Origin of the sequence: Bradyrhizobium sediminis (assembly GCF_018736085.1) — a bacterium.
In the GTDB taxonomy this organism is placed as follows: domain Bacteria; phylum Pseudomonadota; class Alphaproteobacteria; order Rhizobiales; family Xanthobacteraceae; genus Bradyrhizobium; species Bradyrhizobium sediminis.
Genome location: NZ_CP076134.1, coordinates 4,668,406 through 4,724,256 on the forward strand (window position 1 = coordinate 4,668,406; position 55,851 = coordinate 4,724,256).

55 protein-coding genes (2 of these 55 cut by a window edge) are annotated in these 55,851 nt (G+C 65.2%); 30 read left to right on the forward strand and 25 right to left on the reverse strand.

Features of this window, described 5'->3' with window-relative positions; translation table 11 throughout:
• The 4 genes from KMZ29_RS22450 to KMZ29_RS22465 all read right to left on the reverse strand — a co-directional run.
• On the reverse strand, positions 1-86 hold the beginning of the coding sequence (locus KMZ29_RS22450; RefSeq protein WP_215624374.1) for a thioesterase family protein. The gene continues 310 nt to the left of window position 1, outside the view; only the first 86 of its 396 coding nucleotides appear in the window; the start codon lies at positions 84-86; its stop codon lies off the left edge, out of view.
• A gap of 119 nt (positions 87-205) precedes the next feature.
• A complete protein-coding gene (locus tag KMZ29_RS22455) occupies positions 206-409 on the reverse strand; it encodes a tautomerase family protein (RefSeq protein WP_025590867.1) in 204 nt (67 codons plus the stop codon).
• 149 nt (positions 410-558) lie between these two features.
• Positions 559-2,094, reverse strand: a complete 1,536-nt coding sequence (gene hisS, locus KMZ29_RS22460; protein WP_215621253.1) for a histidine--tRNA ligase — start codon at positions 2,092-2,094, stop codon at positions 559-561.
• Positions 2,095-2,379: 285 nt separating this feature from the next.
• Positions 2,380-3,459 (reverse strand): branched-chain amino acid aminotransferase, encoded by a 1,080-nt coding sequence (locus KMZ29_RS22465; protein ID WP_215624375.1) that lies wholly within the window; start codon positions 3,457-3,459, stop codon positions 2,380-2,382.
• A 398-nt stretch (positions 3,460-3,857) separates the two neighbouring features.
• Between KMZ29_RS22465 and KMZ29_RS22470 the strand changes: the two genes are divergently transcribed.
• Genes KMZ29_RS22470 through KMZ29_RS22480 form a run of 3 tightly spaced genes read left to right on the forward strand, consistent with a single transcriptional unit; the run spans position 3,858 to position 6,550 of the window.
• On the forward strand, positions 3,858-4,418 hold the full coding sequence (locus tag KMZ29_RS22470) for a MarR family winged helix-turn-helix transcriptional regulator (RefSeq protein ID WP_215621254.1): 561 nt from the start codon (positions 3,858-3,860) through the stop codon (positions 4,416-4,418).
• Positions 4,415-5,137 (forward strand): response regulator, encoded by a 723-nt coding sequence (locus KMZ29_RS22475; RefSeq protein WP_215613222.1) that lies wholly within the window; start codon positions 4,415-4,417, stop codon positions 5,135-5,137. Before KMZ29_RS22470 ends, KMZ29_RS22475 begins: the two co-directional genes overlap by 4 nt.
• A gap of 24 nt (positions 5,138-5,161) precedes the next feature.
• Positions 5,162-6,550 carry an ATP-binding protein gene (locus tag KMZ29_RS22480; protein WP_215603417.1) on the forward strand — a complete coding sequence of 463 codons (1,389 nt, stop codon included), beginning with the start codon at positions 5,162-5,164 and terminating at the stop codon, positions 6,548-6,550.
• Positions 6,551-6,720: 170 nt separating this feature from the next.
• Here the strand turns inward: KMZ29_RS22480 and KMZ29_RS22485 are convergent, their stop codons facing one another.
• Both KMZ29_RS22485 and KMZ29_RS22490 read right to left on the reverse strand, forming a co-directional pair.
• Complete coding sequence (locus KMZ29_RS22485) at positions 6,721-7,281, reverse strand: DUF3617 domain-containing protein (protein WP_249779763.1); 561 nt, start codon at positions 7,279-7,281, stop codon at positions 6,721-6,723.
• 43 nt (positions 7,282-7,324) lie between these two features.
• Entirely contained in the window at positions 7,325-7,615 is a 291-nt protein-coding gene (locus KMZ29_RS22490; protein ID WP_215621255.1) for a hypothetical protein, read from the reverse strand.
• Between the two features lie 166 nt (positions 7,616-7,781).
• On the opposite strand from KMZ29_RS22490, the gene KMZ29_RS22495 reads away from it, so the two are divergent.
• The 5 genes from KMZ29_RS22495 (at position 7,782) to KMZ29_RS22515 (ending at position 11,746) form a co-directional block, all read left to right on the forward strand.
• Positions 7,782-8,252, forward strand: coding sequence for a hypothetical protein (locus tag KMZ29_RS22495; protein ID WP_215621256.1), 471 nt, complete (start codon positions 7,782-7,784; stop codon positions 8,250-8,252).
• 128 nt (positions 8,253-8,380) lie between these two features.
• The gene (locus tag KMZ29_RS22500; protein WP_215621257.1) at positions 8,381-9,085 is read left to right on the forward strand and encodes a ribonuclease T2 family protein; all 705 of its coding nucleotides are present in this window, start codon (positions 8,381-8,383) and stop codon (positions 9,083-9,085) included.
• Positions 9,086-9,133: 48 nt separating this feature from the next.
• Entirely contained in the window at positions 9,134-9,994 is an 861-nt protein-coding gene (locus KMZ29_RS22505) for a 23S rRNA (adenine(2030)-N(6))-methyltransferase RlmJ (protein WP_215621258.1), read from the forward strand.
• 287 nt (positions 9,995-10,281) lie between these two features.
• Complete coding sequence (locus tag KMZ29_RS22510) at positions 10,282-10,494, forward strand: cold-shock protein (RefSeq protein WP_027536987.1); 213 nt, start codon at positions 10,282-10,284, stop codon at positions 10,492-10,494.
• A gap of 185 nt (positions 10,495-10,679) precedes the next feature.
• Positions 10,680-11,746, forward strand: a protein-coding gene (locus tag KMZ29_RS22515; RefSeq protein WP_215620268.1) for an IS630 family transposase whose coding sequence is annotated in 2 segments (ribosomal slippage) — positions 10,680-11,169 and positions 11,169-11,746 — 1,068 coding nt in all. Because the reading frame shifts where the segments join, the coding sequence is not laid out codon by codon here.
• A 131-nt stretch (positions 11,747-11,877) separates the two neighbouring features.
• Here KMZ29_RS22515 and KMZ29_RS22520 read toward each other — a convergent pair.
• Positions 11,878-12,501, reverse strand: coding sequence for an outer membrane protein (locus KMZ29_RS22520; RefSeq protein WP_215621259.1), 624 nt, complete (start codon positions 12,499-12,501; stop codon positions 11,878-11,880).
• A 280-nt stretch (positions 12,502-12,781) separates the two neighbouring features.
• Here KMZ29_RS22520 and uvrC point away from each other — a divergent pair, with 280 nt between their 5' ends.
• The 8 genes from uvrC to KMZ29_RS22560 all read left to right on the forward strand — a co-directional run bounded on the left by uvrC (position 12,782) and on the right by KMZ29_RS22560 (position 21,321).
• Positions 12,782-14,872 (forward strand): excinuclease ABC subunit UvrC, encoded by a 2,091-nt coding sequence (gene uvrC / locus KMZ29_RS22525; protein WP_215621260.1) that lies wholly within the window; start codon positions 12,782-12,784, stop codon positions 14,870-14,872.
• Positions 14,873-14,964: 92 nt separating this feature from the next.
• Entirely contained in the window at positions 14,965-15,582 is a 618-nt protein-coding gene (gene pgsA / locus KMZ29_RS22530) for a CDP-diacylglycerol--glycerol-3-phosphate 3-phosphatidyltransferase (protein ID WP_215621261.1), read from the forward strand.
• Entirely contained in the window at positions 15,579-15,830 is a 252-nt protein-coding gene (gene moaD, locus KMZ29_RS22535; protein WP_215621262.1) for a molybdopterin converting factor subunit 1, read from the forward strand. The genes pgsA and moaD overlap by 4 nt, the downstream gene beginning before the upstream one ends.
• A 4-nt stretch (positions 15,831-15,834) precedes the next feature.
• Positions 15,835-16,302: a molybdenum cofactor biosynthesis protein MoaE gene (locus tag KMZ29_RS22540; RefSeq protein ID WP_215621263.1), complete on the forward strand. Its 468-nt coding sequence runs from the start codon at positions 15,835-15,837 to the stop codon at positions 16,300-16,302.
• Positions 16,302-17,264, forward strand: coding sequence for a 50S ribosomal protein L3 N(5)-glutamine methyltransferase (gene prmB, locus KMZ29_RS22545; protein ID WP_215621264.1), 963 nt, complete (start codon positions 16,302-16,304; stop codon positions 17,262-17,264). The genes KMZ29_RS22540 and prmB overlap by 1 nt, the downstream gene beginning before the upstream one ends.
• 125 nt (positions 17,265-17,389) lie before the next feature.
• The gene (aptA, locus tag KMZ29_RS22550) at positions 17,390-18,736 is read left to right on the forward strand and encodes an omega-aminotransferase AptA (protein WP_215621265.1); all 1,347 of its coding nucleotides are present in this window, start codon (positions 17,390-17,392) and stop codon (positions 18,734-18,736) included.
• Positions 18,737-18,978: 242 nt separating this feature from the next.
• A complete protein-coding gene (locus tag KMZ29_RS22555; RefSeq protein ID WP_215621266.1) occupies positions 18,979-20,451 on the forward strand; it encodes an EAL domain-containing protein in 1,473 nt (490 codons plus the stop codon).
• 15 nt (positions 20,452-20,466) lie between these two features.
• Positions 20,467-21,321, forward strand: a complete 855-nt coding sequence (locus KMZ29_RS22560) for a TIGR01459 family HAD-type hydrolase (protein WP_215621267.1) — start codon at positions 20,467-20,469, stop codon at positions 21,319-21,321.
• Positions 21,322-21,395: 74 nt separating this feature from the next.
• Here KMZ29_RS22560 and KMZ29_RS22565 read toward each other — a convergent pair whose 3' ends face one another.
• Positions 21,396-21,791, reverse strand: a complete 396-nt coding sequence (locus KMZ29_RS22565) for a response regulator (RefSeq protein ID WP_215613236.1) — start codon at positions 21,789-21,791, stop codon at positions 21,396-21,398.
• 287 nt (positions 21,792-22,078) lie between these two features.
• On the opposite strand from KMZ29_RS22565, the gene KMZ29_RS22570 reads away from it, so the two are divergent.
• From KMZ29_RS22570 to mutL, 8 genes are all read left to right on the forward strand, one after another.
• Positions 22,079-23,062 carry a bifunctional riboflavin kinase/FAD synthetase gene (locus KMZ29_RS22570; RefSeq protein ID WP_215621268.1) on the forward strand — a complete coding sequence of 328 codons (984 nt, stop codon included), beginning with the start codon at positions 22,079-22,081 and terminating at the stop codon, positions 23,060-23,062.
• 202 nt (positions 23,063-23,264) lie between these two features.
• Positions 23,265-26,324, forward strand: coding sequence for an isoleucine--tRNA ligase (ileS, locus tag KMZ29_RS22575; protein WP_215621269.1), 3,060 nt, complete (start codon positions 23,265-23,267; stop codon positions 26,322-26,324).
• Positions 26,325-26,479: 155 nt separating this feature from the next.
• The gene (lspA, locus tag KMZ29_RS22580; protein ID WP_215621270.1) at positions 26,480-26,977 is read left to right on the forward strand and encodes a signal peptidase II; all 498 of its coding nucleotides are present in this window, start codon (positions 26,480-26,482) and stop codon (positions 26,975-26,977) included.
• A gap of 88 nt (positions 26,978-27,065) precedes the next feature.
• Complete coding sequence (locus tag KMZ29_RS22585; RefSeq protein WP_215621271.1) at positions 27,066-27,767, forward strand: hypothetical protein; 702 nt, start codon at positions 27,066-27,068, stop codon at positions 27,765-27,767.
• A gap of 191 nt (positions 27,768-27,958) precedes the next feature.
• Positions 27,959-29,356, forward strand: coding sequence for a M16 family metallopeptidase (locus KMZ29_RS22590; protein ID WP_215621272.1), 1,398 nt, complete (start codon positions 27,959-27,961; stop codon positions 29,354-29,356).
• A gap of 71 nt (positions 29,357-29,427) precedes the next feature.
• A complete protein-coding gene (locus KMZ29_RS22595; protein WP_249779974.1) occupies positions 29,428-30,741 on the forward strand; it encodes a M16 family metallopeptidase in 1,314 nt (437 codons plus the stop codon).
• Positions 30,742-30,832: 91 nt separating this feature from the next.
• Positions 30,833-31,252: an alternative ribosome rescue aminoacyl-tRNA hydrolase ArfB gene (arfB, locus tag KMZ29_RS22600; protein WP_215621274.1), complete on the forward strand. Its 420-nt coding sequence runs from the start codon at positions 30,833-30,835 to the stop codon at positions 31,250-31,252.
• A gap of 99 nt (positions 31,253-31,351) precedes the next feature.
• Positions 31,352-33,163: a DNA mismatch repair endonuclease MutL gene (gene mutL, locus KMZ29_RS22605; protein WP_215621275.1), complete on the forward strand. Its 1,812-nt coding sequence runs from the start codon at positions 31,352-31,354 to the stop codon at positions 33,161-33,163.
• A 101-nt stretch (positions 33,164-33,264) separates the two neighbouring features.
• Here mutL and rsmD read toward each other — a convergent pair whose 3' ends face one another.
• Together rsmD and KMZ29_RS22615 are read right to left on the reverse strand one after the other, a co-directional pair.
• Complete coding sequence (gene rsmD / locus KMZ29_RS22610) at positions 33,265-33,822, reverse strand: 16S rRNA (guanine(966)-N(2))-methyltransferase RsmD (RefSeq protein ID WP_215621276.1); 558 nt, start codon at positions 33,820-33,822, stop codon at positions 33,265-33,267.
• 6 nt (positions 33,823-33,828) lie between these two features.
• Positions 33,829-35,976 carry a pseudouridine synthase gene (locus KMZ29_RS22615; RefSeq protein ID WP_215621277.1) on the reverse strand — a complete coding sequence of 716 codons (2,148 nt, stop codon included), beginning with the start codon at positions 35,974-35,976 and terminating at the stop codon, positions 33,829-33,831.
• 153 nt (positions 35,977-36,129) lie between these two features.
• Between KMZ29_RS22615 and KMZ29_RS22620 the strand changes: the two genes are divergently transcribed.
• Entirely contained in the window at positions 36,130-36,588 is a 459-nt protein-coding gene (locus KMZ29_RS22620) for a nucleoside deaminase (protein WP_215621278.1), read from the forward strand.
• 137 nt (positions 36,589-36,725) lie between these two features.
• Here the strand turns inward: KMZ29_RS22620 and KMZ29_RS22625 are convergent, their stop codons facing one another.
• From KMZ29_RS22625 to KMZ29_RS22645, 5 genes are all read right to left on the reverse strand, one after another.
• Positions 36,726-37,631 (reverse strand): alpha/beta fold hydrolase, encoded by a 906-nt coding sequence (locus KMZ29_RS22625; RefSeq protein ID WP_215621279.1) that lies wholly within the window; start codon positions 37,629-37,631, stop codon positions 36,726-36,728.
• A gap of 351 nt (positions 37,632-37,982) precedes the next feature.
• Positions 37,983-39,266, reverse strand: coding sequence for a phosphoribosylamine--glycine ligase (purD, locus tag KMZ29_RS22630; protein ID WP_215621280.1), 1,284 nt, complete (start codon positions 39,264-39,266; stop codon positions 37,983-37,985).
• Between the two features lie 204 nt (positions 39,267-39,470).
• Positions 39,471-39,776 carry a winged helix-turn-helix domain-containing protein gene (locus tag KMZ29_RS22635; protein WP_215621281.1) on the reverse strand — a complete coding sequence of 102 codons (306 nt, stop codon included), beginning with the start codon at positions 39,774-39,776 and terminating at the stop codon, positions 39,471-39,473.
• Between the two features lie 5 nt (positions 39,777-39,781).
• Entirely contained in the window at positions 39,782-40,330 is a 549-nt protein-coding gene (locus KMZ29_RS22640) for a hypothetical protein (protein ID WP_215621282.1), read from the reverse strand.
• Positions 40,331-40,352: 22 nt separating this feature from the next.
• Entirely contained in the window at positions 40,353-41,366 is a 1,014-nt protein-coding gene (locus KMZ29_RS22645; protein ID WP_215621283.1) for an alpha/beta hydrolase, read from the reverse strand.
• Between the two features lie 135 nt (positions 41,367-41,501).
• Here KMZ29_RS22645 and xseA point away from each other — a divergent pair, with 135 nt between their 5' ends.
• A complete protein-coding gene (xseA, locus tag KMZ29_RS22650; protein ID WP_215621284.1) occupies positions 41,502-43,112 on the forward strand; it encodes an exodeoxyribonuclease VII large subunit in 1,611 nt (536 codons plus the stop codon).
• Positions 43,113-43,166: 54 nt separating this feature from the next.
• Here xseA and KMZ29_RS22655 read toward each other — a convergent pair whose 3' ends face one another.
• Positions 43,167-44,003, reverse strand: coding sequence for a dienelactone hydrolase family protein (locus tag KMZ29_RS22655; protein WP_215621285.1), 837 nt, complete (start codon positions 44,001-44,003; stop codon positions 43,167-43,169).
• A gap of 198 nt (positions 44,004-44,201) precedes the next feature.
• On the opposite strand from KMZ29_RS22655, the gene KMZ29_RS22660 reads away from it, so the two are divergent.
• Positions 44,202-44,429, forward strand: a complete 228-nt coding sequence (locus KMZ29_RS22660) for a DUF2093 domain-containing protein (RefSeq protein WP_215621286.1) — start codon at positions 44,202-44,204, stop codon at positions 44,427-44,429.
• Here the strand turns inward: KMZ29_RS22660 and lpxK are convergent.
• The 6 genes from lpxK to KMZ29_RS22690 are packed head-to-tail and all read right to left on the reverse strand — an operon-like array spanning position 44,426 to position 49,982.
• Positions 44,426-45,454 (reverse strand): tetraacyldisaccharide 4'-kinase, encoded by a 1,029-nt coding sequence (gene lpxK / locus KMZ29_RS22665; protein ID WP_215621287.1) that lies wholly within the window; start codon positions 45,452-45,454, stop codon positions 44,426-44,428. The two genes, KMZ29_RS22660 and lpxK, sit on opposite strands and share 4 nt — an antisense overlap.
• A complete protein-coding gene (locus tag KMZ29_RS22670) occupies positions 45,447-46,781 on the reverse strand; it encodes a 3-deoxy-D-manno-octulosonic acid transferase (protein ID WP_215621288.1) in 1,335 nt (444 codons plus the stop codon). Before KMZ29_RS22670 ends, lpxK begins: the two co-directional genes overlap by 8 nt.
• Positions 46,744-47,457, reverse strand: a complete 714-nt coding sequence (locus KMZ29_RS22675; RefSeq protein ID WP_215621289.1) for a lysophospholipid acyltransferase family protein — start codon at positions 47,455-47,457, stop codon at positions 46,744-46,746. Before KMZ29_RS22675 ends, KMZ29_RS22670 begins: the two co-directional genes overlap by 38 nt.
• Positions 47,454-47,702 carry a DUF4170 domain-containing protein gene (locus KMZ29_RS22680; RefSeq protein WP_215621290.1) on the reverse strand — a complete coding sequence of 83 codons (249 nt, stop codon included), beginning with the start codon at positions 47,700-47,702 and terminating at the stop codon, positions 47,454-47,456. Before KMZ29_RS22680 ends, KMZ29_RS22675 begins: the two co-directional genes overlap by 4 nt.
• A gap of 59 nt (positions 47,703-47,761) precedes the next feature.
• On the reverse strand, positions 47,762-48,595 hold the full coding sequence (locus tag KMZ29_RS22685) for a 3'(2'),5'-bisphosphate nucleotidase CysQ (RefSeq protein WP_369810045.1): 834 nt from the start codon (positions 48,593-48,595) through the stop codon (positions 47,762-47,764).
• Positions 48,582-49,982: a TldD/PmbA family protein gene (locus KMZ29_RS22690; RefSeq protein WP_215621291.1), complete on the reverse strand. Its 1,401-nt coding sequence runs from the start codon at positions 49,980-49,982 to the stop codon at positions 48,582-48,584. The genes KMZ29_RS22685 and KMZ29_RS22690 overlap by 14 nt, the downstream gene beginning before the upstream one ends.
• A 297-nt stretch (positions 49,983-50,279) precedes the next feature.
• Here KMZ29_RS22690 and KMZ29_RS22695 point away from each other — a divergent pair, with 297 nt between their 5' ends.
• Positions 50,280-50,804, forward strand: coding sequence for a DUF6101 family protein (locus KMZ29_RS22695; protein ID WP_215621292.1), 525 nt, complete (start codon positions 50,280-50,282; stop codon positions 50,802-50,804).
• A 23-nt stretch (positions 50,805-50,827) separates the two neighbouring features.
• On the opposite strand, the gene KMZ29_RS22700 is transcribed toward KMZ29_RS22695, so the two are convergent.
• From KMZ29_RS22700 to KMZ29_RS22710, 3 genes are all read right to left on the reverse strand, one after another.
• The gene (locus KMZ29_RS22700; RefSeq protein ID WP_215621293.1) at positions 50,828-52,396 is read right to left on the reverse strand and encodes a two-component system sensor histidine kinase NtrB; all 1,569 of its coding nucleotides are present in this window, start codon (positions 52,394-52,396) and stop codon (positions 50,828-50,830) included.
• A gap of 149 nt (positions 52,397-52,545) precedes the next feature.
• A complete protein-coding gene (gene ubiA, locus KMZ29_RS22705) occupies positions 52,546-53,472 on the reverse strand; it encodes a 4-hydroxybenzoate octaprenyltransferase (protein WP_215621294.1) in 927 nt (308 codons plus the stop codon).
• Positions 53,473-53,476: 4 nt separating this feature from the next.
• Complete coding sequence (locus tag KMZ29_RS22710) at positions 53,477-54,142, reverse strand: hypothetical protein (RefSeq protein ID WP_215624378.1); 666 nt, start codon at positions 54,140-54,142, stop codon at positions 53,477-53,479.
• 207 nt (positions 54,143-54,349) lie between these two features.
• Between KMZ29_RS22710 and KMZ29_RS22715 the strand changes: the two genes are divergently transcribed.
• Both KMZ29_RS22715 and KMZ29_RS22720 read left to right on the forward strand, forming a co-directional pair.
• Entirely contained in the window at positions 54,350-55,102 is a 753-nt protein-coding gene (locus tag KMZ29_RS22715) for a 16S rRNA (uracil(1498)-N(3))-methyltransferase (RefSeq protein ID WP_215621295.1), read from the forward strand.
• Positions 55,103-55,281: 179 nt separating this feature from the next.
• A protein-coding gene (locus KMZ29_RS22720; RefSeq protein WP_215621296.1) for an ATP phosphoribosyltransferase regulatory subunit crosses the window boundary here: on the forward strand, positions 55,282-55,851 show its 5' end (the start). The gene runs 597 nt beyond the window's last position; only the first 570 of its 1,167 coding nucleotides appear in the window; the start codon lies at positions 55,282-55,284; its stop codon lies off the right edge, out of view.

A 55,851-nucleotide genomic window follows, 5' to 3' on the forward strand; every position in this document is an offset into this window, starting at 1 on the left:
ACGAAATGCCCCACGGTGCGTTCCGGCGGCACCACGAGCGTGCGCTCGGCGCTCATGCCGACCTTGATGATGTCGCGTGCGTCCATGGGAGAAACCGTCATTCCGGGGCGCTCGTGAAACGAGCGAACCCGGAATCCAGAGGTTATCGACGCGAGATTCCGGGTTCGCGCTTCGCGCGCCCCGGAATGACGAGATGGCGTTAGCGCTACTTCTTCGCAGCAGCCGCGCGCTCGACGAAGGTCTTGCCACCCTTCATCTTGTGGGCCAGCGGGGCCTCGTTGATCTGGATGACGACAGCATCGGCGTCGACGCCGAGGTTCTTCACCAGCGCCTGGGTGATGTCGCGCATCATGCCGGCCTTCTGTTCGTCGGTACGGCCGGCGGCCATGCTCACGGTGATCTCAGGCATTTTTGTCTTCTCCCTTTGTTTTTGCTATTAGCCAGACCGTCATTGCCGGGCGTAGCCGTCCGAAGGACGGCGTCGCTTCCGCTCGCCTATGACCCGGCAATCCATCATTTGGAAGATGGATACGCGGGTCAAGCCCGCGTATGACGAAATCAGTTTCCCCACTTCACCTCGTGCCGCGCCAGCACCTCGCGCACTTTGGCGACGATGTCGCCTTCGGCGCAGGAAAACTGCGCCGGGCGGGTCTCGCGCCATTCCTGGTTGGAGGCGATGGCGGCGGCCGCCTTGGCGCCCTCGATCAGGTCCTTGATCTGCACCTCGCCGCGCGCCTTCTCGTCCGAGCCCTGGATGATCACGCAAGGCGAGTTGCGGCGGTCGGCATATTTGAGCTGGTTGCCCATGTTCTTGGGATTGCCGAGATAAAGCTCGGCGCGGATGCCGGCGTTGCGTAGCGTTGCAGCCATCTTCTGGTAATCGGCGACGCGGTCACGGTCGAACACGGTGACCACCACCGGGCCGAACTCCGGCGCGGTGTCGAGCTTGCCGAGCATGGTGAGGGCGGCCTGCAGCCGCGACACGCCGATGGAGAAGCCGGTCGCCGGCACCGGCTCGCCGCGGAACCGCGAGACGAGGCCATCATAACGACCGCCGCTTCCAACCGAACCGAACCGCACGGGGCGACCCTTGTCATCCCTCGTCTCCAGCGTGAGGTCCACTTCATAGACGGGACCGGTGTAGTATTCGAGACCGCGAACGATGGATGAATCAAAACTCATTCGGTCATAACGATAGTCGGAACTCCAAAACAATTTTGCCATTTGGAGAAGTTCATCGATGCCCTGTTGCCCGATGTCCGATTTGCCGACGACACGTCGCCATTGCTCAAAACTCGCATTCCATCCGCTTCCACCTTCGCCACCACCCAATACTGCGTATTTGCTTCCAACGTACGCCAATACTGACTTGATCTGCTCTTCGCTGAGGCCGGCCCCCCTCGTGAAGTCTCCGCTTTCATCTTTTCGGCCTTCGCCGAGCAGCTTTCTCACCTCTTCAATCGGAAATCTGTCTGCCTTGTCGATCGCGCGCAGAACAGTGAGCCTGCATCCTGCATTCTCTTCGCCGCCAAGACCAATACTTTCCATTACCCCATCGAGCACCTTGCGGTTGTTGACCTTCACCAGGTACTGCCCGCGGGAAATGCCCAGGGCTTCCATAGTATCGGCGGCCATCATGCAGTTTTCGGCGTCGGCGGCGGGCGAAGCCGAGCCCACCGTGTCGGCGTCGAACTGCATGAACTGGCGGAAGCGGCCGGGGCCCGGCTTCTCGTTGCGATAGACATAGCCCTCGCGGTAGCTGCGATAGGGTTTTGGCAAATGATCAAAGTTCTCGGCGACGTAGCGCGCCAGCGGCGCGGTCAAATCGTAACGCAGGCTGATCCACTGCTCGTCGTCGTCCTGGAACGAGAACACGCCCTCGTTGGGGCGGTCCTGGTCGGGCAGGAACTTGCCGAGCGCATCGGTGAACTCCATCGCCGGCGTCTCCACCGGCTCGAAGCCGTAGCGCTCAAATACGTCGCGGATTTTCGCGACCATCGCCCGCGTCGCCGATATCTCGGCAGGGCCGCGATCGGCGAGCCCGCGCGGCAGGCGGGCGCGGAGTTTCTGGGGTTTTTTGGGTTTTTCGGCCATGGGCGGGTTGGTACCAGCCGAGGCGCGATGCGGCAACCGTGGTTACTTCCCTTCTCCCCTTGTGGGAGAAGGCGGCCATTGGCGGCCTTCGGCCGCCGTTCCTCAGGAAAGACGCCGATGCTTCGCATCGGCTATGCGCAGTCCGCGACGGATGAGGGGTTTGCGTCCGCGGAGAGAACCCCTCACCCGCCCTGCGGGCACCCTCTCCCACAAGGGGAGAGGGGAAGAAAGCTCAGGCCGGCTACCTCCCCTGCGCAAGCGGGAGAGGGAGAAGGAAGCCGGCGGTCACAGCACCTTTCTGATCCAGTTGTGCGGGTCGGCCGCGCGACCGTACTGGATGTCGACCAGCTGCTTGCGCAGCCCCATGGCGACGGGGCCGGCCGCGCCGCCGCTGATGAGAAAATCACCGCTGGCGGAGCACACCTTGCCGATCGGCGAGATGACGGCAGCCGTGCCGCAGGCGAAGGCCTCTTTCAGCTTTCCGCTGGCGGCGTCGGCGCGCCACTGGTCGATCGTGTAGGCCTCCTCGCGCACGCGCGTGCCGGAATCCTTCGCGAGCGCGATGATCGAATCGCGGGTGATGCCCGGCAGGATCGTGCCGAGCGGCGGCGTCAGCAGCGAACCGTCGTCGAACACGAAGAAGACGTTCATGCCGCCGAGTTCCTCGATGTAGCGGCGCTCGACCGCATCGAGGAAAACGACCTGATCGCAGCCGTGATCGATGGCCTCGGCCTGCGCGCGCAGGCTCGCGGCGTAATTGCCGCCGCATTTGACGGCGCCGGTGCCGCCGATCGCGGCGCGCGTGTAGTTCTCGGACACCCAGATCGACACGGGCGCAGGTCCGCCCTTGAAATAGGAGCCGACCGGCGAGGCGATAACGGCGAAGATGTATTCCTCGGAAGGCTTCACACCGAGGAATACCTCACTCGCGATCATGAAGGGCCGCAGGTAGAGACTGCCCTCGCCGCCTGGAATCCAGGCGCGGTCGATGCGCACGAGCTGCTCGACCGCTTCGATAAACACAGGCTCGGGCAGCAGCGCCATGGCCATGCGCTCAGCCGAACTCCGGAAGCGCCGGGCATTGGCGTCGGGGCGGAACAGGTTCACGCCGCCGTCGTCGCGCTTGTAGGCCTTGAGGCCTTCGAAAATCTCCTGCGCGTAATGCACGACGGCTACGGCCGGATCGAGCGGGAAATGCGCACGTGCTTCGACGCACGCGTCATGCCAGCCCTTCGCGCGATTATAGCGGACCACAGCCATGTGATCGGTGAAAACCCGACCAAAGCCCGGGTCCGCGAGCTTTGCCGCGCGCTCCTTCTCGGACGTCGGATTCGTCGCAGGATGGATTTCGAATTTCAAACTCATTCCCTCGTTTCCCGCTGTCGGAACCGACGCTATTTCTGGCGTCGGCCTGGCTCTCCGGGCCTGCTCGAACGAAACTCCCATGGGCTCTCTCCCGGATTGACGCTGGTCTCGCGTCTGCGCCGTGGCGCTGTTAGTGACGCCTGGCCTTGAGCTGGCCGGCCTTGCGGCCGGGCTCCCCGCCGGCACGTCCTTAGGACATGCTTTTGTGGAATGCGGAAGTCCAGTATGTTTGCCGAAATGCCGCTCGACAATCGTACGGTCAACAATTCACGGCCTTGTTCGCACTCGACCGCCACTTCAGGCCTTGTCCGGCCCCTTGGAACTCTACCGCGTTCGATACGACTTAATATTTCGTCGCGGCTGACAGTTTTGTAACATTGAACCCAAGATACGTCAACATGGCTGACATAAATTTCTCGGCATCCTCCACCGACCCTGATTCGAGGGCCGGCGAGGCGCGATCGCCCGCCCCGGGCCAGGCCGATTTGCGCTGGGATATCATCGAGCTGCTGTTCTTCGCCTACCGGGACTTCGTCGGCGACGCCGATCACGAATTGGAGGCGTTCGGGTTCGGGCGGGCGCATCACCGGGTGCTTCACTTTGTCCACCGCTATCCCGGGCTGAAGGTCGCCGATCTCCTCGACGTGCTGCGCATCACCAAGCAGTCGCTGGGGCGGGTGCTCAAGCAACTGCTCGACGAAGGCTATATCGTGCAGCGGACCGGCAACAACGACCGGCGGCAGCGCCTACTCTACGCCACCGCCAAGGGCGAGGCGCTGGTCGGCAAGCTCGCGGGATTGCAGACCGACCGCATCAACCGCGCGCTGCGGGACATCACGCCCGACGGCGCCGATGAGGTCCGCAAATTCCTGCGTGCGATGATCGATCGCGACGATCCCGACAAGGTGCTGGCGACGATTCTCGGCACCGGCAACGCAATTGCAAAGGACCAGGCGTGATCCAGGCTGCCACCCTCGCGCGGACGCCGCCGAAACCGGCCGACGACGCCCCGCATCTCTTGCTGGTCGACGACGACCGCCGCATCCGCGATCTGCTGTCGCGCTTCCTCTGCGGCGAAGGTTACCGCGTCACCACGGCGATGAGCGCCAGCGACGCCCGCGCCAAGCTGCTCGGCCTGCATTTCGACCTGTTGATCCTCGACGTGATGATGCCCGGCGAAACCGGGTTCGATCTCGCCCGCTTCATCCGCACCTCGTCCTCGGTGCCGATCATCATGCTGACGGCGCGCCACGAGGCGGAAGCCCGCATCGAGGGCCTGCAGATCGGCGCCGACGATTACGTCGCCAAGCCGTTCGAGCCGCGCGAGCTGGTCTTGAGGATCGGCAACATCCTCAAGCGCACCGCGCCGCCGCCGGTGGAAACGCTCGAGCAGGTCGCGTTCGGGCCTTACGTCTACCACCTCGACCGCGGCGAGCTGCGCCAGGGCGAGGAGATCGTCCATCTCACCGACCGCGAACGCGAGATGCTGCGCATTCTCGCCAGCGCCCCGGGCGAGACCGTGCCGCGCAGCGCGCTCACCGGCGACGGCTCCGTCAACGAGCGCGCGGTCGACGTGCAGATCAACCGTCTCAGGCGCAAGATCGAAAAAGATCCGGCCAACCCCCTGTTCCTGCAGGCGGTGCGCGGCGTCGGCTATCGCCTGGTCGCTTCCCCTTGAACCCTTTCCAGTGAAACCAGCCCGATGAGCACGCTCGATACCGGCCTGACGCTGATCCGCACCGCTTCGCGGCGCGTCTCCGCGGCCAATGGCTGGATGGGCAACGCGTTCAAGAGCTGGATGCCGACCGGGCTTTATGCCCGCGCGCTGCTGATCATGATCGTGCCGATGGTGGTGCTGCAGTCGGTGGTGGCGTTCGTGTTCATGGAACGGCACTGGAACACGGTGACGCGGCGGCTCTCCGCCGCGGTCGTGGCCGATGTCGCCACCCTGATCGACGTCTACAAGGTCTATCCGCAGGACAAGGACCGCGCGCAGCTGCGGCGCATCGCCCAGCAACGGCTGGGGCTGGTGGTCGATTTCCTCCCGGTCGGCGACATGCCGCCGCCCGGCCCGAAGCCGTTCTTCTCGCTGCTCGACCAAACGCTGTCAGTGCAGCTCGGCCGGCAGATCGCAAAGCCGTTCTGGATCGACACCGTCGGCCGCTCCAATCTGGTAGAAATCCGCATTCAGCTCGACGACGCGGTGATGCGGATATTCGCGCAGCGCAGCGCCGCCTATGCGTCGAATTCGGAGATCTTCATCTTCTGGATGCTGGGGACCTCGTCGATCCTCCTGATCGTCATGGTCTTGTTCCTGCGCAACCAGATCAAGCCGATCCTGCGGCTGGCGGATGCCGCCGAAAGTTTCGGCAAGGGCCGCGAGGCGCCGAACTTCCGGCCCCGCGGCGCGCGCGAAGTGCGCCGCGCGGCGCACGCTTTCCTGGAGATGAAAGCGCGCATCGAGCGCTCGATCGAGCAGCGCACCGCGATGCTGGCCGGCGTCTCGCACGATCTGCGCACCATCCTGACCCGCTTCAAGCTGGAACTGGCGCTGATCGGCGACAGTCCCGAGGTCGACGGCATGCGCAAGGATGTCGACGAGATGTCCGGCATGCTGGAGGCCTATCTGGCGTTCGCGCGCGGCGACAGCGGCGAACACGCGCAACCGACCGATATGGCGATGGCGCTGGAGGAATTGCGCAGCGACGCCGAGCGCAACGGCCACACCGCGACGGTATCGTTTCACGGCCTGCCTGTGGTGACGGTGAAGCCGGCGTCGTTCAAGCGCTGCCTCGCCAACCTCGTCTCCAACGCGGCAAGGCATGCCAGGACGATCGCGATCACCGGCCATCGCGACCACCGTTACCTCACCGTGACGGTCGACGACGACGGGCCGGGCATTCCGCCTGACATGCGCGAGGAGGTGTTCAAGCCGTTCCTGCGGCTCGACGACGCCCGCAACCAGGACGAGGGCGGCACCGGCCTGGGCCTGGCGATCGCCCGCGACATCGCGCGCTCGCATGGCGGCGACATCACCCTCGGCGACAGCCCGCTGGGCGGGTTACGCGCGACGGTGCGGGTGCCGGTGTAGCAACTTCTTCTCCCTCTCCCGCTTGCGGGGGAGGGCCGGGGTGGGGGTGCCGCCGCATCATCGGCGCCAGAGTTCGCGGAGAGATTTCCCCCACCCGCGCGCTCTGGCGCGCAATTGCGCTGCCGAGCGCGCGACCTCCCCCGCAAGCGGGAGAGGTAAGAACAACTCCGCTACTTCGGCAGCTGCTTCGGGATCATGCCCTTCAGCTTTTCCATGTCCATGATGTTCATCTTGATGCCGCCGGGCATCACGATGTCGCCGGGCTTCTGGTCGGGCTTGCAGGCGCCCAGCCACTTCGCCTCGATCGTCGTGGTCGAATCGCGCGGCACAGTGGCGGCGGGAGCGCGCTCACTGTGCGAGGTGGACTTGACGGTGTAGGCGGAATTGAAGTCGCCTGATATCTCGGCATGCGAGGTGATCGTCATGCCGGCGACGCTACAGACGGAATCGGTGACATAGCCGGTCGCGGTCTTCTGGATGTCCTGCTTCGAACATATCTCCTTCGAGGCAGGCGAGAAGGACGAACTCATTTCCTTGTCGGTGGCCGCGTCGGTGCAGTGCTGGATCGTCATCTCCGGCATCGGCGAGCCGGTCCGCAACGTCTTCATCTCCCACAGGCCCGCCTTGCGCACCGGCAATTCCGCCGCGCGCGCCTCGAGCGCCGGCAGCGCGGCCAGAAGGCAGGAGCCCAGACAGAAGGCAAGACAGAAGGAAAGCAGCTGTCGCGTCATGCTTCGCGCTCCCGGCAGGTTTCCGTCGGATCGGTAGTCCGGTTCAGTAGTTGGCGCGCACCGGCCCACCGGCCGCGCCATACGGCACCCAGCGGCAGGCGAAGGAGATGTAGCCGCCCTCATCAGGCTGCACGGCGAGGAACTTCACCACCTTGCCGTAAAACGCGCAGTGGTCGATCGCTCGCGCGCGAATATCCATCTGCGACGCCAGCGAATAGGCGATGATACCGCCGGTGTCGTTGCCCTTGATCGGCGGCACCCATTGGGCCTGCGCCGGCGCGCACGCCAGCATCCCGCACATGGCAACCAGGCTCGCGGCCCCGAACTTTCGCATCGCAGACTCCATTTGGCTGGAAGACACCTTAAGGCGCATCGGCCGCCGTGAAAAGAACGGGTAACGGCCGAAGGCACACTAATCGGCGGGTGTTGCCGCGTTGCACTTGACCTCGTGCGGGCTTCGCGGCACCGTCCGAGGCGTTGGAACATCCGGCGGATAGCCCATGCGCGACTTCTTCACATCCCTGAAACGACCCGCTCTCGGCACCGCGTTCGGCGTCATGCTGGGGCTGTTGTCGTTTGGCCAGGCGGCCGAAGCCGCCAATCCGCTGGAGCTGAATTTCGGACTGTTCGGGCCGCGCTACGACGGACGGGTCAAGGAGTGCACTGCCGCACTTGGCACCATCACCAACCAGTTCTGGGAGAAGGAAAGCACCTACTGGAACTCGTCGCTGCGGATCACCGCCTACGGCCAGGTCCATGAAACCGCGTTCCGGCCCTGGCAGTCCGACAACATTCCGCGCCGCTATTGCAGCGCCGACGTGATGCTGAGCGACGGCAAGATGCGCCAGGTGCACTACTCGATCATCGAAGACGGCGGCTTTGCCGGCTTCGGCCAGGGCGTCGAATGGTGCGTCACCGGGCTCGACCGCAACTGGGCCTATAATCCCAGCTGCAAGGCCGCTAGGCCCTGAACTGTACCCGGACACCGTCAACCTGACCCAGCCCTTTCTTTGCATGGGGTCGTTTTCGCATTTTTGTTCTTGAAATGTTCCGCTCGCCTGCTAGGCTCCCGGGCGGTTTCGGGTATGGGAGCGTCGCCATGTTTCGTCCTTCGCGGATTTGGATTTCGCAGGCCTTGATCTCATTCGGTCTGTTCGCCGCGGCCGCCCTGACCGGCATCGCGGGACCGGCTTCGGCGCAGGATCGCCGCCAGAATGCTCCCGGCGAGTTCGATTTCTACGTGCTGTCACTGTCCTGGTCGCCCTCCTACTGCGAGGAAGCGGCCGAGCGCGGCAACAACGGGCGTTCGCAGCAGATCCAGTGCGGCCGGCCCTACACCTTCGTGGTCCACGGGTTGTGGCCGCAATATGAGCGCGGCTTTCCCAATTACTGCCTGCGGCCGTCGCCGCGGCTCGATCGCAATATCATGACGTCGATGCTGGATGTGATGCCGGCCCCCGGGCTGATCTTTGCCGAATGGGACAAGCACGGCACCTGCTCCGGGCTCGGCGCGCGGGCCTATTTCGAGACCATCCGCAAGGCCCGGGCCGCCGTGAAGATTCCGCCGGAATATCTCGAATTGGCCGCCGAGAAGACCCTGGCACCGGCCGAGATCGAGGAAGCCTTCATCAAGGTCAATCCGGGCTTGAGCGCCTCCGCGATTGCGGTGGTCTGCGGCAAGAGGCGGCTCAGCGAGGTGCGCATCTGCATGAGCAAGGATCTGCAGTTCCGCGCCTGCGAGGAGACCGATCGCCGCGCCTGCCGCCGCGACGAGGTGGTGATGCCGCCGATGCGGGGCGGCTGAGGAATGACGTGGGTTACTTTCGTCGCCTGATGTCGTAACCCCTCTGCCATGAACTACCGTCACGCCTTTCATGCAGGCTCGTTCGCCGATGTCATCAAGCACATCGTGCTGGTGCGCATGCTGACCTATCTGCAGGAAAAGCCGGCGGCGTTTCGCGTCATCGACACCCATGCCGGCGCCGGGGTCTACGATCTCACCTCGGAGGAAGCGCGCCGCGGCGGCGAGTGGACCACGGGAATTGCGCGCATCATGCAGGCGCGGTTCTCGGAAACGACCGCACCGCTGATCAAGCCTTATCTCGACATCGTCAGGGCCTTCAATCCGCAGCGCGACCTCGTGGCCTATCCCGGCTCGCCGCTGATCGCGCGAGCGCTGCTGCGGCCGCAGGATCGGCTGACCGCCTGCGAGGTCGAGCCGAAGGCGCGCAAGCGCCTGATCGAGGCGCTGCGGCGCGACACCCAGGCCCGGGTGGTCGACCTCGACGGCTGGATGGCGCTGCCGGCCTTCGTGCCACCGAAGGAGCGGCGCGGGCTGATTTTGATCGACCCGCCCTTCGAGGCAAAGGACGAGTTCGAACGGCTGGCCGACGGCTTCGCCGGGGCCTTCGCGAAGTGGCCGACCGGCAGCTACCTGCTGTGGTATCCGGTGAAAAGCCGGCGCGCCACCGACGAGCTGGCGCGGCATGTCGCCGGGGTGGCCAGTTCCACAGCACCGCCGGGAAAATGCCTGCGGCTGGAATTCAGCGTGGCGCCGCAGGTCGCAGGCGGCGGCCTGACCTCGACCGGCCTGTTGATGGTCAACCCGCCATGGACGCTGATGGGCGAGTTGAAGGCGATCCTTCCCGAACTGGAAAAGCCGCTCGGCCAGGGCGGCGCCGGCCGCTTCCGGCTGGAGGTACCCAAACCGTAGTAAGCCCGAGGCCCCCGGGGCTGCGGCGGACGGCCACCCGCAAAAGTCCGATCAGAACGGTAGGCAATTTGCCGGGAACTATATTATGCTCCGCCCTACAGGGACTGGCTTACGTTCCGCTTTCGCGAATGGAAGCGGCGGAGTGACAAGGCCTCGTAGAATGCCAAGACGGATCGGCGTGACGGCCTAATCCGCAAGTGGCCAAGCTCTCCGGCAGCGAATGTCCGGTCGGGCCGCTGCGCGCGAGACGCGCAGCAGCTGGAGCAATACGGGGGAGGAGTTTCCCGATGGCCATGACGGGTACGGTCAAGTTCTTCAACGGAGAACGTGGCTATGGCTTCATCAAGCCCGATGACGGCGGTCGCGATGTGTTCGTGCACATCACCGCGGTGGAGCGGGCCGGGTTGAAGGATCTGACCGAAGGACAGCGCATCACCTTCGAGGTCGAGCCGGACAAGAAGGGCAAGGGCCCGAAGGCGGTCAACCTCGTGATTTCCTAGCGCCGCGTTCAAAATCATTTTGACGAAATCGGGCTGCTCACTTCGTCATGCCCGGGCTAAAGCGCCAACGGGTCCGCGCGTAGCGCGGCCCTATGATACCAACGGCCGCGGCTTTTGACTCATTTTGGGATTCCCAAATCAGAGAAACTCTGACTCGATGTTTGCTTTTGAGAGGAGCAGCATCGATGGGTGGAGCGGTTAGGATCCTACGGCTTGATTTGACGGCAAAGGACCTTCGTGCGGCGGCGGGCCGGGAGAAGGATGGTTCAGCAGCACGGCGGATGTTGGCTCTTGCGATGGTGCTCGATGGGATGGATCGCAAGTCGGCGGCGGAGAGCTGCGGCATGGATCGCCAGACCCTGCGGGATTGGGTGCATCGCTACAACGCTGAGGGCTTGGACGGCCTGCACGATTTGAAGACGCCAGGTCCCACGCCAAAACTCACAGCGGAGCAGCAAGCCGAACTGGCCAAGCTGGTTGAGGCCGGGCCCGATCCGGCTCGCCATGGGGTAGTGCGCTGGCGGCGCGTGGATTTGCGCGACGAGTTGCAACGGCGCTTTGGCGTCGCATTGCATGAACGCTCGGTCGGCAAGGTGCTGGCGAAGCTCGGCTACCGCCGGCTCTCGGTGCGTCCGCGCCATCCGCAGGCCGACGAAGAAGCCCAGGAGGCCTTTAAAAAAACTTTGCCGCAACGGTCGCGGCGCAACTCCCCGACCGCGCGAAAGACAAACCCATCGAAATCTGGTTCCAGGACGAAGCCCGCATCGGCCAGCAAGGGACGCTGACCCGCGTCTGGGCCAAGCGAGGAACACGGCCTCGTGCGCCACGCGACCAACGCTACGAGTGGGCTTACATTTTTGGCGCCGTCTGTCCGCAACGCCGAGCTACGGCGGCGCTCGTCCTGCCCGCCGCCGATACCGATGCCATGTCCATGCATCTGGCCGAAATCGGCCGCCGTGTTGCGCCGGGAGCACATGCTGCGCTCGTCATTGATGGCGCAGGCTATCACGTCGCGGCGCGTCTCTCCGTTCCAAGCAACATCACGCTCGTCCGCCTGCCGCCCTACGCTCCAGAGCTGAACCCGGTCGAGAATGTCTGGGAATATCTGCGCGGCAACAAACTCGCCATCACCGTGTTCGAAAGCTACGACGACATTGTCGACAAATCCTGCGCTGCTTGGCGCTTCTTCGCCGACGACCCCGAGCGCGTTGCCTCAATCACATCCAGAACCTGGGCGACGGTCATTCCTTGAGGCCGTTGGTATGACAGGCTCCGCGCGTCTTCGCGCAGATGACACGGGCATCCAAACGCGCATTTTGAGACCGCAAAAAAATCCCGGCCGCTGCAAGCGGCCGGGAGGTTAAGATGGTCCAGTTTTCTTGTTTAGAAGTGATAGTTCACGCCGGCGCGCACCAGGCCGAAGCGATATCCGTTCGACGCCCCAGTGATGGTGAAGTTGGAGTTGGCGAGATCGACGTAGAGATATTCGATCTTGGCGCTCCAGTTCTGGGCGAGGCCGAACTCGGCGCCGGCGCCCACGGTCCAGCCGGCGTTGGTATGAGTCTCCGACAGCCCGAAGGTCTCGCCGCGCAATTCGCCGAACGCCAGACCGCCGGTGCCGAAGAACAGGATGTTGCTGAAGGCGTAGCCGACCCGGCCGCGTACCGTACCGAACCACGGATTCGAGAATTTCCAGGGTGCGAAGGTTTCATCGGCGCCGGTCGCCTGGATGTCGGCTTCGGCGCCGAACACCCACGGGCCGGTCTGCCAGTTGTAGCCGCCCTGCACGCCGCCCGCGAAACCCGACGGCTTGGTCGGGTTGTTGTCGACCTTGCCCCAGGCATAGCCGATATTGCCGCCGAGATAGGGGCCGGCCCAGCTATAGGCATTGAGCGGCTGGTTGACGGTATAGGGAGCCCGCGTTCCGTAATTCATGTCGGCCGCCTGCGCCGCCATGGTCCAGCCTGCGGCGACCAGCGCCACCGCGCCCGATACGAACTTCTTCATCGCACTCTCCCAACGCAACTGCCGTGACCTTCCGCTTCGAAAGGCGCCCGGCGGGGCGCGATGCGAAGCCGCATGGTTACGGAACTCGATCTTTTTCTGATAAGATTTATCGAGAGTTTTAAGTTAAAGGCTTGTTAAGGCCGGTTACCGCCCGCTCATCATTCTTAACAAAGCGTTACGCGGCGGATCCGGCGCGCCGGATCGCAGCGGCGGAGGCTGCGCCTTCCGTCCCCGCCGCAACGCTGGCGATGCCCGGCCCCAGCGCTTAAGTATTCGGCCGATGGACAACGATTCTACCGACAATCCCAAGGTTTCCGCCCCGCGGACGGCGCGGCGCGGTTCCGGTCCGGCCTCCCGGCCTGCGGATCTGCCGCCGCCGCACCCGGCACTGGAGGATATCGACCCGGCGACGGCGGGCATCGAAGAGGACGACGAGGCGCGGCTGCCGGAGGCCCCGGACGAATCAGCCGAAGCGCTGCCGGAAGGCCGGCTCGCGTTCGGCCATGCCGCGATCGAGCAGGCAGTGCGGCTCGCGCCGACCTCGCCCGGCGTCTACCGCATGCTCAATGCCGGAAACGACGTGCTCTATGTCGGCAAGGCGAAAAACGTCCGCAAGCGGCTCTCCTCCTATGCGCGGGTTTCGGCGCCGCAGCCGGCGCGCATCCTGCGCATGATCGCCGCCACGGTTTCGGTCGAGATCGTGTCGACCTCGACCGAAACCGAGGCGCTGCTGCTGGAAGCCAATCTGATCAAGCAGCTGCGGCCGCGCTTCAATGTGCAGCTGCGCGACGACAAATCGTTTCCCTATATCCTGATTACCGGCGACCACTGGGCGCCGCAGATCCTCAAGCATCGCGGCGCACAGTCGCGACCCGGACGGTACTTCGGTCCATTCGCCTCGGCGGGCGCGGTCAATCGTACCATCACCGCGCTACAGCGCGCCTTTCTGGTGCGCTCCTGCACCGACGCGTTCTTCGAAAGCCGCACCCGGCCCTGCCTGCTCTATCAAATCCGCCGCTGTGCCGGGCCTTGCACCGGCGAGATCGATTTTCCCGGCTATACCGAACTGGTGCGCGAGGCGACGGATTTCCTCTCCGGCCGCAGCCGTGCGGTGAAGCAGGAGCTTGCCGGCGAGATGGAGAAGGCTTCGGCCAATCTCGCCTTCGAGACCGCGGCACTTTACCGCGACCGGCTCGCCGCCCTGTCCGCGATCCAGTCGCAGCAGGGCATCAATCCGCACACCGTCGAGGAAGCCGACGTCTTCGCCATCCATCAGGAGGGCGGCTATTCCTGCATCGAGGTGTTCTTCTTCCGCACCGGGCAGAACTGGGGCAACCGCGCCTATTTTCCCCGCGCGGAGAAATCCTTCACCCCGGAAGAGGTGCTGTCCTCTTTCCTCGCCCAATTCTACGACGACAAGCCGCCGCCGAAACTCATCCTGCTGTCGCATGCGATCGAGGAGACCGGGCTCTTGGCCGATGCGCTTTCGATCAAGGCCGGATTCAAGGTGGAGATCGCCACGCCCCGGCGCGGCGAAAAGAAGGAGCTGATCATCCACGCGCTCACCAATGCGCGCGAGGCGCTGGGCCGCAAGCTGGCCGATACCGCCACCCAGGGCCGGCTGCTGCAGGGGCTGGTCGCCACGCTCGGGCTGACGCATCCACCGAAGCGGATCGAGGTCTACGACAACAGCCACATCCAGGGCACCAACGCGGTCGGCGCCATGATCGTGGCGGGGCCGGATGGCTTCATCAAGAACCAGTACCGCAAGTTCAACATCAAGTCCGAAGGCCTGACGCCGGGCGACGACTACGCGATGATGCGCGAGGTGCTGCAGCGCCGCTTCAAGCGGCTGATGGCGCAGGCCGCCGAAGGCGACGCCGCCAAAGCCAAAGCGGACGACGATTCGTTTCCGCAATGGCCCGACCTCGTCATCATCGACGGCGGCCGCGGCCAGCTCAACGCCGTCCGGGAGATCTTCGCCGGCCTTGGACTGACCGGGGTAGCGCTGCTGGCGGTGGCCAAGGGCCCGGACCGCGACGCCGGCCGCGAGACCCTGTTCATGCCGGACAAGGAGCCGCTGAAGCTCGAGCCGCGCGACCCCGTACTGTATTTCATCCAGCGGCTGCGCGACGAGGCGCACCGATTCGTGATCGGCTCGCACCGCAAGCTGCGCAAGAAGGACATTCGCGAAGCCGGCCTGCAGGAGATCCCCGGCATCGGACCGTCCCGCAAGCGGGCCTTGCTGCACCATTTCGGAACGTTGAAGGAGATCGAGCGGGCCTCGATCGCCGATCTCGGCAAGGTTCCGGGCGTCAGCGCCGAAAGCGCCCGCAAGATTTTCGAGTTTTTCCACGCGCAGCCGGGATAGGGGCGGTTTCGCGTGCCAGATTTGCGTCGTCTGCAAGGGATCATGGGCGCCGCACGGTTGACCTCCAGGCTTGGGCGGTATTGGTAAGACAGATGAACATCGCGACCACAAAGGGGACGGCCAGGAGCTCGCTGTCCCTGCCGAATATCCTGACCTACGGCCGGATCGCCGCGATTCCGGTGGTAATCGGCTGCGTCTTTGCCCAATCCGTGATGGACGGCCCGTTGTGGCTGCGCTGGGTGGCGCTGGCGGTATTCATTGCGGCCGGGATCACCGATTATCTCGACGGCTATTATGCGCGGATCTGGGATCAGCAGTCGGCCTTCGGCCGGATGCTCGATCCAATCGCCGACAAGCTTTTGGTCGCATCCTGCCTGTTGATGCTGGCGGCGGACTCCAGCATCCACGGCTGGACGCTGTGGGCGGCCATCGTGATCCTGTGCCGCGAAATCCTGGTGTCGGGCCTGCGCGAATATCTCGCCGCTTTGCGGGTCAGCGTACCCGTCACCAGGCTCGCGAAATGGAAGACCACCATCCAGCTGGTCGCGATCGGATTCCTGATCGCCGGCGAAGCCGGCGAGATGATATTGCCCGCGACCACGCTGATCGGCATCGCCCTGCTGTGGTTGTCGGCGATCTTCACCATCTACACCGGCTGGGACTATTTCCGCGCCGGCATTCATCATCTCATCGAGGAGGATGGGGGATGAAGGTCAAGTATTTCGCCTGGGTGCGCGAACGGATCGGAAAAGCCGAGGAAACGATCGAACCGCCACCCAATGTGCGCACCGTAGACGATCTGATCGCCTGGCTGGCGGGCCGCGGCGAGACCTACGCTTACGCCTTCGAGAAGCCCAAGGTGATTCGCGCCGCGATCGACCACGCCCACGTCAAGCCGGACGCCGCGATCGCCGGTGCCCGTGAGATCGCCTTTTTTCCGCCGATGACCGGCGGCTGATCCGATGACCGCGATCGTCACCGTCCGCATCCAGGAGGCCGATTTCGACATCGGCCGCGAGATCGCGGCGATGACGAGCGCGCGCACCGACATCGGCGCCGTCGTCAGTTTCTCCGGAATCTGCCGCGGCAGCGAAAACGGCGAGAGCATCGCCGCGCTGACGCTCGAACATTATCCGGGCATGGCGGAAGCCGAGATCATGCGGCACGCCGAGACCGCGATGGCGCGCTGGCCGCTGACCGGGCTGACCGTGATCCATCGCGTCGGCCGCATCGCGCCCGGTGAAAATATCGTGCTGGTGCTGACGGCTTCCGCCCATCGGCAGGCGGCGTTCCAGGCGGCGGAGTTCTTGATGGATTACCTGAAGGCCAATGCGCCGTTCTGGAAGCGCGAGGAAAGCGCCGCGGGCACGAGTTGGGTCGAAGCGCGCGGCCATGACGACGACGCCGCCGCGCGCTGGACCAAATCCTGATGGCCAGGCGCTCGAAACCGGCAGCCAAGCGGCCCGCCGCCGCCAAGCTCCCCAAGGTCGCATCCGGCGAATTGCTGACGCTGCTCGATTTCGTGCGCTATGCGACGAGCCGCTTCGTCGAGGCCAAACTGGCGTTCGCGCACGGCACCACCGATCCGGTGGCGGAAGCCGCCTTCCTGGTCTGCGAAACGCTGCATCTGCATCCCGACCAGTTCGAGGCCTTCGCGACCGCGCGGGTCACGGCGCAGGAGGCCAGGGCGATCCTCGACGTGATCGCGCGCCGCGTCGCCACGCGGAAACCGGCCGCCTATCTCGTCAACAGGATCTACATGCGCGGCCTGCCGTTCTATGTCGACGAACGCACCATCGTGCCGCGCTCCTTTATCGGCGAGTTGCTGGACTCCCATTTCGGCGGCGAGGATGACGACGCCGGCGGCTCGCTGATCGACGATCCGCGGGCGATAGAAAGCGTGCTCGACCTCTGCACCGGCTCGGGCTGTCTTGCGATCCTCGCCAGCCGGCGATTCCCCAATGCCCGGATCGACGCGGTGGATATCTCCAGGGACGCGCTGGCCGTCGCCGCGCGCAATGTCGCCGATTACGGCCTGCAGGACCGGGTGACGCTGCACCGGGGCGACCTGTTCAAGCCGGTCGGCGGCAAGCGTTACGACCTGATCATTTCCAATCCGCCCTATGTCGACGCCGAAGGCATGGCCGGTCTGCCGCGCGAATGCCGCGCCGAGCCGAAGCTCGCCTTCGACGGCGGCGCCGACGGGCTCGACATTGTCAGGCGCATTCTCGATGAGGCCGGGCGGCACCTGACGCCGCAGGGCGGGCTGTTGTGCGAGATCGGCCGTTGCCGGCCCGCGCTGGAGGCCGCCTACCCGCAGCTCCCACTGCTGTGGCTCGACACCGAGGAGTCCGACGGCGAAGTATTCTGGATCGCCGCCGCCGATCTCTGAGCGCACAAACCGTCCTCAATCCGCCCGATTGAGCGGAAATATTGCGGTGCATTGGCGTTCCCGTCGCGCGGCGAAGCTGATAGCCTGTGCAAATAGCGCCACGCCCCAAAATTGAAGAGGCCCCCATGCTGGACAAGAGCCCGAAGCCCACCGCCGTCAACGTCCCCAACGACCTTGCCGCGCACTGGATGCCGTTCACCGCCAACCGTGCGTTCAAGAAGAACCCGCGGCTGCTCGCCGGCGCCAAGGACATGCATTATTTCACCGTCGACGGCCGCAAGATCATCGACGCCGCCGCGGGCATGTGGTGCTGCAATGCCGGCCATGGCCGCAGCCAGATTGCGGAAGCGATCGGCAAGCAGGCCGTAGCGCTCGACTACGCCCCGCCGTTCCAGTTCGGCATTCCGCAGGCCTTCGAACTCGCCAGCCGGATCGCCGATCTCGCGCCCAAGGGCCTCGATCACGTGTTCTTCTGCAACTCCGGATCGGAGGCTGCCGATACCGCGCTCAAGATCGCGCTGGCCTATCACCAGACCCAGGGTCAGGGCACCCGCACCCGGCTGATCGGCCGGGAGCGCGGCTATCACGGCGTCGGCTTCGGCGGCACTTCCGTCGGCGGCATCGTCAATAACCGCAAGATGTTCGGCACGCTGCTCGCCGGCGTCGATCACCTGCCCCACACCTATGACCGCGACAAGCAGGCCTTCACCAAGGGCGAGCCGGAATATGGCGCACACTTTGCCGACGAACTGGAGCGGCTGGTCAATTTGCACGGCGCCTCAACCATCGCCGCCGTGATCGTCGAGCCGATGGCGGGATCGACCGGCGTGCTGCCGGCGCCGAAGGGCTATCTCAAGCGGCTGCGCGAGATCACCCAGAAGCACGGCATTCTCCTGATCTTCGACGAAGTCATCACCGGCTACGGCCGGCTCGGTTTTGCGTTTGCCGCCGAACGCTACGGCGTATTGCCGGACATGCTGACCTTCGCCAAGGGCATCACCAACGGTGCGGCGCCGATGGGCGGCGTGCTGGTGCGCGACACCATCCACGACGCCTTCATGAGCGGCCCGGAACACATGGTCGAACTGACCCACGGCTACACCTATTCGGCGCACCCGATCGCCTGCGCCGCGGCGCTCGCGACCCTCGATATCTACCGCGACGAGAAGCTGTTCGAGCGCGCCAACAAGCTCGAGCCGAAATTCGCCGACGCCGTGATGTCGCTGAAGAACGAGCCCAATGTAGTCGACATCCGCACCGTCGGCCTGACCGCCGGCATCGACCTCGCGTCGCGCCCGGATATGCCCGGCAAGCGCGGCTTCGACGGGCTGAACAGCGCCTTCCACGACAACGACCTGATGCTGCGGGTCGCTGGCGACACCCTGGCGCTGACGCCGCCCTTGATCGTCACCGAAGACCAGATCGGCGAGATCATCGCCAAGGTCGCCAAGGTGATCCGCGCAGTAGCGTAGCTCCGCCGCGGCTTCTTCACCTCGCCCCGCTTGCGGGGCGAGGGAGAGCACTTCCGCCGCCGAGCCAGAATAAGCTTGAGCCGGAGGACAGTTCCTCGCCGTTCAAAATAACACTAGCCCTGCGAATCAACATTGATGCTAAGCTTGCGCCGCTTGGGGGAGCGCACGATACGACCGATGCCTGATGGTTGCGCGTTTTCCGAAAGCGGGGGCAGTCTGGTCTTGAGGGCGTTGCGCGCGACATGATCCGCATTTCCACGATTTTCATCGCCATCTGCATGGTGCTGGTGGCAGCCTCCCTCGGCCTGATCCTGTATTCGGTGGCGGGCATCAGCGGATCGGAATCCGCGATCGTGGCGCTGACCGCGCTGACGTTCCTGATCCTCTACAACGCCGTGTCGATGCGGCTGCGCGACCGCACCGACGTCGGCGGCCAGATCGCCGACCTGTCGCGCGGCACCGCCGACCTCGCACGCCAGGTCGCCGAATTCGGGCGCCGCCTCGCTGCCGTCGAGGGCCGGGTGGTGTCGGCCAATTCGGCCGGCGCCGACCGCATCCAGGCCGTGGTCGGCGAAATCAACGAGCTCGGCATGCTGGTCAAGCAGCTCGCGGTCTCCGTCGCCAGCCATGACGACCTGCTGGCCTCGGGCGCCGCCGCCGCAGCTCAGCCACCGGCCAGGCCGGACAACGAAGCGCAGGAGGAATCGCCGCTCGCCGCCGAGGAAACCGGCACCGCAGCCGAGGCCCCTGCCGTAGCAACCGTTGCCGCGGCAGCCCCCACTCCCGCCGCCCCTGCCGCCGCCGGGACCGCGCCTTCGCGCAGCCAGGCGCAGCTGCTCGCCGCGGTCAAAAGCGCGGTCGAGGAAAACCGCATCGATATCTATCTGCAGCCGATGGTGACGCTGCCTCAGCGCAAGGTGCGCTTCTACGAGGCGGTGACGCGGCTGCGCGACGACAGGGACCAGATTCTCGCCGCCGAGGATTTCATCGCCGTCGCCGAAGCCGGCGGGCTGATCGGGCGGATCGACAACATGGTGATGCTGCGTTGCGTGCAGGTGCTGCGCCGGCTCATGGTGCGCAACAAGGATGTCGGGATCTTCTGCAATGTCGCCGCGGCGACGCTCGGCAATCCCGCCACCTTCGCGCACTGCCTCGATTTCCTCGAAGCCAATCGCGCGCTGGCGCCGTCCTTCGTGCTCGAATTCAAGCAGGCGACGTTCCGCAACCTCGGTCCGACCGAGACCGAACATCTCGCGGCGCTGGCGCAGCGCGGCTTCCGTTTTTCGATCGATCACGTCACCGACCTGCGGATCGAGCCGCGGGAACTTGCCGACCGCGGCGTCCGCTTCATCAAGGTGCCGGCGTCGCTGCTGCTGGACCCGAAGCAGACCTCCACATCCGACATTGACCCCTCGGACCTTTCCGACCTGCTCGGCCGCTTCGGCATCGACCTGATCGCCGAACGGATCGAGGGGGAACGCGCCGTGGTCGATCTGCTCGACTATGACGTGCGGTTCGGACAGGGATTTCTGTTTGCACCGCCCCGGCCGTTGCGGCCGGAGGGGGCATCTGCTACCGGCGGGGCCACTCCAGACAAGGCGCAGGAACCCAATGGCTCCAGCAATACGACTCCGCTCAACAGTCCGGCCATCGAGCCCCCGCCGCGGGCAACCGGCAATGCCGCACTGGCGCGCCGCGCCGCCGGACCGGGCTGACCGGCGTTCCCCGTCATGACGGCGCTGACGTTCGTCGAGAAGCTGCGCGACCTCGTTGATGGCGTCGACGTCGTGCTCTCCGATATCTGGGGCGTGGTTCACAACGGGCTCGAGGCCTTTCCCGAAGCCTGCGAGGCGCTGCATACGTTTCGTGCCCGGGGCGGCGCGGTCATTCTGATCACCAACGCGCCAAGGCCCGCGGACTCCGTGCAGCGGCAATTGCGCAAGATGGGGATCGCCGACGAGACCTATGACGCCATCGTCAGTTCAGGCGACCTGACTCGGCATTTCGTCGCCGGCCATCCGGGCAAGAAGATGTTCTGGCTCGGCCCGGAGCGCGACAACTCGATCTATCGCGGCTTGGATCCGGTGCTCGCGCCGCTGGAGCAGGCCGACTACATCGTCTGCACCGGCCTGTTCGACGACGAAACCGAATCCGCCGAGGACTATCGCGGGATGATGCTGAAGGCCCGCGAGCGCAAGCTGACGCTGATCTGCGCCAATCCCGACATCGTCGTCGAGCGCGGCGACCGACTGATCTATTGCGCCGGCGCGATCGCTGAACTCTACCGCGAACTCGGCGGCGAGGTGATCTTCTACGGCAAGCCGCACCGGCCGATCTACGAACGCGCCATGGAGCTCGCCGCCGAGCGCCACAACCATCCGATCGAGCTCAACCGCGTGCTGGCGATCGGGGATTCCGTGCGGACGGACCTGGCCGGCGCGCACGGCTTCGGCATCAATTGCCTGTTCGTGACCCGCGGCATCCACTCCGAGGAGTTCGAGGGCATCGACCAGCTCGACCCGGCGTCGGTGAAGGAATTGTTCGGCCATCCGCCAAAGGCGCTGACGCGGGAGCTGAGATGGTAGGCGGGTTCTAGCCGTCAACTTGGATGCGTCGTCCCGGCATTCGCGGGACGACACCCGAAGGTGTGTTGCGCGCGTTACGCGTTCGCCATGTCCGGGAACACCGCCTCGATCTTGGTCTTCAGCGTGGCTGCGTTGAACGGCTTGACGATGTAATTGTTCACGCCGGCCTTCTTGGCGGCGATGACGTTTTCGGTCTTGGATTCGGCCGTGATCATGATGAACGGGGTGGTGGCGAGATTGGGGTCGGCGCGAACCTCCCGGAGCAGGTCGTAGCCGGTCATCGGCTCCATATTCCAGTCGGAGATCACCAGCCCGTACTTCTTGCCGCGCATCTTGTTGAGCGCCGCCGATCCATCGTTGGCGTCATCAATATTCTCGAAGCCGAGCTGCTTCAGAAGATTTCGGATGATGCGGATCATGGTGCTGTAGTCATCCACCACCAGAACCGGCATCGACAGATCAACCGCCATCTTCACTCCCCTACACGACGCTTACGCCACAAACCATCGACAGGGCTGCGCTACCCGCAGTCCTCCTCCAATCAGTAGCATCAGGCGTTAAACAGCCCGTTAACCGACCTCTGCGGGAAAAATGGGCAAGATACCCGCTCTGCGGCGGCCCGGGCCCCGCTTGACTTCATCGGGGCCGCCACGTCACGGTCCCGGCCCCACCCGCGTTTGTTGTTTTGACGCGTTTTCCTGACGCAAACCGGTACCCACTTCGCTTGAAAACGCTATAGGCCGAAGAACCCCTGAAAATGACGCCTGGCTTCTTTGTTATCCGCGACACCACGCCCGCGACCGCGATTCCCCGGGGGGCCGTGGTGGCGATGGGCAATTTCGACGGCGTCCACCTCGGCCACCGCGCGGTGATCGAAGCCGCCCTGCAGATGGGGCGCGCCCATGGCCGGCCCGCGCTGGCTGTGACCTTCGAGCCCCACCCGCGCCGCTATTTCAGCCCGAACACCCCCCAGTTCCGGCTGACCGACGAGGCCGCCAAGCTCAGGCTCTTGGCCGGGACCGGGCTTTCCGGCGCGGTGGTGATGACCTTCGACAAGGGCCGCGCCGGGACCACCGCGCAGGATTTCATTCACCATGACCTGATCGAACGGCTCGGAATCAGCGGGATTGCGGTCGGCTACGACTTTCATTTCGGCAAGGGCCGGGTCGGCTCGCCGAGCCTTCTGGTCTCTGAAGCCCCCCGGCTCGGCATCGAGGTCGACGTCCAGGCCCATGTCGATATCGAGGAACGGCCGGTCTCCTCCAGCGCGATCCGGATGGCGCTGGCGGAGGGACAGATCGGCGACGCCACCACGATGCTCGGCGGCCCGTGGTTCATTACCGGCGAGGTGATCCATGGCGAGAAACGCGGCCGCGATCTCGGCTATCCCACCGCCAATATCCGCCTCGACAAGAATTGCGGGCTCAAGCACGGCATCTATGCGGTGCGGGTCGGCCGCGGCCAAGGAAAAGATCAGGTGCGGATCAATGGCGTGGCCAGCTTCGGCCGCCGCCCGACCTTCGACAATGGTGCGCCGCTGCTGGAGGTCTTTCTGTTCGACTTCAAGGGCGACCTTTATGGGGAGACGCTGGATGTCGCCTTCATCGCCTTCATTCGCGAGGAATTGAAGTTCGACTCGGTCGAGGCGCTGGTGACCCGGATGGACGATGACAGCGCCATCGCCCGCGCGGCCCTGGCCGCCGCGCCGGACGCCTTCCCGAAGCTCGGGGTGGTCGGTTGATCGCCTGCCGGATCGCCGGACGGCGGGGCTTTGCGATTCCCCCGGCCGGCTGCTATGGAAAGCCCATGTTTGCGCGGCGCACCATCAGCATTAGCGGCCCGGCTTCCGCCTGAGTTTCGGCTCGGCGCAAGACCGGGATTTCCCTCGTTCATCCGCGAATGAATCGCGTTTCCAGCGCCCTTCGAGCCAAACCAGAGCATTCATGTCCGAAAAGCCGCAAAAGTCCGACGCATCAGATTATTCCAAAACCCTGTTCCTGCCGCAGACGGAATTCCCGATGCGCGCCGGCCTGCCGCAGCGGGAGCCGGAGATCCTGGCCCGCTGGAACGAAATCGGCCTCTACGATCAATTGCGAAAGTCCGCCGCCGGCCGGGCGAAATTCGTGCTGCATGACGGCCCGCCCTATGCCAACGGCAACATCCATATCGGGCACGCGCTGAACAAGATCCTCAAGGACGTCGTGACCAAGAGCCAGCAGATGCTCGGCTTCGATTCCAATTACGTGCCGGGCTGGGACTGCCATGGCCTGCCGATCGAATGGAAGATCGAGGAAGAGAACTACCGCTCCAAGGGCAAGCAGAAGCCGGACTTCAAGGACTCCGCCGCCATGGTGGCGTTCCGCAGGGAGTGCCGCGCCTATGCGACGTACTGGCTCAATGTGCAGCGCGAGGAATTCAAAAGGCTCGGCATCATCGGCGACTGGGATCATCCCTACGCCACCATGAGCTATCCCGCCGAGGCGCAGATCGCGCGCGAACTGATGAAGTTCGCCGCCAACGGCACGCTCTATCGCGGCTCCAAGCCGGTGATGTGGAGCGTGGTGGAAAAAACCGCGCTGGCGGAAGCCGAAGTCGAATACGAGGACTACACCTCGGATACGGTGTGGGTGAAGTTTCCGGTTAGGCGGATCGAAGGAGCCGCTCAAGGCGGACGCCTTGAGACCGGCAAACCAATTCCCTCGATGACCACGAGCGAGATGTGGCTTCAGGGCGCGTCAGTTGTCATTTGGACGACTACTCCATGGACACTGCCTGGAAACCGAGCCATCAGCTACTCTCCCAAGATCTCATACAGTGTGTACGAGGTAACGGAGGCTCCTGCGGATAATTGGGCTAAGCTTGGAGAGAAATTTGTCTTGGCTGATCGACTAGCTGAGGACGTTTTCAAGCAAGCGCGCGTAACGAAATTTGAGAAGCGCCGAGCTATCACTGCGGCGGACTTGGCTAGGGTAATCTGTGATCATCCATTGAATACCAACCAAGACGGTTACGAATTCGCGGTCCCGCTTCTCTCTGGCGAGCACGTCACCGACGACACCGGCACCGGCTTCGTCCACACCGCGCCCGGCCATGGCCGCGAAGATTTCGATGTCTGGATGGCAAGCGCCCGCGCGCTGGAAGCGCGCGGCATCAACACCACCATCCCCTACACCGTCGACGAAAACGGCGCCTTCACCGATCACGCCCCCGGCTTCACCGGCAAACGCGTCATCAACGACAAGGGCGAAAAGGGCGACGCCAACGAGGCCGTGATCAAGGCGCTGGTCGAGGCCGGCATGCTCTTGGCGCGCGGCCGGCTCAAGCATCAATATCCGCATTCATGGCGGTCGAAGAAGCCGGTGATCTTCCGCAACACGCCGCAATGGTTCATTGCGATGGACAAGGACATCGTCGACGGCGGCAAGGCCAAGCCCGGCGACACGCTGCGCGCCCGCGCGCTGCGTGCGATCTCGGTGACGCAATGGGTGCCGCCGGCGGGCCAGAACCGCATCAACGGCATGATCTCGGGCCGGCCGGACTGGGTGATCTCGCGGCAGCGCGCCTGGGGCGTCCCGATCGCGGTGTTCGTGCGCGAAAAGGGCGACGGCTCCGCCGAGATACTGCAGGACGAAGTGGTCAATCAGCGCATCACCGAAGCCTTCATGGAGGAAGGCGCCGACGCCTGGTACATGGACGGCGCCCGCGAACGCTTTCTCGGGGATCGCGCGGCCGAGGACTGGAAGAAGGTCGACGATATCTGCGACGTCTGGTTCGATTCCGGCTCGACCCACGCCTTCGTGCTGGAAGACCGCCAGAATTTCCCCAGCCTCGGCAACATCGTCCGCAAGGTCGATGGCGGCCAGGACACCGTGATGTATCTGGAAGGTTCGGACCAGCATCGCGGCTGGTTCCATTCCTCGCTGCTGGAGAGCTGCGGCACCCGCGGCCGCGCGCCCTACGACGTCGTGCTGACGCACGGCTTCACGCTCGACGAGAACGGCCGCAAGATGTCGAAGTCGCTCGGCAACACCGTCGAGCCGCAGAAGGTGATGAAGGACTCCGGTGCCGACATCCTGCGGCTCTGGGTCTGCGCCACCGACTACGCCGACGACCAGCGCATCGGCCCGGAGATCCTGAAAAACACCATCGAGACCTACCGCAAGCTGCGCAACTCGATCCGCTGGATGCTCGGCACGCTGGCGCATCTTAAGCCCGGCGACGAGGTCAATCGCGCCGACATGCCCGAGCTCGAGCGGCTGGTCCTGCATCGCCTGGCCGAAGTCGACGCCATCGTGCGCAAGGCCTATGCCGAATTCGACTACAAGACGGTGGTGGCGACGCTTGCGGCGTTCATGAACACCGAGCTGTCGGCGTTCTATTTCGATATCCGCAAGGATACGCTGTACTGCGATCCGCCGTCTTCGCTGGCGCGCAAGGCCGCGCTCACCACGGTCGATATCCTGTGTGACGCGATCCTGAAATGGCTGGCACCCGTGCTCAGCTTCACGGCTGACGAGGCCTGGGTAAACTACCGGCCCGAAGGCACCCGGTCGGTGCACCTCCTCACCTTCCCGACGGACCTCGGCGCCTATCGCGACGATGCGCTGGCGGCGAAATGGGAGATCATCCGCAACGTCCGCCGCGTCGTCACCGGCGCGCTGGAAGTCGAACGCGCCGCCAAGCGCATCGGCTCCTCGCTGGAGGCCTCGCCGCTGGTCTATGTCTCGGACCAGAAGATTTTCGAGACGCTGTTCGATATCGATCTGGCCGAGGTCTGCATCACCTCGAACGCGATGGCGACCAATGACGAGGCGCCGGCGGCCGCGTTCCGCCTCAACGAGGTGCCCGGCGTCGCCGTCGTGGTCGAGAAGGCCGTCGGAACGAAGTGCGCGCGGTCGTGGAAGATACTGCCCACCGTCGGCGAGGATGCCGAATATCCCGACGTCTCGCCGCGCGACGCAAAGGCGCTGCGCGAATGGAAGGCGCTGGGAGTGACCGTGTAGTTCTTGTCGTCCCCGCGAACGCGGGGACCCATGACCACCGGCGTCAGCGATAGACAAAGGAAGATGAAGAGTAGTCTTTCCAAACAGAACCGGCACGGCGTGTGGGTCCCGGCGTTCGCCGGGACGACATCTTATTTTGCGGCGACGGGGTCGCCATGAACTCCCACCTCCGCGCCGGGGTGATCGCCGCCATGGTCGCGCTCGTGCTCGACCAGGCGTCGAAACTCTGGCTGCTGTTCGTGTTCGACATCGCCCGCCGCGGCGCGGTGAAGGTCACGCCATTCTTCGACCTGGTGCTGGCCTGGAATACCGGCATCAGCTACGGCTGGTTCCAGAGCGAAAGCCAGTTCACCCAGATCGTCCTGATGATCGTCAAGGCGGTGGCGGTGGCGGTTCTGGCGGCCTGGATGGCGCGGTCGCGGACCCTGCTGGTGACCGTCGCCCTCGGCCTGATCATCGGCGGCGCCATCGGCAACGCCATCGACCGCTTCGCCTATGGCGCGGTAGTCGATTTCGCCCTGTTCCACCTCCAGATCGGGGGAAAAACCTTCAATTGGTACGTGTTTAACCTTGCCGACGTGGCGATTGTTGCCGGGGTAGCGGCCCTGCTGTATGATTCTTTGTTAGGGGTACCCGCCGCAAAAGCGCCCTGATCCCGGCTGATACGAGCCCTCCAGGCAGGAACGAAGCTGCGCCTCACATCGGCGCCCCTCGCGAAGATTTTTGAACAGGAACAACGCGATGCGCGACACCGAAGCCAGCGGTTGGATTGTGCAAAACCCGTGGAGAGTGCTGAAGCTTGCCGCCGTCGCGCTGGGCATCGGTCTCGTGATGACATCAGGCGCTGTGCGCGCCCAAGACGATGAAGAGGACGACAAGACCTTCGAGGAGAAGATCATCGAAGGTATCATGGCCGGCATCGGCGGCACCAACATGGAGAACCGGGGTATCGAGTACCGCGAGCGGTCGCCGCTGGTGGTGCCTCCCAAGCTCGCCCTGCCGCCGCCGGCTTCCACGTCGGCCGAGGTGAAGGCGCCGAACTGGCCGAAGGATCCGGATGAAGCCCGGCGCAAGGCTGCAATCGCGGCCCGCAAGAAAGAGAACAAGGATCCTCAGCACTCGGCCCGCATCCTGACGCCGAGTGAACTCAATGTCGGCCGAACCGCCGCTCCGGCTCGCAAGGACAATGACCCGATCCAGCCGGGCACTTCGTCCAATCCGATGCTCAGCCCATCGCAGCTTGGTTACGACGGCGGATTGTTCAGGAACATGTTCGGCGGCAACGCCGCCGAAACCGCGCCCTTCCAGGGTGAGCCGACGCGGGACTCCCTGACCCAGCCACCGACTGGCTACCAGACCCCATCGCCGAATTTCGCCTACGGCACCGGACCGAAGGAATCGCTCAACAAGCAATACGACGTAATGTCGGGTAAAGAGCGTTGAAACTGGGCGCCAGCCGCATGGGCGGCCGCGCCAGCTTCAGGACGCGCCGGTTCCCGCCCGGCATCGTGCGTCGGAATGACGAGCGGCAACGCGTCGAACCGAAAGCCGCTTTGCACCATCGAATTTTCTCGAGCGAGGAAGGACCGGCCGCAATCAGCGAATATCCAGGCTGACTGCCGTCAACACACGTCATGACTTCACGACTTCGAATAGCAATCCGCCTCGCTTCGACGCTGGCATTGCTCATTGTGCCGCCGCTGGCCCTGCAGCGCGCCAGCGCCCAGACCACCGTTACCTCCGAGCGTCCCGCCACCTTCACGCTCCCCAACGGCCTACAGGTGCTGGTGATCCCGGATCACCGCACACCCGTCGTCACCCAGATGATCTGGTACAAGGTCGGCTCCGCCGACGAGACGCCCGGCAAATCCGGCCTCGCCCACTTTCTCGAACATCTGATGTTCAAGGGCACCGCCAAGCATCCGGCCGGCGAGTTTTCAAAGACCGTGCTTCGGATCGGCGGCAACGAGAACGCCTTCACCTCGACCGACTACACCGGCTACTTCCAGCGCGTGCCGCGCGAGCAGTTGGCCAAGATGATGGAGTTCGAGGCCGATCGTATGACCGGCCTGATCCTGAAGGACGAAAACGTGCTGCCGGAACGTGACGTCGTGCTGGAAGAATTCAACATGCGGGTCGCCAACAACCCCGACGCGCGGCTGACCGAGCAGATCATGGCGGCGCTGTATCTCAATCATCCTTACGGCCGTCCGGTGATCGGCTGGCGCCAGGAGATCGAAAAGCTCGACCGCGAAGACGCGCTGGCCTTCTACAAGCGCTTCTATGCGCCGAACAATGCGATCCTGGTGATCGCCGGCGACGTCGATGCCAAGGATATCCGCCCGATGGTGGAGCGGACGTTCGGCGATATCCCGGCGCAGCCCGCGATCCCGGCGCACCGGCTGCGGCCGCAGGAGCCGGTGCCTTCGGCGCCGCGCACCGTGACGCTGTCCGACCCCCGCGTCGAACAGACCAGCGTGCGCCGCTATTATCTCGTTCCCTCCGCCAACACCGCCGCCGTCGGCGAAAGCCCGGCGCTGGACGTGCTCGCGCAACTGCTGGGCAGCGGCGCCAACTCCTATCTGTATCGCGCGCTGGTGATCGACCGGCAGCTCGCCGTCAGCGCCGGCGCCGGCTATCAGGGCACATCGCTCGATGCGACGCAGTTCATGATCTCGGTCTCGCCGAAGCCCGGTGTGGATTTTTCCCAGATCGAGCAGGTGATCGACAGTGTGATTGCGGACATCGGACAAAACCCGATCCGCGCCGAGGACCTCGAGCGCGTCAAGACCCAGCTGATTGCGGAAGCGATCTACGCCCAGGACAATCAGGCGACGCTGGCGCGCTGGTACGGCGGTGCGCTGACCTCCGGCCTGAGCGTCGACGATATCCGGAGCTGGCCGGACCGCATTCGCACCGTGACCGCCGAACAGGTCCGCGACGCCGCACAAAAATGGCTCGACAAGAAGCGATCGGTAACGGGCTATCTGGTCAAGGATGCCGCGCCGAAACGCGAGGAGAAGCGTTCGTGAATTTTGCCAAGGCCTTTCTCAGCGCTAGCGCGCGGCGCATCGCATTCATTGTGGGGGCCTGCCTGACCCTGATGCCGCTGGCGACAACGCCTTCGCACGCTGCGGCCAGGATCCAGCACCTGATTTCGCCCGGCGGCATCGAAGCCTGGTTCGTGCAGGACGCCACCGTGCCCCTGATCGCGATGGAATATGCCTTTGGCGGCGGCGCGACGCAGGACCCGGCCGACAAGCCCGGCGTCGGCCATATGGTCGCCAGCCTGATCGACGAAGGTTCGGGCGACCTGGATTCCAAGACGTTTCACGAACGCCTCGACCGCCGCGCCATCGAGCTGAGCTTCGCCTCGAACCGGGATTATTTCCGCGGCAGCTTGCGCATGCTCAAGGATAACAGGGACGAGGCCTTCGACCTGCTGCGGATGGCGTTGACATCGCCGCATTTCGACGGCGCCGATGTCGAGCGTATTCGCGCCCAGGTGATCTCGGGCCTGCGGCGCGAAAGCTCCAATCCGACTGCGCTGGCCAGCCGCAAGTTCCTGGAAATCGCCTTCGGCGACCACGCCTACGGCCGGCCGGCCAACGGCACGCTGAAAAGCGTGCCGACGATCAATACCGCCGACATGAAGGACTATGTCCGCCGCGTGCTGGCAAAGGACACGCTCCGGATAGCCGTGGTCGGCGATGTCGACCCGGCCACGCTCGGCGCGTTGCTCGACAAGACCTTCGGCGGATTGCCGGCCAAGGCCAGCCTGACGCCGGTCGCCGACGTCGAAGCCGCCAGGCCGCCGCAGCGCGCCTTCATTCCGCTCGACGTGCCGCAGACCGTGGTGACGTTCGGCGGCCCCGGCATGAAGCGCCACGAACGGGATTTCATGGCCGGCTACGTCGTGAACCACATTCTCGGCGGCGGCGGGCTGTCGTCGCGGCTCTACAAGGAGGTGCGCGAGAAGCGCGGCCTCGCCTATTCGGTCTATGAATCGCTGCTGTGGATGGATCGCTCCGCGATCTTCATCGGCAATACCGGCACCCGCGCCGACCGCGCCGGCGAGACCGTCGACGCCATCGAGAAGGAAATCCGCCGCATCGCCGAGGATGGCCCGACCCAGCAGGAGCTGGACGAGGCCAAGTCCTACCTCAAGGGCTCGCAGATGCTGGCGCTCGACACCTCCTCGAAGCTGGCTTCCGCGCTGCTGCAGTACCAGCTCGACAAGTTGCCGATCGACTACATCGAGAAGCGCAACGCCATCGTCGATGCCGTGACGCTCGACGACGCCAGGAAAGCCGCCATGCGGTTGTGGGGGCAAGGCCTGCTCACCGTGGTCGTCGGCCGCGCCCCGCAGGCCGCCGCGCAGCCGGCCGCTGCGACGCCGCCCACGGCGAAGAACTAACGCCCGCGCGGGGAGACAAAGGCTCGGCAAACCCGGTATCCTGTTTGCCACCCGATTCCATCACGGCAATGTCGGGCCTTCCGGTGACGCCATGCTGCGGATTTCCCGCGACCTTTCGATCGACGAGAACGACATCGAGATCTCTTTCGTCCGCGCCTCCGGCCCGGGCGGGCAGAACGTCAACAAGCTTTCGACCGCCGCGCAATTGCGTTTCGACACCCGCCGGATCACGCTGCCGGAAGATGCTGCGTTACGGCTGAACCGGCTGGCCGGCCAGCGCATGACCAAGGACGGCGTAATCGTGATCCATGCGCAGCGCTTCCGCACCCAGGAGCGCAACCGCGCCGACGCCATCGACCGGCTCACCGAATTGTTGCGCGAAGCGATGACACGGCCGATCCCGCGGCGCGCTACCAAGCCGACGCTGGGCTCGAAGACCCGCCGGCTGGAAGGCAAGAAGCGCCGCAGCGACATCAAGGCGAAACGCGGCTCGGCCCGGTTCGACGATTGAGGGCTGAGAACAGCGGGGAGAGTCCGGGGTTTTCCGCGCGCGGGCTCCCCTCAACCGGCAAAAGTCCCTAAATTGGGGCCTCATATCCATGAGTCGCCCATGCCCGTCCGCCAGCTCCCCGAACAGGTCGTCAACCGCATCGCCGCCGGCGAAGTGGTCGAACGTCCCGCGAGCGTGGTCAAGGAACTGGTGGAAAATGCCATCGACGCCGGCGCCAGCCGGATCGACATCTTCACCGATGGCGGCGGCAGGCGGCGAATCGGCATCACCGACGACGGCAGCGGCATGACCGCTGGCGATCTGGCGCTTGCGGTCGATCGCCACGCCACCTCCAAGCTCGACGACGAGGATCTGTTGCAGATCCGTACGCTGGGGTTTCGCGGCGAGGCGCTGCCCTCGATCGGCGCGGTGGCGAAGCTCGGCATCACGACACGCCATGCCTTGGAACCGCACGCCTGGTCGCTGTCGGTCGAAGGCGGCGTCAAATCCGGTATCATGCCGGCGGCGCTGAGCCAGGGCACCCGGGTCGAGGTCAGTGATCTCTTTTATGCGACGCCGGCGCGGCTGAAATTCCTCAAGACCGACCGCACCGAGGCCGAAGCGATCCGCGAAGTCGTGCGCCGCCTCGCCATGGCGCGGCCCGACATCGCCTTCACGCTGGCCGGCGAGGAGCGCGCGCCGGTGACCTGGGCCGCGGCCCTGCCCGGCTCTGCCGGTCGGCTGACAAGGCTCGGCGATATCCTGGGCGCTGATTTTCGAAGCTGCGCCATCGAGGTGCACAGCGAGCGCGAAGGCGTGGTGGTCGAAGGCTTTGCCGCAGCACCCTCGCTGACCCGCGCCAACGCGCTCGGGCAGTATCTGTTCGTCAACGGCCGCCCGGTGCGCGACAAGCTCATTCTCGGCGCGGTGCGCGCGGCCTATTCCGACTATCTGCCGCGCGACCGCCATCCGGTCGTGGCGCTGTTCGTGACGCTGGAACCGCAGGAGGTCGACGCCAATGTGCATCCGGCCAAGACCGAAGTCCGGTTCCGCAATGCTGGCCTGGTCCGCGCGCTGATCGTGCACGCGCTGAAGGAGGGGCTTGCCCGCGAAGGCAAGCGCACCGCCGCCAACAGCGACGGCGCGGCGCTGGCATCATTCCGCCCGTCGTTTGCGCCGCGTCCCGGCAATTGGGACTGGCGTCGCTCGCCGGCCTATCCGGTCCGCCCGATGCCGGGCTTCGAGGGCTCGGCAGCAACCGCGTTCGCCGAACCGGGACAGGCCGCGTTCGATGTCGGCACGCCGACCGCGGACGTGCGCTTTCAGGAGCAGCCGTCCGCCGATCTGCTCGATCGTCCGCTGGGTGCGGCGCGGACGCAGATTCACCAGACCTATATCGTGTCGCAGACCCGCGACGGCCTCGTGGTGGTGGACCAGCACGCCGCCCATGAACGCATCGTCTATGAAAGGCTCAAGGCGTCGCTGGCGCGCAACGGCGTGCAGCGCCAGATCCTCTTGATCCCGGAGATTGTCGAACTCGACGAAGCGACCGTCGAGCGGCTGCTCGAGCGCGCCGACGAGCTGGCGTCGTTCGGGTTGACGATCGAATCCTTCGGCCCCGGCGCGGTCGCGGTGCGCGAGACGCCGTCGCTGCTCGGCAAGACCAATGCAGCAGCATTGCTGCGCGATCTCGCCGAACACATGGCCGAATGGGACGAGTCGCTGCCGCTGGAACGCCGGCTAATGCATGTCGCCGCCACCATGGCCTGCCACGGCTCGGTCCGCGCCGGCCGCATCCTCAAGCCGGAGGAGATGAACGCGCTGTTGCGCGAGATGGAAGACACGCCGAATTCCGGCCAGTGCAATCACGGCCGGCCGACTTACGTGGAACTGAAGCTTTCGGATATCGAGAAGCTGTTCGGGAGACGGTGAGGCGCTTAACGGAATCGTAGGGTGGGCAAAGCGAAGCGTGCCCACCATTTCATGTCTACCGTCAGTTGGTGGGCACGGCGCGGAGAGCGCCTTTGCCCACCCTACGAATTGAACCGCAAAAACGTAAACTCCGTATCGTCATACGCCCGCCGCTCCAGCTCCTCGAAGCCATCCGGCGCGACGAAGGCGGCATCCTTGGCTTCTTCCACCACCAGGAGCGCGCCCGGTGTCAGCCAGCCGCCGTCGCGTAATGAGGCCAGCGCCTTCTCGGCCAAGTTCATGCGATAGGGCGGATCGAGGAATACCAGCGAGAACGGCTCCATCGGGTGCGCGGGGCCGAGATTGCTGGCGTCGCGGCGGTAGACCTTGGTGACGCCGCCCAGGCCCAGTGCCTCGACATTGTTGCGGAGCAGCGCCCTCGCCTCGGCGCCGTTGTCGACGAACAGCGCGAACGCAGCACCGCGCGAAACCGCCTCGATGCCGAGCGCGCCGGTGCCGGCGAACAGGTCGAGCACGCGCGCGTCCGCAATCGGATCGTCATAGGCGTGCATCAGAATGTTGAACAGCGACTCGCGCAAGCGGTCCGCCGTCGGACGGATGTCGCGCGAGGCCGGCGACGCGAGGTTGCGGCCCTTCAATCGCCCACCGACGACTCGCATCGAGCGTCACTCGTCCAGCGGCTTGAGGTCGCGCTTGCCGTGATAGCCGCGCTTCGGACGGCGCGGCGGACCATATCCGCTTGCCTCTTCCTCGTTGCGGGCGCGGGCTTCCTCACTGCCGGTGCGCTGCACAAGCACGCGGCGGCCCTTGCGGTCGGCGATCAGGGCGCTCTTGCCTGCCGGCTTGAACGGCTTCTTGCCGCGCGGCGCGCTATCGCCGTCGGCATCTTCGCTCGCTTCGCCCGGCATCGGCCGGTTGAAATCCGCGCCTGCGAGTTCGGCAATCTTTTCGCCGAGCTGTTCGCGCAGCACGCGGGTCTTGACCTCCTCGACCTGGCCTTCCTCGAGTTCGCCGAGCTGGAACGGACCGTAGGACACCCGGATCAGCCGGTTCACCTCGAGCCCGAGATGCTCCATGACGTTGCGCACCTCGCGGTTCTTGCCTTCGCGGATCGCGAACACCAGCCAGACATTGGCGCCCTGGTCGCGCTCCAGCGTCGCATCGATCGGGCCGTATTTGACTCCATCGACCTCGACGCCCTTTTTCAGCTCGTCGAGTTGCGCCTGCGTCACCTCGCCATGGGCGCGGACGCGGTAGCGCCGCAGCCAGCCGGTCTCGGGCAGTTCGAGCGCCCGCGCCAGCCCGCCGTCATTGGTCAGCAGCAACAGGCCCTCGGTGTTGAAATCGAGCCGGCCGATCGAGATCAGCCGCGGCAGCCCTTCCGGCAGATGGTCGAACACCGTCGGCCGTCCTTCGGGGTCGGCATGGGTGGTCATCAGCCCACGCGGCTTGTGATACAGGAACAGCCGGGTGCGCTCGCGCGGCGGCAACGGCTTGCCGTCGACGGTGATGACGTCGTTGGCGGTGACATCCAGCGCCGGCGAATTGATGACGCGGCCGTTGACGGTGACGCGGCCCTGCATGATCCATTCCTCGGCGTCGCGGCGCGAGGCAAGGCCGGCCCGCGACAACACCTTGGCGATGCGCTCGCCGGATTTCTTTTCGCGCGGCGGCCGGGCGGCGCGTTTTTCGAACTCAGGCTTGCGCTCACGATAGGCGCCGCGGCCGCCGAAGGCGGGGCGCTTTGCAAAGACCTTGCTGTCATCCTCGTTGTCGCGGCGCGGCCTTTCGCCCGATGTCTCGCTGCGCGGATGCTCCTGCCAGGAACTGCCGCCCTCGCGATCCCGACGCGGCCGATCGAATTTCGGTCGGTCCTCGCGGGGACGGTCGAATTTCGGCCGCTCGCGGAACGGACGATCGCCCTGGGGACGATCCCCGTGAGGACGATCCTCGCGCGGCCGCGAAAACCGCGGACGCTCGTCGCCGCCGCGATCCTCGCGGGGCTTGTCGTAACGGGGCTTGTCGAATTTCGGCCGATCGAAATTGCGCGCGCCGTCGCGGGAGGGACGGGAATTGCGGCCGGCATGGTCGGGCGAGCTGGCGTCGCGCTTCTGCCACGGCTTGGATTCGCCGCGAGGCGGACGGTCGCCAAAATCCTTGCGCGGGCCACGATCACCAGGGCCGCTATTGCGGTCCCGGGGCGCACCGCGCGAGAATTTCTTGTCGCCGCCGAATTTCCGCTCAGGCCGGTCGCCGCGGGGACGATCGCCATCGCGCGACGGACGCGCACTGTAGGGGCGATCACCCTGCGGTCTATCGCCACGCGGCGTATAGGGTCGCTTCTCGCCGCCCCCCTCTCGCGGGGTATAAGGCTTCTTGTCGCCGAATTTCCGGTCGGAAAAACGTCCAGCCGGACGCGCATCGCCGCGTTCGCTGCGGGGAGTATAGGGACGCTTCTCGCCGCCGCGGTCGTCGCTGCGGGGACGGTCTTCCCGGTTGAAACGCTGCGGACGATCGCCAAACGGCCGGTCGCCGCGGGGACGCGGGGCGTCACCGTAGTCGCGGCGCGGGGCGTCGCCGTCGCGTTTGCCGGCGTAGGGTTTGCCGGATCCCGCATAGGGCTTCTTGCCGTGGGATTTCGCACCGTCGGACTTGCCGGCATAGGGGCGCCGCTCGCCCTCGGCTTTGCCGGCAAAGCCGCGCTTGGCGAACTTCTTTTCGGGTCCCCGGGCGGCGCCGGAGCGGCCCTTGCCGCCGGAGGGACGATCGCGACGGCCGCGGGAATCGTTGTTTTTATCGTTGTCGCGGGGCATGAATGGTCTCTCGTGTCCAAATGAAATGGCGATCAGGCGGATGTGGACGGGCTGTCATAGCGATCACGCGCGCGCGCTTGGCTCAAGGCGCATTCTCACGCAAAACCGGCATCCACTTTTGCTGAATGTGCATCTAGTAGCAGGTTTCTTCCAATGATACGAGGCATGACCGCCCCTTCTTTCATGGATTTGGCGCTGAAAACGGCCAAAAACGCCGGAAAAGCCGGTGAAGTCCCGATCGGATGCGTGATCGTGCGGGATTTCGAGGTCATCGCCACCGCCGGCAACCGCACCCTGACCGACCGCGATCCGACGGCGCACGCCGAAATGCTGGCGCTCCGGCAGGCTGCCGAGGCGATCGGCACCGAGCGGCTGGTCGATTGCGACCTCTACGTCACGCTGGAGCCCTGCACGATGTGCGCGGCCGCGATCTCGTTTGCGCGGATCAGGCGGCTGTATTACGGCGCAGCCGATCCCAAGGGCGGCGCGGTCGACTCCGGCGTGCGGTTCTTCTCGTCTCCGACCTGTCATCATGTGCCGCAGGTTTATTCCGCCGTCGGCGAGAGCGAGGCGGCGGCGCTCCTGAAGGAGTTCTTCAAGGTGCGAAGGTAGCAGCCCCAACCGTCATTGCGAGCCAACGGGTCGCGCGAACGCGCGCCCGATGACAGGCTCCGCGAAGCAATCCATCGTGCAGCACAACGGATAGATGGATTGCTTCGTCGCTTCGCTCCTCGCAATGACGGGAAAAACTACCCCGCCAGAAAAAACTCCCGCAACGCCCTCGCCGTCGCGTCCGGATTCTCCTCCGTCAGAAAATGCCCGCTGTCGACCGGCGCGCCCGACACATTGGTCGCCCAGGTCTTCCAGGTGTCGAGCGGTGTCGCGGCGGCGCTGGCGACGCCGGCATCGCCCCATAGCGCCAGCATCGGGATCGTGATCTTCTTGCCGGCGTCGTGATCTTTCTTGTCGATCTCGAAATCGGCATAGGCGCCGGCGCGGTAATCCTCGCACATCGCATGCACGCGCGAGGGATCGCGGAACGGCGCGAGGTAATGCTCCAGCGCGCGCGGCTCGATCGCGTCGAGATTCTTCGACTTGGTCTGGCTCGCCATCTTCTGCTTGAGGAAGAAATCCGGATTGCCGCCGATCAAGATCTCCGGCAGCGGAAAGGGCTGCGCCAGGAAGGTCCAGTGATAGATCTTCAGCGCATAGAGCCGGTTCATCCGTTCCCAGTAGTTGAAGGTCGGCAGAATATCGAGCACCGCCAGCCGCGACAGCCGGCCGGGATGATCGAGCGCGAGACGATAGGCGACACGGCCGCCGCGATCGTGGCCGGCCAGCGCAAAATGCACATGGCCGAGCCGCTCCATCGCCTCGATCATGGTCTGCGCCATCGCGCGCTTGGTGTAGGGCGTGTGCGCCGTGTCGCTCTCGGGCATGTCCGACCAGCCGTAGCCCGGCAGGTCGGCGATGATCAGCGTGAATTTGTCCGCAAGCTGCGGCGCGACGCGGTGCCACATCACATGGGTTTCGGAGAAGCCGTGCAGCAACAGCAACGGCGGCCCCTTGCCGCCGACGCGCGCGAAGATGCGGCCCAACCCTGTGTTGATCCATTCGGAAGCATAGCCGGGAAAAAGATCGGCGAGATCGGGCATTTTCACACTCTTACGTCATCATCCGCCAACCGGTCCGGCCTTCGGCCGCCCGGATGACAGGCTCCGGCGGATGATCCAGTAAACACCAACATCGCGATCGCCAACAGGCGCTGCGCGCGTACTGGATACATGAGGCCACCCGCACGCCCTTCGAGAGGCGCGCAAAGGGCGGCGTCCAATTCCGTCATTGCGAGCCAACGGGTCGCGCGAACGCGCGCCCGATGACAGGCTCCGCGAAGCAATCCAGCTTTGCCGAAACAAGCTGGATTGCTTCGTCGCAAGGGCTCCCTTGCGCAAACGCTTCGCGTTTGTCGCAGGCAATGACGCTGTGAGGACGGAAGATGGAGCGCGCTAGCTTTTCGCCTTCTCCCTTGCCACCGCCTGCCAGCCGATGTCGCGGCGGCAGAAGCCTTCGGGCCATTGGATGCGGTCGACCGCCGCATAGGCGCGCTGCTGAGCTTCGCTGACGGTCTTGCCGGACGCGCAGACGTTCAGCACGCGGCCGCCATAGGCGAGAATCTTGCCGCCGCCCGCCTTGGTCCCGGCATGAAAGATCTCGACGCCCTCGATCTTGGCGGCGTCATCGAGCCCCTCGATCACCGAACCCTTGCCGTAGTCGCCGGGATAGCCCTTCGCCGCCATCACCACCGTCAGCGCGGGATCGGGAAACCAGCGCAGGTCGAAGTTCTTCAGTTGGCCGTCGCATGACGCCAGCATCGCCGGCACGATGTCCGACATCATCCGCAGCATCAAGACCTGGCATTCCGGATCGCCGAAGCGGACATTGTATTCGAACAGTTTTGGGCCGTCCGGCGTCAGCATCACGCCGGCATAGAGCACGCCGCGAAACGGCGTGCCGCGCGCCTTCATGCCGGCGACGGTCGGCAGAATGATCCGGGACATGATCTGGTCGTGGATTTCCGGCGTCACGAACGGCGTCGGGGAATAGGCGCCCATGCCGCCGGTGTTCGGTCCCTGGTCATGGTCGAACACGCGCTTGTGGTCCTGGGCGGATGCGAGCGCGATCGCGGTCTCACCGTCCGACAGCGCGAAGAAGCTGATCTCGCGGCCGGACAGGAATTCCTCGATCACCACTTCGGCACCCGCTGCGCCGAACGCGCCGTCGAACATCATGGCGATGGCAGCCTCCGCCTCGGCCAGCGTCATCGCCACGACGACGCCCTTGCCCGCCGCAAGTCCGTCGGCCTTGACCACGATCGGTGCGCCCTGCGAGCGGACGTAAGCGAGCGCTTCGGCCGCATTGGTGAAGCGGCCATAGGCGCCGGTCGGAATATTGAACTCGGTGCAGAGCGCCTTGGTGAATCCCTTCGAGCCCTCAAGCTGCGCCGCCTGCTTGCCCGGCCCGAACGCCTTGATGCCGGCGTCGGCGAGATCGTCAACGATCCCGGCGGCCAGCGGTGTTTCCGGGCCGACCACGACAAGATCGACGGCGTGGGCGCGGCAGAAATCGATCACCGCGGCGTGGCTGGCGACATCGACCGCGACGCACTCGGCTTCCCGGGCGATGCCGGCATTGCCCGGCGCGCACCAGAGTTTCGTCACCAATGGGGAGGCCGCGATCTTCCACGCAAGAGCGTGTTCGCGGCCGCCGGAACCGAGCAGGAGGATGTTCATGAGGGAACCAAATAGGGTCTGCGGAAACGCAGTCGGTCGCACGAAACTCCCCGCCGCTGCAAGGGGGTAGCTATCCAAACGCCGTCATTCCGGACGGCGCGCATGCGCGCCGATCCGGAATCTCGAGCTTGAGATTCCGGGTTCGCTCGCGTAGCGAGCGCCCTCAGACGCGCCAATTGGCGCGTCGGGGAATGACGACTAGATTCAAGGCTTCCCCGCCGAGGCGGCGATGATTTCCTGCAGCGTCGCGACATGGCGGGCGAAGGCGCCGCGTCCGGCCGCGGTGGCGGTCACCGTGGTCTGCGGCTTCTTGCCGACAAACGCCTTTTCGACGGCGACATAGCCGGCTTTCGAGAGCGTCTCGATATGGGCGCCGAGATTGCCGTCGGTGGCGCCGGTCAGCTTCTTCAGCCTGGAGAATTCCAGCCCCGAGGCGGCCGGCAGCGCGTTCAGCGCCGCCATGATTTTCAGCCGCAGCGGCTGGTGGATGATGTCGTCGAGTTCGGCCATCGCTCTCAGTTCCGGCGCATCCAGAGACCGCCCAGCATCAGCCCGCCGCCGTTGACCACCGCCATCCATGGCTCGAACCACGGCCCGACGAAGAAATAGCCGATCAGCGTCAGCGCGCTGATGGAAAGACCGATCACCACAAAGGCCACGCCGACCCACAGCCCGGCGATGGTGTAGAACAGCATGAAATAGATCGGCCAGAACGTCCCGAGCTCCCGCGGCCCGAAATGGCCGAGCGCGCAGGTCGCGACCCCGAAGGCGAAGAACAGCAGGAACGCCGTCAGCATCCGCAGATCGAAGGTGCGGACTCCGGTCCGGGAATAGGTGAAGGCACTGACCGCGAAGGAACCCGCGACCCCCATTGCGTTGGCGGCGATCCAGATATAGCCGGCATGGCGCGGCCAGGCGAACGAAGCGACATTGGCGGCAAGGACCAGCCCGCCCCACATGATCATCAACAGGCTCGCGAGATTATAGATCCGCGACTGGCGGACGCGGCGCGCGATCTCGTTGATTTCGGCGAGCGCCTTTGAAGCTTGCTGGCTGTCGATCATGTCGCCCTCTTCCCGGTCGCGGTTACGACCCGGCCGTTGCACGCGTGGCGACGTCGTCGGCAATGACCGACACCGCCTTCGGCACGCTGACGATGCCCATGTGATTGACGCCATCGATCAGCTTCACGTCAACCGCGGGCGCGACTGCGTGCACAGCTTGGGCATATTTGTCCGCGAGCATCAGTTCGTCATCGGCGCCGGAAATGATCGTCACCGGCTTCCTTGCCGCAGCGAGGTCGCGGCGAAAATCGCCGTCGCGGACCGCGAAGTTGCGCATCAGCCGGTCGCTGTAGGTTCCGACCAAATTCTTCTCGGAATTCGGCGGCACTGCGAAAGCCAGCACCGGCAGCGCCTCGCAGCAACGGATGCCGATGGCGCGCAACGCCGCCAGCCCCACGATGCGTGGAATATCGGCACGGGCCCAGCCGCCGGAGTTCGGCAGGTTGGTCGGCGCGCTGTAGCCGAGATAGGGCGCCAGCAGCACAGTGCGCTCGAACAGATCCTGGATCGGCGAGCCGGCGACGCGAAGCGCGAAGCCGCCGCCGGAGGAATGGCCGACCAGGGTCAGCGGCACGGTCGGGTTGGATTTGCGAACGACCGCGACGAGATCGGCGAGATCGTCCTCGAGCTGGCCGACATAGCCGATGTCGCCGCGGGTGCCCGAAGTGCCATGACCGCGAATGTCCACCGCCCAGGTTTCCACGCCGCGCGCGGCCAGGGCCCCGGAGAGCGCGTGGATGGTGCCGCCGCTGGAACCGGACGAGCCGTGAATCACGATGGCCGCACGGCCCACGCCGGGGCCATTCGCTGGGTAATGGCGGAAGCCGAGCCAGGTGCCGTCCCGCGCCTGAAACCGCTCCACGGCGGGCAAGGCGTTGAAATCGACCGTGCCGCGCGCAGCCGAGATGGAGGCGAGCTCAGGCGGACGCGTCAGTGGCGCGGCGACCAATGCAGTGATCAGCAGCGCGGCCGCGCCCACCGCGCACAGCGCCCATTTAAGGGTGCTCAAGGAGCCGCGTAGCAGCGATTTCGTCATGATGTTCCTCACCAGATTTCATTAATATAGAGTACTCTATAACACAGAGTATGGCTGGGCAAGGTCCGATTGGCGGCGCGGGCGGAAAATCCCTAACTTGCGGGCCAGTCCGAAACGCCCGAATCGATGGTCCGAATGGCTGCAGCCGAACCCCTTCTCAACGCGCCGGAATTCACCGTCTCCGAACTGTCCTCTGCGCTGAAACGGACGGTGGAGGACGCCTATGGGCATGTCCGGGTGCGCGGCGAAATCTCCGGTTTCCGCGGGCCGCATTCTTCCGGCCACTGCTATTTCGCGCTGAAGGACGAGAGCGCCAAGATCGAGGCGGTGATCTGGAAGGGCGTGCATTCGAGGATGCGGTTCAAGCCGCAGGAGGGCCTCGAGGTCATCGCCACCGGCAAGCTCACCACCTATCCCGGCTCGTCGAAGTACCAGATCGTCATTGAAGCGATCGAGCCCGCCGGGGTCGGCGCGCTGATGGCGCTGATGGAAGAGCGCAAGAGGAAGCTTGCCGCCGAAGGCCTGTTCGACGCGGCGCGCAAGCAGCTCTTGCCATGGCTGCCGGAAGTGATCGGCGTGGTCACCTCGCCGACGGGAGCAGTGATCCGCGACATCCTGCACCGGCTGGAAGACCGCTTTCCGCGCCGCGTGCTGGTATGGCCGGTCAAGGTGCAGGGCGAAGGCTCGGCCGAACAGGTCGCAGCGGCGATCCGCGGCTTCAACGCGCTGCCGGAACAGGGCCGGATTCCGCGGCCGGATCTGTTGATCGTCGCGCGCGGCGGCGGCTCGCTGGAGGACCTGTGGTCGTTCAACGAGGAGATCGTGGTCCGCGCCGCCGCCGACAGCATGATCCCGCTGATCTCGGCGGTCGGGCACGAGACCGACATCACGCTGATCGACTTTGCCGCCGACAAGCGCGCGCCGACGCCGACCGCGGCTGCCGAAATGGCGGTGCCGGTGCGCGCCGAACTGTTCGTCGAGGTCACCGCGCTGGCGCGGCGCACCATGCTGTGCTGGCAGCGCGCCCAGGAAGGCCGCCGAAACGAGTTGCGCGCAGCCGCGCGGGCGCTGCCCGCGGCCGGCGAGCTGTTGGCGATCCCGCGGCAACGGCTCGATGGCGCCGGCGCCGCCTTGCCCCGCGGCCTGAAAGCCAACACCCATGCGCATTTCCGCCGGTTCGCCGCCACGAGCGCGAAACTGACGTTGCGCGTTCTGCATGCGCAGGTCAGCCACGCCGCGCAGCGGCTCACCATCAACAGCGAACGGTTGAGCAACGGCGCGCGGTCGCTGGTGCGCCGCCGCCGCGATCGCTTCGCGGGACTGGAGGTCCGGCTGCAGGCCTCGAAACTCTCCAACGTCCAGGCGCAGCGCCAGACCATTGCGCGCGACCACGAACGCGCGCTGCGGCTGGCCGAGCGCGCCCGCCGCGCCCTCGTCACTGCGCTGCAGCGCCATCAGGCGCGTATCGCCCATAGCGGCCAATTGCTGGCCGCACTGTCCTATCGCAGCGTGCTGGCGCGCGGCTTCGCGCTGGTGCGCGACGAGCAAGGCCACCCCGTGCATGCCGCGGCCCAGATCGGACCGGGTGCACGGCTCGATCTGGAATTTTCCGACGGCAAGGTCGGCGCGACGGCCGATGCCGACCGGCCGGCGGCGACGCGTCCCGTAAAGCCGGCCGCCGGCGAGACGAAGACGTCAGCGCCGAAGCGCGCCGTCAAGCCGGCCGGTCAGGGCAGTTTGTTTTAGGGGATGCGTCTGCCTTACCCTCCCCTGGAGGGTAAGAAAGCATTGCGCTCGATCTCACCGCGCCAGCCATTCCGCGACACGCAGAATCGAATCGGCGCGGGCTTCCGCGTCGGTGCCGAGATGACCGCGCTCCGGCAAGGCCGGATCGGCCGCGCCGCCGATCGCTTGCAACGGAAAATTCGCGCGGTCGAAATCGTGCCAGGCGCCGGGATACACCACGATCCGCGCCAACGCGCTGCGACCGCGCGCGCCGTCGATCATCTGTCGGCAGGCGGGCGGCGAACTGATGTCGTCCCTGGCGCCGATCAACAGCAGCGTCGGAATGCGTGCGCTCCATCCGAGGCGTGACGAGATGCGGCAGTCCGGATAGAACGCAATCGCCGAGCGGAAGTCGGGCTCGGCCTTGCGCGAGGCGGATTGCGGACGCACCGCCCACAGCAATGCGCTGGCGCCGTCCGCCCATCCCAACAGGCTGATGCGATCTTGCCTGGCCCATGGCTGCTGCACCAGCCACTGCCGGGACGCCATGATGTCGGCGACCCGTTCGCGGCGGGCGAGGACGCGGCGCTCCTTGACCCGGCATTGCGGCCCCAATTCGCGCGAGCCGTAGCTGTCCGGCAGCAGCACCGCCTGGCCGCCCTTCAGCAATTGTTCGGCCCAGTCGCGGTAGCGACGCTGCACCGGCTCGGAACGGCCGCCGAGGCCGCCGCAGCCGTGCAGCGCGATCACCACGGGGAACGGGCCGTCACCTTCGGGCTTGTAAAGCTGCGCGTGCAATGTGCCGTTTTCAGAGGGAATCTCGACCTGACGCGGCGAGGGCAACGGCGAGGCATCGGCGGCAAACGCCACGGCAAAGAGCGTCAGGAATGTAGCTGCTGACAGAAGGCGCATCGGGTTTGCCGGATAGCTCAGGTGCCGGGAGAGCGGCAGTCCATGGTCCCGCAAGGCTATCATGCGCCAAAAGCCATAAATCATCACAAATCGGTGGGTTTAACGGGCGGACACCACTACCTATTTATGATAGATCGGCTTTGCGAAAAGCATATAGCCTCGGCTTCAATCGTCGGGGACTGGTCGGAGAGTTCAACCTTGCTGAATAAATTCGGTCCCTCGGGAAGCGGCGAAGCGCAGGTGCAATATCTGGATGGCGATTTCCGCGTGATCTCGCCGGGAACCTACGTGCGCTGCGCGGTAACCGATGCGCGGATACCGCTCGACGAGCTGAAATACTGGAGCGTCGATCTGCAGGAGGCCTATGCCATCCCCACCGCGGTGCTGCAGCGGCATTTTCCCGCCTCGGTGAAGACGCAGGGCTAATTGCCTCTGCGAAATTTCTTCTCGCGCACCTGAAACAGGCGTTCCGCCACGAACTTCCGCAATCCGGCGGCGTCATCGAATTCGAGCGTCACCGCAAACGGCACGATATCTTCGGCCCAGGACGGCAACCCCTCGCCGCTGCGCAGCCGCGCCAGATCCTTTTCCGTGGTCACCAGCGTCAGCCCGTCGCGCCTGGCTTCAGCGATCAGGGTTTCAATCTCACCTATCGAAAACGGATGGTGATCGGCGAAGGCCCGTTCCGCGACGACCTCGATTCCGTTTGCGCGCAGCGTCCGGAAGAAACGCGCGGGATCGCCGATCCCGGCAAAGGCCAGCACGCGCTTGCCGGCAAGCGAGGCCACCGAAGCATCGCTGGCCTTCAGATGCGCCGACAGCACCGGCCTGCCCCGCGCGGCGACCTCGGCGGCAACCGCCCCGGCCGCGGCGCCATCGCCGATCACGATCAAGGCATCGGTACGGTCAAGTTGTTGATCCAGCGGCGCGCGCAACGGCCCCGCGGGAAACACGCAAGCATTGCCGAGGCCGCGGCTGCCGTCGATCACGATCAGGGAACCATCCTTGACGATGGCGGGATTCTGGAAGCCGTCGTCCATCACGATCACGCTGGCGCCCTGCGAGCGCGCCAGTGCGACGCCACCGATGCGGTCGCGCGCGACCGCTACCGGAACCGTCCGCGCCAGCATCAACGGTTCATCGCCGACATCGGCGGCGGCGTGCCGCTGCGCATCGACCATGATCGGGCCGCGCAATTTTCCGCCATAGCCGCGGCTGAGTACGACGGGCGTCTCGCCGAGATCGCGCAACAATTTGGCGAGGGCGAGCACGGTCGGGGTCTTGCCGGCGCCGCCGAGATGATAATTGCCGACGCAAAGCACGGGGATGCCGGCGTCGAAACCCAAGCGTTGCATGCGCCGGGCCGTCACCGCGCCGTAGAGAGCGCCAAGCGGCATCAGAAATCGCGAAGTCCATGACGGGGGCCGGTGCCAGAAGGCCGGCTCACGCATTGGCCGCTCCCATTTCGAGCCGCAACTGCAAGAGATAGGGCTCGAGCGCCGTGAGCGTGCGCTCGAGCGCGCCGCCGAGCTGTTCGATCACGCGGGTCGAGGCCGCGACCAGTGCTTCGCGCGCCGCCGGATCGGCCAGCAACTGGCCGAGTTGCTTCACCAGCGCTTCCTGCGTGTCGGCCTGCCGGGCGCCGAAGGCACCATCGAGCGCCTCGTAGACATCGGTGAAATTGAACACGTGAGGGCCATGGACGATCGACGCGCCGAGCTTGACCGCTTCGATCGGATTTTGTCCGCCGTGAGGAACCAGCGAGCCTCCCATGAACACGATCGGCGCGAGGCGATAGAACAATCCGAGTTCGCCCATGGTGTCCGCGACATAAACGTCGGTGGCCGCGATCGGCAATTCCTCGCGCGAGCGCAAAGTCCCGTGCAGGCCGGAGGCCGCGATGGCGCGCGCGATCGCCTCGCCGCGATCGGGATGCCGCGGCACGATCACGGTCAGGAGCGACGGAAAGAATCCCGCCAGCGTCCGATGCGCCTCCAGCAGGATTTCCTCCTCGCCGGGATGGGTCGACGCCGCGACGACGATCGGGCGGCCGCGCGTTACCGCCATCAGCCGCTCCAGCCTGGCGGGATCGGCGGGCGGCGCCGGCACGTCAAGCTTCAGGTTTCCCGTGGTGACGACGTTGCGGCTGCCGAGCGCCGCAAAGCGCTCCGCATCGACCTGCGACTGGGCGAGGCAGACGTCGAACCGGCCGAGCAGCGCCGAGATCGTGCCGGCCATCCGGCGCCAGCGCGGAAACGAGCGCTGCGACATCCGGCCGTTGATCAGCACCATCGGCAGACGCCGCGCCGCGCCCGCCAGAATCAGATTGGGCCACAGATCGGACTCGATGAACAGCGCCAGCGAAGGCCGCCAGTGATCGAGAAAGCGCGCGACATAGCGCGGCGAATCGTAAGGCACGTATTGATGGATGATGTCGGGGGGAAACCGCTTGGCGACGATCGCCGCCGAGGTCACCGTGCCCGAGGTGAGCAGGATACGGATATTCAGCGCGCGCAATCTTTCGATCAGGGCCGCCGCGGCCAGCACCTCGCCGACGCTGGCGCCGTGGATCCAGACCAGCGGCCCGTGCGGCCGGACATCCTTGCTCATGCCGCGGCGCTCGCCGATCCGCGCCGGATCCTCCTTGCCCTGCTTCAGCCGCCGCTTGATCAGCGCCGGCGCCAACGGCACCACGGCGGAAGACAGCTTCCGGTAGACACGCAGCGTCATCGGCAGGGCGTTAGTCAAGCGCAGCCTCCGGGTGCCCGACCTGCGCATAGGCGCGACGGGTCGCGTCGTTCAGGTAAGTCTCCAGCTGAAGGCGGCACTTTTCCATGGTCTCGGCATCTGCGTCCGGCGGCACGAAAACCGCATCAATACCTACCACTGCGCCGCGCCCGAATGGCAAATTAATGGTGGTGCGGTCCCAATTGTTCAATCGGGCGAAACGGCTGGTGACCATGGCAAACGGCAGGATCGGCCGTCCGGATTCCCGCGCCAGCATGATGATGCCGAGGCCTGCGACCCGCGAGCGCTTCGGCACGTCGGCGGTCGATGCAACATTATAGCCCTGCTCGAGCGCCTGCACCATTTCCCTGAACGCGCCGACGCCGCCCTTGCGATGAAACGCGCCGCCATGATCGCCGGAACCGCGAATGGTCTCGATACCGAGACGTTCGGCCGCAATGGCGTTGAATTCGCCGTCGCGATGCCGCGAGATCAAGACCTTGGCGCGGTGGCTCTCCTTGGTCTTGATGAACGGCGTCAGGAAATGCTGGCCGTGCCAGAAGGCGAAGATCACCGGCTGCGCCGGCTCGACCAGTTCATAGACGTTTGGCGGATCGTAACTGAACTTGTTGGTCAGCCAGACCAGCCGCAGGTACTCGGCCGCGAGAATTCCCACAGCGCGCTGAACCCAGCTGCTGCGCAGCAGATTGCGAATTAGCTTTTTCAACGGGCAGGCTTCGCGTCTTGACCTGGATCGAGCAGCCGGTGGAGATGAACGATGAAGTAGCGCATGTGGGCGTTGTCCACGGTTTGCTGCGCCTTCGCTTTCCAGGCCGCGTAGGCGGTCGCGTAGTTGGGAAATACGCCGACGATCTCGACCTGATTGAGATCCTTGAACGTGGTGTGTTCGAGGTCGGTCAACTCGCCCCCGATAACGAGATGCAGCAATTGCTGCTGGGCACTATCTGGCATGCTTCATTTTCCTAATGCGGTGCCCGGCAAGTGGCAGTCGCGACGCGTAGCGAGGACGCTCAGGGCAACGGGCGGTTGCGAAAATGCTCGACGATGCGCGCATGACGATCGCGACCCGCTGCCACCAGCACCCCGTGCGTCACCTCCCGGCGATTGTAGAGGATCGTGTCCCCCGAGAGAGCGGTCATGTTACCATTCGCTTCCTGCACGATCAAATTGGCCGCGGCAAGGTCCCAGTCGCGGCTTTGACCGCCGGCGAAAGCCGCCTCCAGGCTGCCCTGCGCGACCCGACACAGCCGCAGCGCCAGCGATCCGATTCGGGGGTGCAGCACAATCTCCTGAGGCGACCGGCTGAGCCGTTCGACCAGCGGTTTCGGACCCGCCACGCGCGTGAAATCCAGCTCGCCGCCGGGCGCCGCGCGGACCGTCACATCGTTGCGCACCGCGCCGCGGCCGCGCATGGCAAAGAAGAATTCATCGCTGGCCGGCGCAAACACCGCCGCCAGTACCGGCGTCGCATCCTCGACCAGCGCCACACTGACGCACCAGTCTTCGCGGCCGGCAAGATAACCCCGGGTGCCGTCGATCGGATCGACGATCCAGGTTAGCCGCTTCTGAAGCCGCACCTCGTCGTCGATGCTTTCTTCCGACAGCCAGCCGTAATCCGGCGTGGCCGAGCGCAGCCTTTTTTCCAGGAGATCATTGACCGCGATATCGGCCTCGGAAACCGGCGACGACGCGCCCTTGGTCCAGTTCTTCAATTCGGTGCGGAACAGCGACAGCGCCAGCGCGCCAGCCTCCCGAACAGTATCGGTCAGCAATGCGGCGTCGTGCGCCAGTACATCGCGCGCCAGGACCCCGCTGTGCACGCTTTCGGCTTTAACGTCCGCCAAGCGTCAGTCCCTCGATGCGAACCGTCGGCGCATTGACGCCGTAACGGAATTCCAGATCGTTGGCGGGCGCCATCGACTTGAAGATCTCAAACAGATGTCCCGCGATCGTCACCTCGCTCACTGCATAGGTGATTTGGCCATTTTCGATCCAGAAGCCGGATGCGCCGCGGCTGTAGTCGCCGGTGACGCCATTGACGCCCGAGCCGATCAGGTCGGTGACGTAGAATCCCTGTTTGATGTCGGAGATCAGTTCGGCCGGGGTGGGCTCTCCTGCCTCGAGATGCAGATTGTACGGTCCCGGCGACGGCGACGACGACACGCCGCGGTGGGCGTGGCCGGTCGTGACCAGCCCCAGTTCGCGCCCGGTCGCGGAATCCAGCAGCCACGAGGTCAGCACGCCTTCATCGATAATGGCGAGCTTCCTGACCTTGACGCCCTCGGCGTCGAACGACTGCGAGCGCAATCCGCGCACCCGCAGGGGATCGTCGATGATGCGGATGTTCTTGCCGAACAATTGCTGGCCGAGGCGGTCCTTGAGAAAACTGGTCTTGCGCGCGATCGAGGCGCCGTTGACGGCTCCCACCAGGTGACCGACCAGCGAGCCGGAAACCCGGGGATCGAACACCACAGGCACCTTGCAGGTTTCGACCTTGCGCGGATTGGCGCGCGCGACCGTGCGCTCGCCCGCCTTGCGGCCGACGCTTTCGGGCGAGGCAAGATCGGAAGCGTGCGGCGCCGTGGTGTAGTCGTAGTCGCGCTCCATGCCGGTGCCGTCGCCCGTTATCGCGGTCATCGAGATGCTCTGGCTCGAGCGCAAATAGGAGCCGTGGAAGCCGGTGGAGGTCACCAGCACCATGCCGCCGATGCCGGCCGAGGCCGACGACCCGCCCGATTTGGTCACGCCCTTGACGGCGAGCGCGGCCGCTTCCGCCTCGCAGGCGCGGCGTTCGAGTTCCGATGTCGAGGGTACCTTGGGATCGAGCAGATCGAGGTCGGGAAAATCCCGCGCCAGCAAGGACGGATCGGCGAGACCTACATATTTGTCGTCGGGCGCGACCCGCGCCATCGCCACCGCACGCTCGGCAAGCTTCGCGACGCCATCGCCGCTGACGTCGTTGGTCGAGACCACTGCCTGGCGCTGTCCGACCAGCACGCGCAGTCCGACGTCGTCGCCTTCCGAGCGTTCGGATTCCTGGACGCGTCCGTCGCGCACCTCGACGCCTTGCGAGATGCCGCGCACCGCCACCGCGTCGGCGGCGTCCGCCCCGGCGCGCCGCGCCGCCTCGACCAGGCGCTGCGCCAGCGTGCTCAGCGCCGATTGGTCGAACAGATCGGATGTCGCGGTATCGGATGAAAGCGCGGATGCGGCTGATGGTGAAGAGATCACGAACAAAATCCCGAGGATTCAAGGAGGATCGAAGCAGGCCCGGATGCAAATCGGCCGATATCTCAAATGTGCCTGATTCACAGGGATTTCAAGCATTTGTTGGGCCCGAAAGCGAAAGATTTTCGCCATGCCCGCAAGGTCTCGTCAATCATGTGAGCCAAGGTCTTGTCAATCATGCGGGCGGATGCATGGCCGGTGACGCCGGATTAACCAGCCTTTTTAAGCGATTTCGGAGAGGGGCTCGGCTACGGTCTCGCGTATCGACCGGGAGCATAATCCCGGCGGGGAGACAAAGCCGTGAGGCGTCAAACAGCAACAAGCGGGTTCAATCCCGCCGGGTCGAGCCGCGCATTGCGGCTCGACCCTCTTTCCCTGCCCGTCCGCTTCGATGCGCACGATATCCGCGCAGACGGCGGCGTCCGGCAGATCGAACTTCACCGCGAACGCGTCGTGCTGCGCCGCGCCGTCCACGGCATGCGGATGGCGGTCAACGTCCGCGTCAGCGATTTTCTCGGCGTTGGCCTGCGCGGCATCGACGACGCCCAGATGCTGGTTCTCGCGCATCGCGATCCGTCATTGACGATCCCCTTGTGCGTCAGCTCCGACCGCGACGAGATCGCAGCGGCCTGGCAGATGTGGAGCGACATCTTCGCGCTGCCGCAATTGCCGGAAGACAAGCCGCGCCAGCCCGCGGCGCGGCGCCGGCGTCACAACGCGATCCGGACGCGGCGTCCAAAATTCCTGGTGCGGCGACGCGCCGGCGATCTGCTCAATCCGGCCAACATCCATCAGGGCGAACGCGAGATCATCGCGAGGAACTGACGCCTACACGATCGGCGGAGATTTCATCCAGCCGCCGCGTTCGCCGCGCCACTTCCAGCCATCGACGAGTCCGGGACAGCCTGCGGCAGATACATCCGCACAATCGTGCCGAGGCCGGGTTCGCTGTCGATCGAGACGTGACCGTTGGACTGCTTCACGAAGCCGTAGACCATGCTGAGGCCGAGCCCGCTGCCTTTGCCGCTCTCCCTGGTCGTAAAGAACGGCTCAAAGACACGCCCGATCACATCCTTCGGAATTCCCTCGCCGTCGTCGCCGACCGCAATCAACACGTAGTCGCCGGGCGGGACGTCCGGATGCAGTCTTTGATGATGCCGGTCGAACGATGCCGCCGATGTTGCAATCGTCAGGCGGCCACCGGCGGTCATCGCTTGCTGCGCATTGAGCGCGAGATTGAGCACCGCGGCTTCGAGCTGCGCCGGGTCGGCGAAGGCCGCCGGCAGGTCAGGGGCGAAATCAACTCTGATCTCGATGTCCTTGCGCAAGGTCCGGCGCAGCCGTTCCTGCACCTCGCCGAGCAAATCGTTGCAATCGATTTCGGCCGGGCGAAGGGTTTGCCGGCGGCCGAATGCCAGCAACTGCTGGGTCAATTCGGCGCCGCGATCGGCGGCCCGGCCGATGCTCTCGGCGAATTGCACCAGGTCCGGCCGCGGCTGCAATTGCTCGCCGAGCAGCTCGGCATTGCCGAGGATCACGGTCAGGAGATTGTTGAAGTCGTGGGCGACGCCGCCGGAGAGGTTTCCCACCATCTCCATCTTTTGCGCCTGCACGAGCTGCGTTTCGGTCCGCTTCAGCTCGGTGAGATCCTCGCAAAAGATCGTAATTCCGCCGACCGTGCCGTCGCCGCTGTACCAGGGCTGCACTTCCCATCTCAACCACTGCTTCGATCCGTCGGACCGATGGAACGAATCTTCGTTGGCGCGCAAGCCCTCCCCCGCCAGCCCGCGGCGATGGATGTCTTTCCAGCGTTCCGATATCCGGGGGAACACCTCGTAATGCGATCGCCCGATCACACCGCCTTCGATGTTGAAATCGCTTCGCCAGCGCGCGCTGGCCGCGAGATAACGCATATCGGTATCGAACATGGCGATGGCCGCCGGCACGCGCTCGACGAAGTCACGCAGTTGCGCTTCGCTCTGCCGCGTCTGACCGGCGCTGGCGAGCCGCGCCCGCGAGATGCGCACGGCCTCCGCCATTGCCGAGAAGATCAAGCTGCTTGCGAGAAAGGTCGCCAGACCGATCAGGTCGGCGCCCGACGAGAACGGCGAGACGAGGATATGCGCCAGCACGGCAGCCACGATGGCTGCCAGAGCGCCGGCGGCGAAGCCGCCGAGCAGAGCCGCTATCGCCACGGCCGGAGACAGCGTCACATAGGTGAAGCGCCCGCCCAACGCATCGAGGAAGACCACACGAAAAGCAATCGCCGCGAACACCGCGACCAGGGCCCCAATCAGCCGCCACACCAGCGGCTTGGCATGGCACGTCCCGATAAATTCGAGAATTCGGTCCGCAAGCGAGCCGGCTGACGGCTTGCCTGCATTGAGCCTGGACGAACTAGCCTGACACCGGTCCATCAGCTGGCCCCGTCTGCTCGTTTGATGTCGCCTTCAAGGCCGCCGAAGCCAAGCATCAATCATAAGTCGAAGGATTCGACCGGGACAATTCCGGAGAAATACGGGAAGCGCACCGGACGGACATTCGGGGCGGCGGCCGCCGCAGCGCGTCAGGCGGCTCGCATCGCCGCTTCCGCGAGCAGTCCTGCAAACAAGAGCAGCCCCGCGTCGCGGTTGGACTTGAAGATCTTCAGGCACAGCGCCGGGTTCGAAATCTCGAGCCGGGCGATTTGCCAGACCAGATGGACTGCGAATGCGGCAAGCCCGATCCAGGCCGGCCATCGCGCACCAGCCAGGGCAAGCGCCACGCCGATCAAGACCACCGCCAGACCATAAAACACCACCAGTGCCTGATGGGTGCGCGCGCCGAACAGCCGCGCGGTCGATTTGACGCCGATCAGCGCGTCGTCCTCGGCATCCTGGTGGGCATAGATGGTGTCGTAGCCGATCACCCAGGCGATCGAACCGGCATAGAGCACCAGTGCCGTCGCATCGATCCGTCCCAGCGTCACCGCAAATCCCATCAGCGCACCCCAGGAGAAGGCGAGGCCGAGCACGATCTGCGGCCACCAGGTGATCCGCTTCATGAACGGATAGACCGCGACGATGATCAGCGAGGCGATGCCGGTCATGACCGCGAAACGGTTGAACTGCAGCAGGACCGCCAGCCCGATCAACGCCTGAACCACCAGAAAGGCCGCCGCCTGCGGCACGCTGACCTGTCCGGCCGGAAGCGGCCGCGACCGCGTCCGTTCGACCAGCGCGTCGAGATCGCGGTCGGTGATGTCGTTCCAGGTGCAGCCGGCGCCGCGCATCGCGAACGCGCCGACGAAGAACAGCACGATGTTGATCGGCAATCGGCCGATATCGCCGGCGACGCCGGCGGCGAGCGCCGCCGACCACCAGCACGGCATCAACAGCAGCCAGGATCCGATCGGCCGGTCGAGGCGGCAGAGCCGCAAATAGGGCCGCGACCAGGACGGCGCGCGGGTGTCGACCCAGTTGCCGGTCGCGTCGGCAACGCGGGCGGTACTCATCGGATCATCGCGTGAGGACGTTGCCGTTCAGGGTATCGAAGGTGCTGCCGCCCTTCCGCGTGGCGGTCGCCTCCGGCATCGATGCCGAAGAGCCCAGCACTTCGCTCAGGCTCGGCCCAGCCGGGCCTCTTGGCTGCTGCTGCGCCACCGCGCAGACTTTCTTCTGCATCGCCTCGGTATTCTTGTGGCCGGTCTTCATCTGGTCCGCGACCTGCGCCGGAATCCCGCATTTGGCGGCATGGGTTTCGATATATTTGATCATCTTGATTTCCGCCTGGCCGAAATTGCCGATCAGCTTGCAGGCTTCATCCGGGCTCGCCTTGCGGTCGCTGGCGGCCTTGATCAGCTTGCCGCGCTTCTCCGCCTCTGCGCGCAAGGGGATGAATCCCTTCATGCATTCATCGGGGGGACCGCCCGCCTGCGTCGGCGGAGCCGGGGGACGCGAGAATGCGGCGCCGGTGACGGGCGCCGCGCCCGTCGCCGGAAACGGACTGGGGGCTCCCCCGACGGAAGCAGAGGGAGCCGCGCCATTAACCGGCGGAAACGGCGAAGCGTTGCTCGGAGCGGCCTGACCGGGCAGCGGCGCCGGGAATGCGCCTTGCGCAAAACCCTGGGCGGCATGGCCGGTAACAAGGGCCACGGTAAGCGGCACAATCAGGCGGCGGATGATCAAGGTTGTTCCTCCGGCAAGGTCCAACGGCCCCAGCCTCTTCCCAATGGAAGAGCGACTTCGAATAGGGCTTTCTACGATTCCTGCCGGTTCTTAACAACCCGCCGATTTTGGCAACAGCGCGGCGTAGAGCCGCGCCGGACGCCATTAATTCCTTAATTTCGCGGTCCTTTAGGCTAAAAGGCAGCCCCGGACTGGATTACACCCATGCCTCAACTCGATTTTCGTTCGCCCCGGCTGTTTGTCGATGCCGCGCTGGCAGCGGGCGAAACGGTGGCGCTCGAGCGCAACCAGAGCAATTACCTCGGCAATGTGCTGCGGCTGGCCGCAGGCGAAACGATTCGGGTGTTCAACGGACGCGATGGCGAGTGGCAGGCGGCGATTGCGGGTCGCAAGCGGCCCGACAGCCTGACCATCGTGGCCCAGACCCGGCCGCAGGATCGCCTGCCGGATCTCGCTTACGTCTTCGCACCGCTGAAGCATGCCCGGCTCGATTATATGGTGCAGAAAGCCGTCGAGATGGGGGCCTCGTCCCTGCAGCCGGTTCTGACCCGCTTCACCCAGGTCTCGAGGGTCAACAGCGAGCGGATGCGCGCCAATGTGATCGAGGCCGCCGAACAATGCGGCATCCTCAGCATTGCCGGGGTCGCCGAACCGATGCCGCTCGATCGCTATCTGAGCCAGCGCGAAACCCAGCGCCTGCTGGTGTTCTGCGACGAGGCCGCGGATGCCACGAGCCCCCTGCAAGCGCTGCAGGGCGGCCTTGCGGCAGCCCACGGAATCGATGTCCTGATCGGTCCCGAAGGCGGATTTGCCGAGGAGGAGCGCGCGCTGCTGTTGCGGTTGCCGCGGATCCTCCGGCTCTCTTTGGGGCCCCGAATCCTGCGCGCCGACACCGCCGGCGTCGCGGCCCTGGCGCTGGTACAGGCAGCGCTCGGCGACTGGGCCGGCACGCCATAGGACCGCCGGGCGCCCTGTTCCGGCCCCTTAACAAGCCGTCAAGGGACGCTGCCAAGGGACTTGATTAAGGCACTTGATTAAGGGACTTGGCCGATCCCTGTCGAAACCCCGCCCCGGCCATGCTAATGGCTCCGCCAACGAACCCTTTGGAACCCGTTTTTCGGGATTTTGGACTTGAAATGACCGTGACCGCCGCCCTTCGTGCGACCGGATCCGCCGCTTGGGCGGACGCGCTGCTGTTGTCGTTCGCGCAGGCCGGCTACGTCCAGGCCGTGCCCGATATCCTGCAGCCCGCCGAGCCGTTCCTCGACCTCTCGGGCGAGGACATCCGCAAGAGCCTTTATCTGACCAGCGACGCCAGCGGCGAGGAACTGTGCCTTCGCCCCGACCTCACCATTCCGGTGGCGCGGGATTATCTCGCCTCCACAGGCGCCGGCCAGCCTGCCGGCTTCTGCTATCTCGGGCCGGTGTTTCGCTATCGCGGCGGCCGTCCCAGCGAATTCCTGCAGGCCGGCATCGAATCCTTCGGCCGGCAGGACCGCGCCGCGGCGGACGCGGAAATGCTGGCGCTGGCGCTCGAGGCGACCTCCACGTTCGGCCTGACCGAAGTCGAAATCCGCACCGGCGACGTGGCGCTGTTCAATGCGCTGATCGATGCCCTCGATCTCTATCCGGTATGGCGGCGGCGGCTGATCAAGGATTTCAACCGCAAGGTCAGCCTGACCGAAGATATCGAGCGGCTGACGCTC

Excerpts from the sequence above, each read along its gene's own strand:
- KMZ29_RS22455 (WP_025590867.1), bottom strand. The coding sequence starts at position 409 with ATGCCTGAGATCACCGTGAGCATGGCCGCCGGCCGTACCGACGAACAG.
- hisS (WP_215621253.1), bottom strand. The coding sequence starts at position 2,094 with ATGGCCGAAAAACCCAAAAAACCCCAGAAACTCCGCGCCCGCCTGCCG.
- KMZ29_RS22465 (WP_215624375.1), bottom strand. The coding sequence starts at position 3,459 with ATGAGTTTGAAATTCGAAATCCATCCTGCGACGAATCCGACGTCCGAG.
- KMZ29_RS22470 (WP_215621254.1), top strand. The coding sequence starts at position 3,858 with ATGGCTGACATAAATTTCTCGGCATCCTCCACCGACCCTGATTCGAGG.
- KMZ29_RS22480 (WP_215603417.1), top strand. The coding sequence starts at position 5,162 with ATGAGCACGCTCGATACCGGCCTGACGCTGATCCGCACCGCTTCGCGG.
- KMZ29_RS22485 (WP_249779763.1), bottom strand. The coding sequence starts at position 7,281 with ATGACGCGACAGCTGCTTTCCTTCTGTCTTGCCTTCTGTCTGGGCTCC.
- KMZ29_RS22490 (WP_215621255.1), bottom strand. The coding sequence starts at position 7,615 with ATGCGAAAGTTCGGGGCCGCGAGCCTGGTTGCCATGTGCGGGATGCTG.
- KMZ29_RS22495 (WP_215621256.1), top strand. The coding sequence starts at position 7,782 with ATGCGCGACTTCTTCACATCCCTGAAACGACCCGCTCTCGGCACCGCG.
- KMZ29_RS22500 (WP_215621257.1), top strand. The coding sequence starts at position 8,381 with ATGTTTCGTCCTTCGCGGATTTGGATTTCGCAGGCCTTGATCTCATTC.
- KMZ29_RS22505 (WP_215621258.1), top strand. The coding sequence starts at position 9,134 with ATGAACTACCGTCACGCCTTTCATGCAGGCTCGTTCGCCGATGTCATC.
- KMZ29_RS22510 (WP_027536987.1), top strand. The coding sequence starts at position 10,282 with ATGGCCATGACGGGTACGGTCAAGTTCTTCAACGGAGAACGTGGCTAT.
- KMZ29_RS22520 (WP_215621259.1), bottom strand. The coding sequence starts at position 12,501 with ATGAAGAAGTTCGTATCGGGCGCGGTGGCGCTGGTCGCCGCAGGCTGG.
- uvrC (WP_215621260.1), top strand. The coding sequence starts at position 12,782 with ATGGACAACGATTCTACCGACAATCCCAAGGTTTCCGCCCCGCGGACG.
- pgsA (WP_215621261.1), top strand. The coding sequence starts at position 14,965 with ATGAACATCGCGACCACAAAGGGGACGGCCAGGAGCTCGCTGTCCCTG.
- moaD (WP_215621262.1), top strand. The coding sequence starts at position 15,579 with ATGAAGGTCAAGTATTTCGCCTGGGTGCGCGAACGGATCGGAAAAGCC.
- KMZ29_RS22540 (WP_215621263.1), top strand. The coding sequence starts at position 15,835 with ATGACCGCGATCGTCACCGTCCGCATCCAGGAGGCCGATTTCGACATC.
- prmB (WP_215621264.1), top strand. The coding sequence starts at position 16,302 with ATGGCCAGGCGCTCGAAACCGGCAGCCAAGCGGCCCGCCGCCGCCAAG.
- aptA (WP_215621265.1), top strand. The coding sequence starts at position 17,390 with ATGCTGGACAAGAGCCCGAAGCCCACCGCCGTCAACGTCCCCAACGAC.
- KMZ29_RS22555 (WP_215621266.1), top strand. The coding sequence starts at position 18,979 with ATGATCCGCATTTCCACGATTTTCATCGCCATCTGCATGGTGCTGGTG.
- KMZ29_RS22560 (WP_215621267.1), top strand. The coding sequence starts at position 20,467 with ATGACGGCGCTGACGTTCGTCGAGAAGCTGCGCGACCTCGTTGATGGC.
- KMZ29_RS22565 (WP_215613236.1), bottom strand. The coding sequence starts at position 21,791 with ATGGCGGTTGATCTGTCGATGCCGGTTCTGGTGGTGGATGACTACAGC.
- KMZ29_RS22570 (WP_215621268.1), top strand. The coding sequence starts at position 22,079 with ATGACGCCTGGCTTCTTTGTTATCCGCGACACCACGCCCGCGACCGCG.
- ileS (WP_215621269.1), top strand. The coding sequence starts at position 23,265 with ATGTCCGAAAAGCCGCAAAAGTCCGACGCATCAGATTATTCCAAAACC.
- lspA (WP_215621270.1), top strand. The coding sequence starts at position 26,480 with ATGAACTCCCACCTCCGCGCCGGGGTGATCGCCGCCATGGTCGCGCTC.
- KMZ29_RS22585 (WP_215621271.1), top strand. The coding sequence starts at position 27,066 with ATGCGCGACACCGAAGCCAGCGGTTGGATTGTGCAAAACCCGTGGAGA.
- KMZ29_RS22590 (WP_215621272.1), top strand. The coding sequence starts at position 27,959 with ATGACTTCACGACTTCGAATAGCAATCCGCCTCGCTTCGACGCTGGCA.
- KMZ29_RS22595 (WP_249779974.1), top strand. The coding sequence starts at position 29,428 with ATGCCGCTGGCGACAACGCCTTCGCACGCTGCGGCCAGGATCCAGCAC.
- arfB (WP_215621274.1), top strand. The coding sequence starts at position 30,833 with ATGCTGCGGATTTCCCGCGACCTTTCGATCGACGAGAACGACATCGAG.
- mutL (WP_215621275.1), top strand. The coding sequence starts at position 31,352 with ATGCCCGTCCGCCAGCTCCCCGAACAGGTCGTCAACCGCATCGCCGCC.
- rsmD (WP_215621276.1), bottom strand. The coding sequence starts at position 33,822 with ATGCGAGTCGTCGGTGGGCGATTGAAGGGCCGCAACCTCGCGTCGCCG.
- KMZ29_RS22615 (WP_215621277.1), bottom strand. The coding sequence starts at position 35,976 with ATGCCCCGCGACAACGATAAAAACAACGATTCCCGCGGCCGTCGCGAT.
- KMZ29_RS22620 (WP_215621278.1), top strand. The coding sequence starts at position 36,130 with ATGATACGAGGCATGACCGCCCCTTCTTTCATGGATTTGGCGCTGAAA.
- KMZ29_RS22625 (WP_215621279.1), bottom strand. The coding sequence starts at position 37,631 with ATGCCCGATCTCGCCGATCTTTTTCCCGGCTATGCTTCCGAATGGATC.
- purD (WP_215621280.1), bottom strand. The coding sequence starts at position 39,266 with ATGAACATCCTCCTGCTCGGTTCCGGCGGCCGCGAACACGCTCTTGCG.
- KMZ29_RS22635 (WP_215621281.1), bottom strand. The coding sequence starts at position 39,776 with ATGGCCGAACTCGACGACATCATCCACCAGCCGCTGCGGCTGAAAATC.
- KMZ29_RS22640 (WP_215621282.1), bottom strand. The coding sequence starts at position 40,330 with ATGATCGACAGCCAGCAAGCTTCAAAGGCGCTCGCCGAAATCAACGAG.
- KMZ29_RS22645 (WP_215621283.1), bottom strand. The coding sequence starts at position 41,366 with ATGACGAAATCGCTGCTACGCGGCTCCTTGAGCACCCTTAAATGGGCG.
- xseA (WP_215621284.1), top strand. The coding sequence starts at position 41,502 with ATGGCTGCAGCCGAACCCCTTCTCAACGCGCCGGAATTCACCGTCTCC.
- KMZ29_RS22655 (WP_215621285.1), bottom strand. The coding sequence starts at position 44,003 with ATGCGCCTTCTGTCAGCAGCTACATTCCTGACGCTCTTTGCCGTGGCG.
- lpxK (WP_215621287.1), bottom strand. The coding sequence starts at position 45,454 with ATGCGTGAGCCGGCCTTCTGGCACCGGCCCCCGTCATGGACTTCGCGA.
- KMZ29_RS22670 (WP_215621288.1), bottom strand. The coding sequence starts at position 46,781 with ATGCGCAGGTCGGGCACCCGGAGGCTGCGCTTGACTAACGCCCTGCCG.
- KMZ29_RS22680 (WP_215621290.1), bottom strand. The coding sequence starts at position 47,702 with ATGCCAGATAGTGCCCAGCAGCAATTGCTGCATCTCGTTATCGGGGGC.
- KMZ29_RS22700 (WP_215621293.1), bottom strand. The coding sequence starts at position 52,396 with ATGGACCGGTGTCAGGCTAGTTCGTCCAGGCTCAATGCAGGCAAGCCG.
- ubiA (WP_215621294.1), bottom strand. The coding sequence starts at position 53,472 with ATGAGTACCGCCCGCGTTGCCGACGCGACCGGCAACTGGGTCGACACC.
- KMZ29_RS22715 (WP_215621295.1), top strand. The coding sequence starts at position 54,350 with ATGCCTCAACTCGATTTTCGTTCGCCCCGGCTGTTTGTCGATGCCGCG.